This window comes from Paraniabella hibiscisoli (genome assembly GCF_022512515.1).
GTDB lineage: Bacteria > Bacteroidota > Bacteroidia > Chitinophagales > Chitinophagaceae > Niabella > Niabella hibiscisoli.
Window position 1 is genome coordinate 113,633 of record NZ_JAKWBK010000001.1, and the last position, 56,274, is coordinate 169,906.

At 42.7% G+C, this 56,274-nt stretch carries 70 protein-coding genes, 1 tRNA gene, 3 pseudogenes and 1 riboswitch (2 of these 75 only partly in view); of the genes and pseudogenes, 29 read left to right on the plus strand and 45 right to left on the minus strand.

Annotated elements, in window-relative coordinates; all coding sequences use genetic code 11:
- The 8 genes from MKP07_RS00735 to MKP07_RS00770 all read left to right on the plus strand — a co-directional run.
- Positions 1-53, plus strand: the final stretch of a protein-coding gene (locus MKP07_RS00735) for a hypothetical protein (RefSeq protein ID WP_240844549.1). The gene continues 121 nt to the left of window position 1, outside the view; only the last 53 of its 174 coding nucleotides appear in the window; the start codon falls outside the window, past its left edge; the stop codon is at positions 51-53.
- 120 nt (positions 54-173) lie between these two features.
- Entirely contained in the window at positions 174-893 is a 720-nt protein-coding gene (locus MKP07_RS00740; protein ID WP_240844550.1) for a sulfatase-like hydrolase/transferase, read from the plus strand.
- Complete coding sequence (locus MKP07_RS00745) at positions 821-1,426, plus strand: sulfatase-like hydrolase/transferase (protein WP_240844551.1); 606 nt, start codon at positions 821-823, stop codon at positions 1,424-1,426. The genes MKP07_RS00740 and MKP07_RS00745 overlap by 73 nt, the downstream gene beginning before the upstream one ends.
- Positions 1,427-1,476: 50 nt before the next feature.
- Complete coding sequence (locus MKP07_RS00750; RefSeq protein ID WP_240844552.1) at positions 1,477-1,632, plus strand: hypothetical protein; 156 nt, start codon at positions 1,477-1,479, stop codon at positions 1,630-1,632.
- Complete coding sequence (locus tag MKP07_RS00755) at positions 1,605-2,144, plus strand: hypothetical protein (protein ID WP_240844553.1); 540 nt, start codon at positions 1,605-1,607, stop codon at positions 2,142-2,144. Before MKP07_RS00750 ends, MKP07_RS00755 begins: the two co-directional genes overlap by 28 nt.
- Before the next feature lie 76 nt (positions 2,145-2,220).
- Positions 2,221-3,240 carry a glycoside hydrolase family 43 protein gene (locus tag MKP07_RS00760; protein WP_240844554.1) on the plus strand — a complete coding sequence of 340 codons (1,020 nt, stop codon included), beginning with the start codon at positions 2,221-2,223 and terminating at the stop codon, positions 3,238-3,240.
- 222 nt (positions 3,241-3,462) lie between these two features.
- On the plus strand, positions 3,463-3,804 hold the full coding sequence (locus MKP07_RS00765; RefSeq protein WP_240844555.1) for an RrF2 family transcriptional regulator: 342 nt from the start codon (positions 3,463-3,465) through the stop codon (positions 3,802-3,804).
- Positions 3,805-3,944: 140 nt separating this feature from the next.
- Entirely contained in the window at positions 3,945-4,340 is a 396-nt protein-coding gene (locus MKP07_RS00770; protein ID WP_240844556.1) for a group III truncated hemoglobin, read from the plus strand.
- A gap of 20 nt (positions 4,341-4,360) precedes the next feature.
- On the opposite strand, the gene MKP07_RS00775 is transcribed toward MKP07_RS00770, so the two are convergent.
- From MKP07_RS00775 to MKP07_RS00790, 6 genes are all read right to left on the minus strand, one after another.
- Positions 4,361-4,432 (minus strand) — tRNA-Cys (locus MKP07_RS00775).
- A gap of 15 nt (positions 4,433-4,447) precedes the next feature.
- Positions 4,448-4,828, minus strand: coding sequence for an SDR family NAD(P)-dependent oxidoreductase (locus tag MKP07_RS37395; protein WP_262919093.1), 381 nt, complete (start codon positions 4,826-4,828; stop codon positions 4,448-4,450).
- 38 nt (positions 4,829-4,866) lie between these two features.
- Positions 4,867-5,268 carry an SDR family NAD(P)-dependent oxidoreductase gene (locus MKP07_RS37400; RefSeq protein ID WP_262919094.1) on the minus strand — a complete coding sequence of 134 codons (402 nt, stop codon included), beginning with the start codon at positions 5,266-5,268 and terminating at the stop codon, positions 4,867-4,869.
- A gap of 60 nt (positions 5,269-5,328) precedes the next feature.
- On the minus strand, positions 5,329-5,682 hold the full coding sequence (locus MKP07_RS00785; protein ID WP_240844557.1) for a phytanoyl-CoA dioxygenase family protein: 354 nt from the start codon (positions 5,680-5,682) through the stop codon (positions 5,329-5,331).
- The gene (locus MKP07_RS41895; RefSeq protein WP_394803519.1) at positions 5,606-5,824 is read right to left on the minus strand and encodes a phytanoyl-CoA dioxygenase family protein; all 219 of its coding nucleotides are present in this window, start codon (positions 5,822-5,824) and stop codon (positions 5,606-5,608) included. Before MKP07_RS41895 ends, MKP07_RS00785 begins: the two co-directional genes overlap by 77 nt.
- On the minus strand, positions 5,824-6,192 hold the full coding sequence (locus MKP07_RS00790) for a hypothetical protein (protein ID WP_240844558.1): 369 nt from the start codon (positions 6,190-6,192) through the stop codon (positions 5,824-5,826). The genes MKP07_RS41895 and MKP07_RS00790 overlap by 1 nt, the downstream gene beginning before the upstream one ends.
- A gap of 18 nt (positions 6,193-6,210) precedes the next feature.
- On the opposite strand from MKP07_RS00790, the gene MKP07_RS00795 reads away from it, so the two are divergent.
- A complete protein-coding gene (locus MKP07_RS00795; RefSeq protein WP_240844559.1) occupies positions 6,211-6,351 on the plus strand; it encodes a hypothetical protein in 141 nt (46 codons plus the stop codon).
- A gap of 97 nt (positions 6,352-6,448) precedes the next feature.
- On the opposite strand, the gene MKP07_RS00800 is transcribed toward MKP07_RS00795, so the two are convergent.
- The 3 genes from MKP07_RS00800 to MKP07_RS00810 form a co-directional block, all read right to left on the minus strand.
- Complete coding sequence (locus tag MKP07_RS00800) at positions 6,449-7,645, minus strand: trans-sulfuration enzyme family protein (protein ID WP_240844560.1); 1,197 nt, start codon at positions 7,643-7,645, stop codon at positions 6,449-6,451.
- A 153-nt stretch (positions 7,646-7,798) separates the two neighbouring features.
- A riboswitch (SAM riboswitch) is annotated at positions 7,799-7,913 on the minus strand.
- A 232-nt stretch (positions 7,914-8,145) separates the two neighbouring features.
- A complete protein-coding gene (locus MKP07_RS00805; protein WP_240844561.1) occupies positions 8,146-8,706 on the minus strand; it encodes a sulfite exporter TauE/SafE family protein in 561 nt (186 codons plus the stop codon).
- A 151-nt stretch (positions 8,707-8,857) separates the two neighbouring features.
- Positions 8,858-9,127: a hypothetical protein gene (locus MKP07_RS00810; protein ID WP_240844562.1), complete on the minus strand. Its 270-nt coding sequence runs from the start codon at positions 9,125-9,127 to the stop codon at positions 8,858-8,860.
- Positions 9,128-9,511: 384 nt separating this feature from the next.
- Between MKP07_RS00810 and MKP07_RS00815 the strand changes: the two genes are divergently transcribed.
- Entirely contained in the window at positions 9,512-10,738 is a 1,227-nt protein-coding gene (locus MKP07_RS00815; protein WP_240844563.1) for a sterol desaturase family protein, read from the plus strand.
- Positions 10,739-10,780: 42 nt separating this feature from the next.
- Here the strand turns inward: MKP07_RS00815 and MKP07_RS00820 are convergent, their stop codons facing one another.
- Positions 10,781-11,020: a hypothetical protein gene (locus MKP07_RS00820; protein WP_240844564.1), complete on the minus strand. Its 240-nt coding sequence runs from the start codon at positions 11,018-11,020 to the stop codon at positions 10,781-10,783.
- 256 nt (positions 11,021-11,276) lie between these two features.
- Here MKP07_RS00820 and MKP07_RS00825 point away from each other — a divergent pair, with 256 nt between their 5' ends.
- The 5 genes and pseudogenes from MKP07_RS00825 (at position 11,277) to MKP07_RS00840 (ending at position 15,813) form a co-directional block, all read left to right on the plus strand.
- The gene (locus MKP07_RS00825; protein WP_240844565.1) at positions 11,277-11,558 is read left to right on the plus strand and encodes a hypothetical protein; all 282 of its coding nucleotides are present in this window, start codon (positions 11,277-11,279) and stop codon (positions 11,556-11,558) included.
- Between the two features lie 328 nt (positions 11,559-11,886).
- Positions 11,887-12,051, plus strand: a pseudogene (locus tag MKP07_RS41900) (carboxypeptidase-like regulatory domain-containing protein); the annotation flags it as partial.
- 46 nt (positions 12,052-12,097) lie between these two features.
- On the plus strand, positions 12,098-14,149 hold the full coding sequence (locus tag MKP07_RS00830; protein WP_262919096.1) for a TonB-dependent receptor: 2,052 nt from the start codon (positions 12,098-12,100) through the stop codon (positions 14,147-14,149).
- A gap of 85 nt (positions 14,150-14,234) precedes the next feature.
- Positions 14,235-14,711: a DUF4625 domain-containing protein gene (locus tag MKP07_RS00835; protein ID WP_240844567.1), complete on the plus strand. Its 477-nt coding sequence runs from the start codon at positions 14,235-14,237 to the stop codon at positions 14,709-14,711.
- A 97-nt stretch (positions 14,712-14,808) separates the two neighbouring features.
- Entirely contained in the window at positions 14,809-15,813 is a 1,005-nt protein-coding gene (locus MKP07_RS00840; protein WP_240844568.1) for a DUF4625 domain-containing protein, read from the plus strand.
- 154 nt (positions 15,814-15,967) lie between these two features.
- Here the strand turns inward: MKP07_RS00840 and MKP07_RS00845 are convergent, their stop codons facing one another.
- The 3 genes and pseudogenes from MKP07_RS00845 to MKP07_RS43480 all read right to left on the minus strand — a co-directional run bounded on the left by MKP07_RS00845 (position 15,968) and on the right by MKP07_RS43480 (position 18,390).
- Positions 15,968-16,675 (minus strand): DUF421 domain-containing protein, encoded by a 708-nt coding sequence (locus tag MKP07_RS00845; protein WP_240844569.1) that lies wholly within the window; start codon positions 16,673-16,675, stop codon positions 15,968-15,970.
- A 43-nt stretch (positions 16,676-16,718) separates the two neighbouring features.
- A pseudogene (locus tag MKP07_RS00850) lies at positions 16,719-18,256 on the minus strand (glutamine--tRNA ligase/YqeY domain fusion protein).
- Positions 18,229-18,390, minus strand: a complete 162-nt coding sequence (locus MKP07_RS43480) for a hypothetical protein (protein WP_240844570.1) — start codon at positions 18,388-18,390, stop codon at positions 18,229-18,231. Before MKP07_RS43480 ends, MKP07_RS00850 begins: the two are co-directional and overlap by 28 nt.
- Positions 18,391-18,593: 203 nt before the next feature.
- Between MKP07_RS43480 and MKP07_RS00865 the strand changes: the two genes are divergently transcribed.
- Entirely contained in the window at positions 18,594-19,283 is a 690-nt protein-coding gene (locus tag MKP07_RS00865; protein WP_240844571.1) for a hypothetical protein, read from the plus strand.
- Between the two features lie 175 nt (positions 19,284-19,458).
- Here the strand turns inward: MKP07_RS00865 and MKP07_RS00870 are convergent, their stop codons facing one another.
- Positions 19,459-19,899 carry a hypothetical protein gene (locus MKP07_RS00870; RefSeq protein WP_240844572.1) on the minus strand — a complete coding sequence of 147 codons (441 nt, stop codon included), beginning with the start codon at positions 19,897-19,899 and terminating at the stop codon, positions 19,459-19,461.
- 317 nt (positions 19,900-20,216) lie between these two features.
- The gene (locus MKP07_RS00875; RefSeq protein ID WP_240844573.1) at positions 20,217-20,657 is read right to left on the minus strand and encodes a hypothetical protein; all 441 of its coding nucleotides are present in this window, start codon (positions 20,655-20,657) and stop codon (positions 20,217-20,219) included.
- A gap of 886 nt (positions 20,658-21,543) precedes the next feature.
- On the opposite strand from MKP07_RS00875, the gene MKP07_RS00880 reads away from it, so the two are divergent.
- The gene (locus MKP07_RS00880) at positions 21,544-21,696 is read left to right on the plus strand and encodes a hypothetical protein (protein WP_240844574.1); all 153 of its coding nucleotides are present in this window, start codon (positions 21,544-21,546) and stop codon (positions 21,694-21,696) included.
- An 83-nt stretch (positions 21,697-21,779) separates the two neighbouring features.
- On the opposite strand, the gene MKP07_RS00885 is transcribed toward MKP07_RS00880, so the two are convergent.
- Positions 21,780-22,322, minus strand: coding sequence for a hypothetical protein (locus MKP07_RS00885; protein ID WP_240844575.1), 543 nt, complete (start codon positions 22,320-22,322; stop codon positions 21,780-21,782).
- Positions 22,323-22,393: 71 nt separating this feature from the next.
- Positions 22,394-22,636, minus strand: a complete 243-nt coding sequence (locus MKP07_RS00890) for a hypothetical protein (protein ID WP_240844576.1) — start codon at positions 22,634-22,636, stop codon at positions 22,394-22,396.
- Positions 22,637-22,922: 286 nt separating this feature from the next.
- On the opposite strand from MKP07_RS00890, the gene MKP07_RS00895 reads away from it, so the two are divergent.
- The 3 genes from MKP07_RS00895 to MKP07_RS00905 all read left to right on the plus strand — a co-directional run bounded on the left by MKP07_RS00895 (position 22,923) and on the right by MKP07_RS00905 (position 24,353).
- Positions 22,923-23,198 carry a heterodisulfide reductase-related iron-sulfur binding cluster gene (locus MKP07_RS00895; RefSeq protein WP_240844577.1) on the plus strand — a complete coding sequence of 92 codons (276 nt, stop codon included), beginning with the start codon at positions 22,923-22,925 and terminating at the stop codon, positions 23,196-23,198.
- 172 nt (positions 23,199-23,370) lie between these two features.
- Positions 23,371-23,712 carry a (Fe-S)-binding protein gene (locus MKP07_RS00900; RefSeq protein WP_240844578.1) on the plus strand — a complete coding sequence of 114 codons (342 nt, stop codon included), beginning with the start codon at positions 23,371-23,373 and terminating at the stop codon, positions 23,710-23,712.
- Positions 23,713-23,819: 107 nt separating this feature from the next.
- Entirely contained in the window at positions 23,820-24,353 is a 534-nt protein-coding gene (locus MKP07_RS00905) for a hypothetical protein (protein WP_240844579.1), read from the plus strand.
- A gap of 10 nt (positions 24,354-24,363) precedes the next feature.
- Here the strand turns inward: MKP07_RS00905 and MKP07_RS41905 are convergent, their stop codons facing one another.
- Positions 24,364-24,456: a glutaminyl-peptide cyclotransferase gene (locus MKP07_RS41905; RefSeq protein WP_394803520.1), complete on the minus strand. Its 93-nt coding sequence runs from the start codon at positions 24,454-24,456 to the stop codon at positions 24,364-24,366.
- The gene (locus MKP07_RS00910; protein WP_240844580.1) at positions 24,453-25,211 is read right to left on the minus strand and encodes a glutaminyl-peptide cyclotransferase; all 759 of its coding nucleotides are present in this window, start codon (positions 25,209-25,211) and stop codon (positions 24,453-24,455) included. Before MKP07_RS00910 ends, MKP07_RS41905 begins: the two co-directional genes overlap by 4 nt.
- Positions 25,212-25,372: 161 nt before the next feature.
- Between MKP07_RS00910 and MKP07_RS43485 the strand changes: the two genes are divergently transcribed.
- The 3 genes from MKP07_RS43485 to MKP07_RS41910 all read left to right on the plus strand — a co-directional run bounded on the left by MKP07_RS43485 (position 25,373) and on the right by MKP07_RS41910 (position 27,246).
- Complete coding sequence (locus MKP07_RS43485; RefSeq protein ID WP_317235740.1) at positions 25,373-25,771, plus strand: 3,4-dihydroxy-2-butanone-4-phosphate synthase; 399 nt, start codon at positions 25,373-25,375, stop codon at positions 25,769-25,771.
- Positions 25,749-26,573 (plus strand): GTP cyclohydrolase II, encoded by an 825-nt coding sequence (gene ribA / locus MKP07_RS00915; RefSeq protein ID WP_317235741.1) that lies wholly within the window; start codon positions 25,749-25,751, stop codon positions 26,571-26,573. The genes MKP07_RS43485 and ribA overlap by 23 nt, the downstream gene beginning before the upstream one ends.
- Before the next feature lie 265 nt (positions 26,574-26,838).
- Positions 26,839-27,246 (plus strand): iron chaperone, encoded by a 408-nt coding sequence (locus MKP07_RS41910; protein WP_394803609.1) that lies wholly within the window; start codon positions 26,839-26,841, stop codon positions 27,244-27,246.
- A 15-nt stretch (positions 27,247-27,261) separates the two neighbouring features.
- Here MKP07_RS41910 and MKP07_RS41915 read toward each other — a convergent pair.
- A pseudogene (locus MKP07_RS41915) lies at positions 27,262-27,579 on the minus strand (winged helix-turn-helix transcriptional regulator); the annotation flags it as partial.
- Positions 27,580-27,787: 208 nt separating this feature from the next.
- Between MKP07_RS41915 and MKP07_RS00925 the strand changes: the two are divergent.
- Positions 27,788-28,315, plus strand: coding sequence for a nitroreductase family protein (locus MKP07_RS00925; protein WP_240850604.1), 528 nt, complete (start codon positions 27,788-27,790; stop codon positions 28,313-28,315).
- A gap of 184 nt (positions 28,316-28,499) precedes the next feature.
- Entirely contained in the window at positions 28,500-29,318 is an 819-nt protein-coding gene (locus MKP07_RS00930; RefSeq protein WP_240844582.1) for an endonuclease/exonuclease/phosphatase family protein, read from the plus strand.
- Positions 29,319-29,326: 8 nt separating this feature from the next.
- Here the strand turns inward: MKP07_RS00930 and MKP07_RS00935 are convergent, their stop codons facing one another.
- Genes MKP07_RS00935 through MKP07_RS00945 form a run of 3 tightly spaced genes read right to left on the minus strand, consistent with a single transcriptional unit; the run spans position 29,327 to position 34,195 of the window.
- A complete protein-coding gene (locus tag MKP07_RS00935; RefSeq protein WP_240844583.1) occupies positions 29,327-30,865 on the minus strand; it encodes a translocation/assembly module TamB domain-containing protein in 1,539 nt (512 codons plus the stop codon).
- A 13-nt stretch (positions 30,866-30,878) separates the two neighbouring features.
- Positions 30,879-31,298 carry a hypothetical protein gene (locus tag MKP07_RS00940; RefSeq protein WP_240844584.1) on the minus strand — a complete coding sequence of 140 codons (420 nt, stop codon included), beginning with the start codon at positions 31,296-31,298 and terminating at the stop codon, positions 30,879-30,881.
- A gap of 8 nt (positions 31,299-31,306) precedes the next feature.
- Positions 31,307-34,195: a hypothetical protein gene (locus tag MKP07_RS00945; protein WP_240844585.1), complete on the minus strand. Its 2,889-nt coding sequence runs from the start codon at positions 34,193-34,195 to the stop codon at positions 31,307-31,309.
- A 198-nt stretch (positions 34,196-34,393) separates the two neighbouring features.
- Here MKP07_RS00945 and MKP07_RS00950 point away from each other — a divergent pair, with 198 nt between their 5' ends.
- On the plus strand, positions 34,394-35,926 hold the full coding sequence (locus MKP07_RS00950) for a TolB family protein (RefSeq protein WP_240844586.1): 1,533 nt from the start codon (positions 34,394-34,396) through the stop codon (positions 35,924-35,926).
- Between the two features lie 23 nt (positions 35,927-35,949).
- On the plus strand, positions 35,950-37,206 hold the full coding sequence (locus tag MKP07_RS00955) for a BamA/TamA family outer membrane protein (protein ID WP_240844587.1): 1,257 nt from the start codon (positions 35,950-35,952) through the stop codon (positions 37,204-37,206).
- 628 nt (positions 37,207-37,834) lie between these two features.
- Here MKP07_RS00955 and MKP07_RS00960 read toward each other — a convergent pair.
- From MKP07_RS00960 to MKP07_RS37420, 6 genes are all read right to left on the minus strand, one after another.
- The gene (locus tag MKP07_RS00960) at positions 37,835-38,305 is read right to left on the minus strand and encodes a peptide-N-glycosidase F-related protein (RefSeq protein ID WP_240844588.1); all 471 of its coding nucleotides are present in this window, start codon (positions 38,303-38,305) and stop codon (positions 37,835-37,837) included.
- A 5-nt stretch (positions 38,306-38,310) separates the two neighbouring features.
- A complete protein-coding gene (locus MKP07_RS00965) occupies positions 38,311-39,522 on the minus strand; it encodes a PNGase F N-terminal domain-containing protein (protein ID WP_240844589.1) in 1,212 nt (403 codons plus the stop codon).
- 199 nt (positions 39,523-39,721) lie between these two features.
- Positions 39,722-40,300, minus strand: coding sequence for a transposase (locus tag MKP07_RS00970; RefSeq protein WP_240844590.1), 579 nt, complete (start codon positions 40,298-40,300; stop codon positions 39,722-39,724).
- A 287-nt stretch (positions 40,301-40,587) separates the two neighbouring features.
- Positions 40,588-40,659 carry a hypothetical protein gene (locus MKP07_RS40855; RefSeq protein ID WP_240850605.1) on the minus strand — a complete coding sequence of 24 codons (72 nt, stop codon included), beginning with the start codon at positions 40,657-40,659 and terminating at the stop codon, positions 40,588-40,590.
- Between the two features lie 5 nt (positions 40,660-40,664).
- Positions 40,665-42,029 (minus strand): class I tRNA ligase family protein, encoded by a 1,365-nt coding sequence (locus MKP07_RS37410; RefSeq protein WP_262919545.1) that lies wholly within the window; start codon positions 42,027-42,029, stop codon positions 40,665-40,667.
- Positions 42,030-42,302: 273 nt separating this feature from the next.
- Positions 42,303-43,205 carry a class I tRNA ligase family protein gene (locus MKP07_RS37420; protein ID WP_262919098.1) on the minus strand — a complete coding sequence of 301 codons (903 nt, stop codon included), beginning with the start codon at positions 43,203-43,205 and terminating at the stop codon, positions 42,303-42,305.
- A gap of 217 nt (positions 43,206-43,422) precedes the next feature.
- On the opposite strand from MKP07_RS37420, the gene MKP07_RS37425 reads away from it, so the two are divergent.
- Positions 43,423-43,638, plus strand: a complete 216-nt coding sequence (locus tag MKP07_RS37425; protein WP_262919099.1) for an N-acetylmuramidase family protein — start codon at positions 43,423-43,425, stop codon at positions 43,636-43,638.
- Positions 43,623-44,081 (plus strand): N-acetylmuramidase family protein, encoded by a 459-nt coding sequence (locus tag MKP07_RS37430; RefSeq protein WP_317235920.1) that lies wholly within the window; start codon positions 43,623-43,625, stop codon positions 44,079-44,081. The genes MKP07_RS37425 and MKP07_RS37430 overlap by 16 nt, the downstream gene beginning before the upstream one ends.
- Before the next feature lie 170 nt (positions 44,082-44,251).
- Here the strand turns inward: MKP07_RS37430 and MKP07_RS00995 are convergent, their stop codons facing one another.
- The 16 genes from MKP07_RS00995 to thrC all read right to left on the minus strand — a co-directional run.
- Positions 44,252-44,389 (minus strand): hypothetical protein, encoded by a 138-nt coding sequence (locus tag MKP07_RS00995; RefSeq protein WP_240844591.1) that lies wholly within the window; start codon positions 44,387-44,389, stop codon positions 44,252-44,254.
- Positions 44,390-44,623: 234 nt separating this feature from the next.
- Positions 44,624-45,394: a succinate dehydrogenase/fumarate reductase iron-sulfur subunit gene (locus MKP07_RS01000; RefSeq protein ID WP_240844592.1), complete on the minus strand. Its 771-nt coding sequence runs from the start codon at positions 45,392-45,394 to the stop codon at positions 44,624-44,626.
- A gap of 33 nt (positions 45,395-45,427) precedes the next feature.
- Complete coding sequence (locus tag MKP07_RS01005) at positions 45,428-45,880, minus strand: glycosyltransferase family 90 protein (RefSeq protein WP_240844593.1); 453 nt, start codon at positions 45,878-45,880, stop codon at positions 45,428-45,430.
- A 29-nt stretch (positions 45,881-45,909) separates the two neighbouring features.
- Positions 45,910-46,296: a hypothetical protein gene (locus tag MKP07_RS01010; protein WP_240844594.1), complete on the minus strand. Its 387-nt coding sequence runs from the start codon at positions 46,294-46,296 to the stop codon at positions 45,910-45,912.
- Positions 46,297-46,404: 108 nt separating this feature from the next.
- Complete coding sequence (locus MKP07_RS01015) at positions 46,405-48,381, minus strand: fumarate reductase/succinate dehydrogenase flavoprotein subunit (protein WP_240844595.1); 1,977 nt, start codon at positions 48,379-48,381, stop codon at positions 46,405-46,407.
- A gap of 95 nt (positions 48,382-48,476) precedes the next feature.
- Positions 48,477-49,202: a succinate dehydrogenase cytochrome b subunit gene (locus tag MKP07_RS01020; RefSeq protein ID WP_240844596.1), complete on the minus strand. Its 726-nt coding sequence runs from the start codon at positions 49,200-49,202 to the stop codon at positions 48,477-48,479.
- Between the two features lie 173 nt (positions 49,203-49,375).
- The gene (locus MKP07_RS01025; protein ID WP_240844597.1) at positions 49,376-49,759 is read right to left on the minus strand and encodes a hypothetical protein; all 384 of its coding nucleotides are present in this window, start codon (positions 49,757-49,759) and stop codon (positions 49,376-49,378) included.
- A 330-nt stretch (positions 49,760-50,089) separates the two neighbouring features.
- Positions 50,090-50,386: a GntR family transcriptional regulator gene (locus MKP07_RS01030; RefSeq protein ID WP_240844598.1), complete on the minus strand. Its 297-nt coding sequence runs from the start codon at positions 50,384-50,386 to the stop codon at positions 50,090-50,092.
- Between the two features lie 32 nt (positions 50,387-50,418).
- Complete coding sequence (locus tag MKP07_RS01035) at positions 50,419-50,772, minus strand: SGNH/GDSL hydrolase family protein (protein WP_240844599.1); 354 nt, start codon at positions 50,770-50,772, stop codon at positions 50,419-50,421.
- A 106-nt stretch (positions 50,773-50,878) separates the two neighbouring features.
- Complete coding sequence (locus MKP07_RS01040; RefSeq protein ID WP_240844600.1) at positions 50,879-51,073, minus strand: SGNH/GDSL hydrolase family protein; 195 nt, start codon at positions 51,071-51,073, stop codon at positions 50,879-50,881.
- Complete coding sequence (locus MKP07_RS01045) at positions 51,061-51,771, minus strand: hypothetical protein (RefSeq protein WP_240844601.1); 711 nt, start codon at positions 51,769-51,771, stop codon at positions 51,061-51,063. Before MKP07_RS01045 ends, MKP07_RS01040 begins: the two co-directional genes overlap by 13 nt.
- Positions 51,772-51,989: 218 nt before the next feature.
- Complete coding sequence (locus MKP07_RS41920) at positions 51,990-52,154, minus strand: helix-turn-helix domain-containing protein (RefSeq protein WP_394803521.1); 165 nt, start codon at positions 52,152-52,154, stop codon at positions 51,990-51,992.
- Positions 52,155-52,168: 14 nt separating this feature from the next.
- Complete coding sequence (locus MKP07_RS01050) at positions 52,169-52,330, minus strand: hypothetical protein (RefSeq protein WP_240844602.1); 162 nt, start codon at positions 52,328-52,330, stop codon at positions 52,169-52,171.
- A 26-nt stretch (positions 52,331-52,356) separates the two neighbouring features.
- A complete protein-coding gene (locus MKP07_RS01055; RefSeq protein WP_240844603.1) occupies positions 52,357-55,056 on the minus strand; it encodes a hybrid sensor histidine kinase/response regulator in 2,700 nt (899 codons plus the stop codon).
- A gap of 71 nt (positions 55,057-55,127) precedes the next feature.
- The gene (locus MKP07_RS01060; RefSeq protein ID WP_240844604.1) at positions 55,128-55,655 is read right to left on the minus strand and encodes a ligand-binding sensor domain-containing protein; all 528 of its coding nucleotides are present in this window, start codon (positions 55,653-55,655) and stop codon (positions 55,128-55,130) included.
- 200 nt (positions 55,656-55,855) lie between these two features.
- A protein-coding gene (thrC, locus tag MKP07_RS01065) for a threonine synthase (RefSeq protein ID WP_240844605.1) crosses the window boundary here: on the minus strand, positions 55,856-56,274 show its end. 736 nt of this gene lie beyond the right edge of the window; the window shows 419 of its 1,155 coding nt (coding positions 737-1,155); its start codon lies beyond the right edge, outside the window — the gene reads right to left on this strand; the stop codon is at positions 55,856-55,858.

Sequence of the window (56,274 nt, forward strand, 5' to 3'; positions counted from 1 at the left end):
CCCGCGTGATTAATAAAAGCTGTGTAGAAGCAATAGGTGAAACACAATCTTAAGATCAACATAATACTATCATACAAGCTCCACATCGATGTGGAGCTTTTTTATTGCTGGCCATGAAACGAAAACGTAAAAGATTGACCAAAAAATCCAGCGCTTATTGACTTCTTTTGAAATTGCCGGATTTTTTTATTATCCCTTACCAGCATGTGTGGATATGTCCTGGCATTAAAATAGCAATTGCCATATTAACAGTGTTATGGCTTTTCATATTATTTTTAACGAGCATGACGAAAGCCAACCATACCATCCGATTAGTTACTACGGGGATAACCCTATTAATCTTCAGCGCTTTTTTATATCCACTGCACGCACAACGAAAGCCTAATATGATCATTTTCCTGGCTGATGATCTCAACCAGCAGGATATAGGAGCTTATGGCAACCGGGAAGTTAAGACACCCAACATGGATCAATTGGCCAAAGAGGGTATGCGATTCAATAACGCTTATGCGGCATCATCCATGTGCACACCCTCGCGCAGCGCTATGTTTACCGGCCTCTACCCTTTCCGAAACGGCGCCCAAATGAACCACTTTACCGTTCATGCAGGTATCAAAAGTTTACCCCATTACCTGCAGCAACAAGGATACAGGGTAGTGATATCGGGCAAGATACATATGGCGCCACTGGAGAACTTTCCTTTTGAACATATAGGTAAGGAGTTTGGACAATATAGCCCGGTAGAAAATCGCCTGGATAGAAAAAAGGAAACAGTGAGGGCCATAGAGACACATTTTAATCAACATCCGGAACAGCCCATTTGCCTGGTTGTTGCTCCTGGGTACCCCATGTACCCTGGTTTCCTAACCGAGACTTTGATCCCTCCCAACTAAACTTACCGGAATACCTGGCAGACACCAAAGAAACGCGTCAGGCCCTGGCAGCATATTACCAGAGTATTGGAGAAGCAGATAGAATGCTGGGAGAAGTAATGCAGGCATTAGACCGGTCTGGTCAGGCTGGCAATACAATGTTGATGTTTCTTGCCGACCAGGGCGCCCAGTTTCCAGGGGCTAAATGGACGGTTTATGACCAAGGCTTAAGAGTTCCGCTATTAGTACGCTGGCCCGGCCAAACGCCCAAAGGCTCCCGTTCTGATGCATTGATCTCCCTGGTAGACCTTACACCCACATTGATCGACATTGCAGGTGGACAGGCGATCAGCAAACTGGATGGGCGTTCTTTTAAGAATGTACTAACCGGTAAAACAACCACGCATAGCCCTTATATTTTTGCGGAAACCTCCATGGAGCCGCATTACTGGTATAACTACACTCCATCAAGATCTGTTATTACCGCCGATGGCTACCATTATATCCGCAACTACCCCCAGGCCTGCGTTTTATTACGCATATTGACCAGGTAGAAAGGAATGAGTTTTACTTCGATTCCTGGGTAGAGAAAGCAACCACAGATGTGCACGCCAAGTTTTTGCTGGACCGCTATAGTTATCGTCCGCCAGAGGAGTTATTCAATTTAAACAATGACAGGGTATCGTTTAAAAACCTGGCAGCCAATACTGCATCTTACAAAAACTCAAAGAAATGTCTGCCTTACTGGATAAAGAACTGAAACGGCAAGGCGAAACAGAAGCCATGATAATAAAAGGCACTTTGCCCCGGTTATTTGACAAGAGCTATAATGTTGTGCAAAAAGCCAGCGCGATGGACCTATCCTTTAACCGCAAGCGCTGGAACCCTGACCTGTTACATATTACAGGCTACCTGGAAGACATTGATAAAGGAGGTATAGTTTGCAGCTATTTTAACCAGTTCAGGCTATTTGCTTACCGGGGAAAAATAGGCATTGAGCTTGCCGACGGCAGTGTTAAAGAAAGCAATTTGCTCGATGAAACAAAAGGACAGTTATGGCTACAATTATCAGCTGGCGGGAAGCTATTCATAAAGTTCAACAATCGTGTGGTGGTTGAAGCATCACTTAATAAAGATCTTACTAAAATAGGAAGCGGCTTCGTAACCTGCGGTATTTTGCAGGGCCAGGAATTAAGCGGCCGGTTGCAAACCTACCAGGGGCGCATCAGCGATCTCCTGTTCAGCATGAATGAATTGACATCGGCACCCTAATTATATTACCATAACTACTTATTTTTAAAAAATTCTTAAACCCTCTGGTAAAGGAACAATCAATAATAAAAAAGATATGATCATTAAACGATTTTCGCTGCTTGCATTAGCATTTTTTCTATTGTCGGTATTATATGCCCAAGATAGCAAAACCTTTAGCAATCCATTAGACGTACAATTTGGAGATCCTTATATACTACGCGCGGCAAGTGGAAAGTACTTTATGTATGGCACCGGGGCCGGGGCTAAAAATGGTTTTGCAGCTTATTCATCTGACGACCTGGTAGACTGGAAGCGCGAGGGCCAGGTTTATTTCGGAGATAATAAAAACGGCTGGGGCGAGCATTCCTATTGGGCGCCCGAAGTATACGAGCGAAACGGAAAATACTATATGTTTTACAGCGCCCACTGGAAGGTAAATCCGACCAAGGAAGAAGAGAATTTTAAAATTGGCGTTGCCGTAGCTGATCAGCCCACAGGCCCTTTTATTGACATGCAGGACAAACCTATTTTTGACCCGGGATACCCTATTATAGATGCCAATGTATTCTTTGCGGCAAATGGCAAAACTTACCTGTACTATTCGAGATGCTGCTATAAGCATCCGGTTGAAAGCGATGTAGCTAAATGGGCACGTAAAAAAGGCTGGTATCAGGAAATTGAAGAGAGCTGGGTATACGGGATAGAAATGAGAAGTGATTTCAGTGGTGTGATTGGCGAACCGGTTTTATTATTACGCCCTCCTGTTAAAATGAATGATCCGCAGGCCGGATGGGAAAGTCTTTCTGTTACCTCAAAAGAAGTTAACCGCCGCTGGACAGAGGGTTCTTTTATTTTTAAAGAAGGGGACACTTATTACATGATGTACTCTGCCAACTATTTTGGAGGTAAAAATTATGCTGTAGGATATGCCACTTCAAAGAGTCCGCTGGGGCCTTTTAAAAAGCCGCCAACAACCCTGTACTACAAAAGAACACAGCCAAGGGAGGCATTGTCACCGGCACAGGGCACAATAGTATCACCTGGTCGCCCGATGGGAAAACCATGTTATGCGTATACCATGGCCGCACCAGCAAAACAGGTGATGAGCGGGTAGTATTTATCGACCGTATGAAAGTTACTAAAGGAATACTGACCGTAGACGGACCAACCACGCAAAAGCAGCCACGGTTTTAGTGCAATTCATTATAAAAACTGGTAGAAGCCCGCAATTTAAAACTGCGGGCTTTTTCATACGCACATTTAGCACTCTACAATAAAAGAGTTTTTTATCTTTTATTATTTTTTATCTTAACTTTGCAGTACAAATTCACTTCAGATGTTTTCCAAGACCTGCGAACATGCCATACGTGCTATGATCTTTATCGCTCAAAAATCGAGAGAGGGAGAGCGGGTAGGCATTAAGGATATTGCAAAGAGTATAGAGGCTCCCGAGCATTTTATTGCCAAGATACTGCAGGATCTCAGCCGAAAAAACCTGGTATTATCGGCAAAAGGCCCCAATGGCGGCTTTTATCACGATCAGCAATCGGCTCAATGCACCCTGGCAGATATTGTGAAAACGATAGACGGAGATAAAATATTCAGCGGATGTGGCCTGGGGTTGAAGCAGTGCTCTGAATCGCACCCCTGCCCTATTCACCATGAGTTTAAAAAGTAAGAGGCAGCATACAACGCATGCTGGATAAAGCCCGCATAGGCACTTTATCCAAGGAGCTGGAGCATCAACTTACGTTTCTGAAACGCTAGTTTTTTTGAACAAATAAAAGACAAAAAAGTATTTTATTAAACAAGCGCATTATGAATGCAACAAAAGACATACAAAGCATCGGCGACATACAACTGCTGGTCGATAATTTTTATACAGCGGTAAGAGGCAATGAACTACTGGGCCCCATCTTCAATCAGCGCATTGGAGATCGATGGCCGGAGCACCTGGAAAAAATGTATCGCTTTTGGCAAACGGTACTGCTGGAAGAACATACCTATTTGGGCAGCCCTTTTCCTCCACATGCACAGCTCCCCGTAGAACAGCTACATTTTGATACCTGGCTACAATTATGGTATGGCACAATTGACTTGCATTTTAAAGGCAAAAAGGCTGATGAGGCCAAATGGCGCGGCGATAAAATGGCGGCAATGTTCCTGCACAAAATATCTTATTACCGCGACACCAATGCCCGGCCACTTATATAGCATTTCAATATTTTTTAATGACGCCGCGGAAGGATTCGAACCTCCGTAACAGGTTTTGCAGACCTTTGCCTACACCACTCGGCCACGCGGCTTTATAAAAGAAAGGATTAGTATTGCGTAGCTACCTCTTGTTGGAGCGCAGGCTTTGTCTCCCTTGGCTTATAGATATTGGCCGCCACTTTCTCTACCCATATCTTGGGCACAAACCTGGTTATATAAGCATTTACCTTATTGGAAAATCCTGGTATGATCTCCGCCTTGCGCTTAAATAATCCTTTTACTGCAATAGCAGCTACAGCCTGTGGTGTCATATTAAACCTGTCTGCTGTTTTTAATGTATGAGCCGCCATGCCCGCCCTTGTTACAAATGCAGTGTCAGTAGCACCAGGGATAAGACAGCTGATTGAAACAGGTGTATCTCTTAACTCAAACCTGAGGCTACGGGTAAAAGAAACTACAAAAGCCTTTGATGCCGCGTATACTGACAAATAGGGTACAGACTGATAACAGGTAGTACTTCCTACATTCAGCAGGTAAGACTGGGAAAACTCTTCAACACCGGAACAAACGCATGCGCGATCCGAAGCTGCGCCTTTATATTAACATCCACAATGTTTAACTGGTCGTCTATATTCAGCTCTGTAAACGGGGCATTCAAACCATAACCTGCATTATTTACAATAACGTTCAGATAGTTATGATACCAGCGTGTTCGCTCAAATATGGTTGCGGCAGCGCCCGGATGGCTCAGGTCCTGTACAATCGTCACTACGTCTACATGATGGTTATCCCTGATATACTGCGCGGACTCCAATAGTTGGCGCTCATCAATATCTATTAATATTAATCCTCTTTTCTGTTTCGCCAGTTCAACTGCAATAGCATTACCAATACCCTTTGCAGCACCGGTTATTAGTGCGTACGACATATTAATTCCAATTTTTTCGCTTGATATATTTTTTTATTAAAGTAAAAAGTAAAATGGGTATCATATAGAGGGGGTTAACTCTGGTGTAAACTGAGGCTCCGCCTGCTTTTTGGGTTTCGACAATGCCAGCTTTGCCAGTTTATGATAAAAAGGTGTTCCGCTGGCTTCGCTTTTAGGTTGATACGCACCCGTTACTACCGGTATATACATTACGCGCCGGCGACTCTGCTCACCTATATGGGGCGACTGTTGTACCCGGTGCCATAAACGCCCGTCGTGTACGGTCAGGTCTCCCGCTTCAATATCAAGTCCTACCTCATTATCATCAGGCTTGTGATCAATAAAGTTTTTTCTTAAAGAACAGCGTAAACAGTCCCTTATTATGCGTTCCTGCCAATACCCGCAAGCCTCCATTCGTTTGAGGGCAATCATCTAAATGCAAACCCACATTCAACATAGGCTTGATACGGGAGCCAAGAAACAGATCCCTGGGACTATCTGTATGCCATCCAAGGCGGGTAAAACCACTGTGCTCGGTATTCAGATAATGGTTCACTACCAGGCCATCTTTTTCAGTCTCCCTATACGGCCATTGAAGGGGCCCAGCAGGTTGACCAGTTGCTGCACTTTATCGCTTTTTAAAAACTCCTTAAGCACCTGGCTATACTGGGATGCAAAAGCGATACGCTGTATCAGTGGTGCTCCGTTTACATCCGATCCAAATTTTAAAGGAATGCCATTCACTACAGTAGCCCCTTTATCCAGTAAAAAAGTTTCTACCGATTTTACCTCGTATAATAATTGTTTCACTGTGTGTGCAGAAACAAATTGCTTGAAATGCAAAACGCCATGTGTATTTAAATGTTGTGTGTGTAATGATGTTATCCCATCATAATAATGAAACTGCTGTGTAGCGTTACTCATAATAATAAGCTTTAAAAGATGAAAGAAAAAGAAGGAGAATTAGTAATTGTAGGTGATCCAGTAAAAGGAAATGCATTAGCAACAACAACAACATATACAGGTTGGCAAGGCAAGCATTCGATTGCTGCGGTTGTAAAAACTATATGTTGTAAACTGTAACAATTATTATAGATTGATAAAGCAAATATAGAAAGAAAATATTAGTCCACCAAATAAGTAGACTAATATTTTATAATTATTTTTTTACCCTTCACTTTTATGCTGCCTCCACTTTACTTGTAGTGTTTACGTCATTGGCTTGCTCAGATATTGATTGACCAAAGGCTTGCTCAAGATCGCTGATCAGATCTGCGGCTTCCTCTAAACCCACTGACAGCCTGATCAGGCTATCGCTCACTCCGGCAGCTTTACGCTTTTCAGCAGGAATGCTCTTATGCGTCATTGCAGCCGGATGGCATAAAAGACTTTTTACGCCACCCAGGCTTTCGGCGAGCCTGAAGTATCGGGTAGCAGTTACAAACCGGGTAGCCGCATCTTCTGTATCTTCTTTTAACGTAAACGACACAACCCCGCCAAAACCACTAGCCTGTTGCTTCGCAATTTCATGATTGTGATGCTGCTCCAGCCCTGGATAAAAAACTTTTTCAACAGCAGGATGCTGCTGCAGGTACCTGGCTACTTCCAAAGCATTAATACAATGCTGCTTCACCCTGAGCTGTAATGTTTCGATCCCTCTTATGATCAGCCAACAATCGAATGGCCCCAAAACAGCACCACTGGCGTTTTGTATAAACTTTATTTTAGCGCCCAACTCTTCCGTCTTTGTAACCACCACACCGGCTATCAGGTCGCAATGCCCTCCCAGGTACTTGGTTGCAGAATGTACTACAATATCGGCGCCCAGCAATAGCGGCTGTTGCAATGCCGGAGATGCAAACGTATTGTCTACACAGAGCAAACAGTTATTGGCCCTGGCAATCTTAGCGATGGTAGCAATATCTGATATTTTCAATGTGGGATTAGTTGGTGTTTCGATCCATACCAATTTGGTTTGCGGGGTGATAGCTTCAAATACATTGTTAGCGTTGGTACTATCTACGTATTTTACGCTAATCCCAAATTTCTCATACACATGAGTAAATAGTCTGAATGCCCCTCCATAAATATCGTCTACTGCCACGATCTCGTCGCCGCTCTGCAGCAGCTTTACTACAGCATCAATAGCTGCCAACCCGCTGGAAAATGCAGCGCCTGTACTCCCGCCTTCTAAACCTGCAATGATCTTTTCTAACGTGGCCCTTGTGGGGTTATTCGTTCTTGAATAGTCGTAACCGAGATTAACGCCGGGCGCTTCCTGCACAAATGTGGATGTTTGATAAATAGGAACTGCGATTGAACCTGTAAGAGGATCTACCGGGATGCTGTGAATGGTTTGTGTTGCATTGTTGCTCATAACTGATTTGTTTTTAAAGATGAAAAATGTATGATCATCAAACCTTATCAGGAAAAACATCGGGTATGAGCTTAGTATAAACAAAAAAGCTCATCCGACGAATCAGGATGAGCTTTTACTATTTTACTAAATAATACTTGTAAGCTGAACGCTGACTTATCTGCCTCCGCTATTACGGAGATGGATTTGGCACCTTTTTCACAGCTTTGCTGCGAACAGGTTGTCAAGGCTTCATCGGGCCATTACCCTCTGCCTTTCTTGATAAGAGATTGAAAAGAACTACTGCAAAAGTAAAGCGTATAGATTTTAAATTCCAAAACTTTACTGTACTATTTTTTATAACAACTTTATTAAGATCCTGGCACTCCATATAATCACGAGTACACCCAAGAGAATAAACGCGGTACGGCGAGGTAATCTACCCGCAAGTCTGGCCGCCAGCGGAGCCGCAATCAGCCCGCCGATAATGAGGCCTAAGATCGTTTGCCAGTGGCTCACTCCTAGTAAAATAAAAAAGTAAAGGCGCTGGACAAAGTAACAAAAAATTCAGTCAGGCTTACAGAACCTATAACGAACCTTGGTGTACGCCCTTTGGTTATAAGCGTAGTTGTCACTAACGGGCCCCATCCGCCGCCGCCAAATGAATCAAGGAAACCACCTGCACCGGCCAATGCTCCGTATCGTTTAAATTTCTTTTTCTGCACCTTTTTCTTGAATGCATTGGATAGTATTTTAACCCCCAGGAACAAGGTATAGCATGCCAGTAATGGCTTTATCCAATCTGCATATTTCTCTCCCAGGTATACCAACAAAACAGCACCGGCTATTGCACCTATCACCCCAGGCAATAAGAGTGTTTTAAATAGCTTTTTATTCACGTTGCCAAATTTGTAATGACTATAGCCCGAAGCGCCGCTGGCGAACATTTCCGCCGTATGTATACTACCACTTATAGCAGCCGGACTTACTCCTGCAGAAAGAAGTATGGTAGTACTGGCAACTCCATATCCCATGCCCAGTGCTCCATCTACCAACTGTGCCACAAAGCCTGCTGCCAGCATGATCAAAAACGCCTGATCTAAGGAACTATATAAATTAATGGCATGAACCCTGATTTCCTGGAAAGGCCAGTAAGAAAAATCATGTGCCCAATTAACATAAAGGCAAATGCAGCGAGTGCATAAGTTGCAATTCTTTTGTTGGATAATCCCTTTAATCCTGATGGTTTTTTTCCGCCGCAGTGCCGTTCACAGGTGCTCCTTCGTACCGGCTTACATGGCCGATTCGTACATTGGCTAACCCATATTCGGTTGCATCATTATTGATCTGCTCAACAAGAACCGGATCGCTAGTTGCAACAACCAATGCATCTGCGTGCTGAATATCAAACGGATCATATAACCGCTCTTCAATTACCACTTTCGCATGGGTAGAGGCCCATTCTTTCAGGTCATCGCTTAATTGTTCTGCAATAATGCGCACCTCGGCTCGGGCGCGCTGTGGTCAATTTCTTTAAGATGTTGAATAGCAACACTGTCTCCCCTATAACCAGCACGCGCAGCCCTTCCATCCGCAAAAGAAACGGGAAAGAGGACTCCGTTGCTTTCGTTTGATTATTAACAGCTATTCCATCATTCATAATCCGATATTCAATTTTCCCGACTATGCTTTTCACTGAAACGAGTAAAAAACATATTAGTCTATAATTTTAGTGGACAAATATATTATAATATTTTCATTTTCTTATATAAATTTTTTATTACCAAAATTCCGTTCCGGATTTTAGTTTTCTATAACATCTCCTATTTAACAAAACAATACCTTTGATTAGTCTATTTAAAAAGTAGACTAAAAAAATCTATTATCATGCATTTAAATTTTTTAGCGTTTGCTATTCCGCTGTTTCTTTTCTTTATCGCCTGGGAATATTTATACTCTAAAAGAAGCGGGAAGAATTTCTTTCAGTATGCAGAGTCTGTGGCGAATATAAATGTTGGTATAGCAGAACGCCTGCTGGACCTTTTTACGACAGGTTTGTTTTTTTATTTCTTCAATTATGTTTATGAAAATTTCGCCCTCTTTGATATTAAGGCAAGCTTGCTGGTATGGGTGCTTTTATTCCTGGTTACAGATCTCATATGGTACTGGTACCACCGGTTTGCTCATGAGATCAATGCTTTCTGGGCAGCGCATGTAGTGCACCATCAAAGTGAAGATTTTAATTATACGGTTTCTGCGAGGATCACCGTATTCCAGGCAGTAATAAGAAGTTTATTTTGGGCCATACTACCCTTATTAGGATTTCCTCCGTTGATGATATCTATTTTACTACTGGTACATGGTATTTACCCTTTCTTTATTCATACGCAGGCATTGGGAAAATGGGGTTGGTTTGAAAAGATACTGGTAACACCCACCCATCATGGCATTCATCACGCATCTAATCCTGAGTACCTCGATAAGAATTACGGAGATGTATTGATCATCTGGGACAAGCTTTTTGGCACTTTCGTTGAAGAAGATAAAAACATCAAAATAACCTATGGCTTAACTAAACCGCTGGAGAGTCATAGTTTTCTATGGCAGCATTTTCATTTTATGCTGGAAATAATGCTCAACTTTTATTATGCCAAAGGCTTTAAACAGAAATGGCGTACACTGTTTGGAAAACCCGATGACCTGGATCCGCGTTACAGGGCCATCCTGGAAAGAAAATTTTTACGTTACAGGAGAACAAAAGAAACTCCAACAAAAGCGATGAGGTATTATGTAAGTATACAAACAGGAATATCACTACTGGTGCTTTTTATTGTACTGCTATTTGTAGACTACTTTTCGGCTACATCACTTGCCTTGTTCTCTATGTTCATTCTCGTTAGTCTTATTAACTGCGGCGCAATATTAGATCAGCGGCGATGGATATCTTACCTCGAAATAGCCCGGATCTGCCTCTTGCTGTTTATATGTTACTACTATTATCCCTCCAATTATACAGCTACCATTTTCGTATCGGCTATTATGATTGCGATTGTTTACTTCAGCGACATTCAACGTTTTTACACAAGGGTTTTATACAGCAGGTCGAAAACTTAGCCATGCAAATTTATCACCAGGTATAAATTAGTGAGGCATCACCTAGCGGTTAGACTTAAATAACACAATAGCCGTAACAAAGTCAGTTTCTCCGGAGTCACTGCCCCGTTGAATCTTAATGTCTTCAATAATCAGATCAGGGTAATCGCTGATGCGTTGTTCTACCTGAATTTTTAAGGATTGAAAGATTGGAAGATCAATCATTTTCTGATCCTTCTCCATGGTACTTAATTCTTTTTTTAGATCGGCTTTATTTAAGTCGATAGAAATAGGCTCGAGCATAGCTTTACAGTTGAGGGCTTCAAAATGGTTTGGGCAATTTATAGTTGCCGGGCTTTACCAAAAATAAACATTCCTGCCAGTATCGCTGCCAGAAGTTTTTAATCACATTAACTAATCTTATGATTTTTTTAGATTTCTCTTGGTAGTTTAAATACGAATATGCAACTTTGTTGCAGTTTTGCAACAGTCGTATCAACATACAAGGCATAGATTCAAACAAGCCGGAGCTATAGGATGCTTTCTCCTGCTTTCGTTTGTGCTCTATATCCAAGCGTTTCATCACCACCACGACTCTTCTGAAACGGCAACTACCACCCAGGTAAAAAAGTTAACTACAGGCAGCGAACATTGTTCTATCTGCGATCATATTAATACGCGTAACATCAGCGGAGCTCCCGAACAACTTAGCTATTCTTTAGCAGCACCAATACTACAGGTTTATAATCCATATAGTTACTATATCAATATAGACAGGAAGCTTTTCCTACAGGCTTATACAAACAAGGGCCCACCTTCTTCCAACCTGTTTACCATCTAACCAGCCTTTAAGGCTTTTTTATCATTTTTGCTATTTACAATAGCGATCATTTTACTGTCCAGGTTATAGTCCGGTAGCAATCACCATCATTGTTATGTTGGCTATCGTGTCTTTCCAGGGTTCCTGCCATTGTTTTATGAGTAGGCACCCTATAGCACGCGCACCTGCTACAGCAGTTTTTTACTATGAAGTTTTTACTGATGCTGTGTTGCATAACCTTATGCAATACTGCCCGCACGCAATCTCATCAAATCATTGTAACCGTTTCTGACGATGAGCATCTGCCCGTAACCGCGCTTCGATTGAGCTTAAACCCTATACCGCAGGCATCAGCGACTCAACGGGTCGCTATATTTTTCGCGAAGTAAAGACAGGTCCTTACGAAGTTAAGGTCTCCTTGCAGGGGTACAAAACCGTTGTAAAAACAGGCGTTCTGAATCAAAACGATGTATCACTGATCATAAGGTTACACCCGGAAAGTCACACATTAAAGGAGGTAATAGTTCAAAATAATTCTACTGCTCAAAGAAAAAGAAACCATGCTCAACATGGATATTGTAAAAGCAGGTTTTATTCAACAGCACCTGGGTGGCAGCCTGATGCAGAGCCTGCAACGATTGCCCGGTGTAAAAACCATCGGGATTGGTTCGGGGCAATCCAAACCTCTTATCAGGGGACTGGGTTTTAATCGCGTGGTGGTACTGGACAGGGGAATTAAGCATGAAGGCCAGCAATGGGGAGCGGACCACGGTTTGGAAATAGATCAGTTTACTGTACAGGAAGTGGAAATACTTAAAGGCCCTGCATCTTTTACTTACGGGTCCGATGCTATCGGCGGCGCCGTAAACATTAAGCGCCCTCCCTTACCCGCCCCGCAAACATTTGGAGGTGATATAAACCTGATAGGCAAGACTAATAATAACCTGTTAGGCACTTCCATTAATGTATATGCCAGAACACAACGCTGGATGACAACAGCACGCTTTACCCTTCAGGACTATGGGGACTACCGGGTACCTGCAGACAGGTTGTATATTTATGACTTTGCAGTAGACCTTTACAACCACTACCTCCGTAATACGGCAGGGCGGGAAACCGGTTTACATCTAAATACCGGCTATATTGGCGACCGGGTAAAATCGATCTTTTATTTAAGCCATACTTACTCGAAAACAGGCTTCTTCGCCAATGCACATGGGCTGGAACCCCGACAGGTAGATGTGGCTATGCATGATGCCAGCAGCAGGGATATATTAAGTCCTTATCAAAGAGTTAACCATTTCAAGGCACTCAACCATACGAGCTTTCAAATCAACCAACATCAACTGGAGCTGGAGAGCGGTTTTCAAAATAATGTAAGGCAGGAATATAATCACTATGTAAACCATGGTTACATGCCCGCAATATATCCGGACTCCCTGGGTATTCCGCGCAACCTGGAACGGGCTTTCGACAAACAGGTTTACTCGCTTCATCTCCGGGATCATCTCCAACTCAATGAACATAAAGTGGAGTTCGGCCTGAATGGTGAACTGCAGCACAATACCATTAACGGCTGGAGCTTCCTGGTTCCTGCCTTCAACCAACAGAGTTGGGGAACATATATATACGATAAATGGAACCTGACTCAAAAACTACTGTTGCATGGGGCACTGAGGTACGACCATGTGCATCTCGCGATGAAGAAATATACAGATTGGTTTCCATCTGCTACCACCATCAATGGACAAACACAGCAGGAATACCTGGTAAGAGCTGACAATATAAACCGCAGCTTCAACAGCGTTACGGGCTCCTTAGGCTTTAACTACAATACGAATCGCTGGGAGCTGAAAGGCAATATAGGCAAGAGTTTCAGAGTACCCATCGCCAAAGAGCTGGGAGCCAACGGCGTAAATTATCATTACTTCAGTTACGAAAAAGGGAATACTTACTTAAAGCCGGAAGAGTCTTACCAGCTGGACCTGGGCGCCGCTTATGACAACGCTGTCGTACGCATTCAGTTGAATCCCTTCTTTAACTATTTCTCCAACTATATCTACTTAAACCCTACAGCCAACCACGATTACTTCTATGGCGCAGGCAACCAGGTATTTGAATATGCCCAGGCCAGGGTTATGCGATACGGAGGAGAATTACAGGTTAAATACCAGCCCTGGGAGAACCTTAGTACAGAGGTATTGGGTGAATATATCTATGCCAAACAATTATCAGGAGATAAAAAAGGTTACACGCTACCCTTCTCCCCGCCGGCATCGGTACTATTCAATATTACTTATAGGCCGGCACATACAGGCATTTTCACCAATACCTATTTATCGGTTGATTACCGGGTAACTGCAGCGCAAAACAATATTGTGCCACCCGAGAAGAAAACCGATGGATACACGCTATTGAATCTTCAGGCCGGCACCCGCTTTCTCATACAGGAGCAGCAGGCAGAGTTAAGTCTTCAATTGCAAAATGCTTTAAACACCCGTTACCTGAGCCATACAAGCTTTTACCGGCTGATTGGTTTGCCTGAACAGGGCCGAAACCTGGTGCTGTCATTAAAAATACCCTTCAGCTTTAAACAGGCTACACAACCGTAATTTATAAGTCTCCATAGTTATGAAATGACCATAAAAATTTTTATGCAAAATTCCATGTAGCTAAAATCAAATAAAAAATATACACATGAAACAAAAGCAATTATTAACCAGCCTACTGGGTCTCTTATTATTGATCGCGGCCTGTTCTAAAAAAGACCAGGATGCCATTGACACTACTTACCCCGAAATTGATGTGCTCACGGCCGGAGCTTTTCCGAAGCAATGCAGCGAGGTGCAGCGGGGGCAGTCCTTCACCGCTAGGATCCACGCAAGCGACAATAAGGAACTGGGATCGGTAAGTATTGACATCCATCACAATTTCGATCACCATTCGCATAGCACAGAAGTAGCAGGCTGCAATATGGATGCGGTAAAGACGCCGGTAAAGCCCATGGTGCTGATACAAACCATTAATGTACCCGGCGGCCAAACCAGCTATGTAGCTGAGCAGACCATTCATATACCGGCAGATGTAGATGCGGGTGACTATCATTTTTTGATACGTGTTACAGATAAGGAAGGCTGGCAAACTATAAAAGGCCTCAGTATAAAAATTAAATAAGCAGCCCTTAACCCCGCGGCAAAATGGCACCCACTAAAAGTGCACTATAATTTCTAAAAATCAATCATAATTATCATTCTTAAAAACTAAAAACAGTATGAAAAAATTTCTCAGTAGCTTCAGTATCTTTTTGTTGCTTGTTGCAGCAGTAACCAGTTGTAACAAGAACGAAGACATAGTAGCCAAGCCAATAGTAACCGGCCTTGAGGTAGGTACAGGCAATAACAAGACCGCTTATGCGGGGTCGGACCTGCACATTGAAGGAGACATAGTGGCAACAGGAACGATCGAAAACGTCGTAGTAGAAATCCATCCTAAAGCTGGCTCAGGATGGCTATTCAACCAGGCATTCACCGATGGATATACAGGCAATAAAAACGCAAATTTTCATGAACATATTGAAATTCCAGCCAACGCTGCTGCGGGCGACTACAACCTGCAAGTTAAAGTTGCAGATAAATCGGGCAATGTTACCGTAGTAGAATCAGCCTTAAAAATAGAGCGTAAAAACCCAAGCGCTGCCCTTATTTTCACTAAGATCACCGGAACCGGAGTAGAAGGGCATGGAGATCATTTTCACGGTTTGGCCGCTGCAATAGAAGGTGCATCTGATACGATCCTGTTTGATGAAAAAGGTACAGCTATATCTAACGCGCATCTGCACCTGGAACCGGAAAGTATTTATAAAATAGGATTAAAAACCTATAATGCAAGCGGTGCTGAGACACAAAATCAATACATAGCCAACGCTGCCGCTGCAGCTAACTATAAAGCTTTCTTAACCGGAGGCAGCTTTATTCTCAACCCCAATTCCCCGGCAGGTGAGGGCGCTATTTTTCAGACACGCGAAACTCAATATGCAGACGGCACAACCGTATCGGGAGCAACCAGTACCACAGGAGTCATTTCTTATTTTATAGTTGGACATGCTAACCAGGGGGAAAAAGACGTTGCGTTTGTGATGCGTAAATTAAACGCTAATGTGAAACCAACTATTACGCGCGTAGATTGGAACCGCACAGACTACGCAACCGCTTTTGCAGGTACTAATGAGCTGGAATTAAAGTTCGAAATTCATGCAGAAGACGGGCACGATCATTAATTACCGGGCGCAATTGAAACCCGGTTTCAAAGCAGCGTTCAGCCTTTTGATCCAACAAATGACTCAGGCGTTTAACACTCATTCAATCTGGCTTTTTTAATCGGAGGTTTAAATGGAGAATCCGCGAAAGTAATTTCGTGGATTTCTCTTTATACTAATACCATTTTGATGCACATCCTTCAGACCATTTGGCTCCATCGCAATCTTTACAGGGAGTTATAGGTCCCTGTATTTTATCTTCGGTATACCCGCAGCATACACAGGAGTACAATCCATCTGCGGGATAATAATCTGTATAGAACTTTTTAATCTTATCGGGTAGAATATGCAGACCTGGTTTAATTTCATCCGGAGGCTTTTTAAAAACACTTACATCGCCGTTTACTTCGAGTATGGCATATTTTACCTGGCCCAGGTGCTCTATTCCCGCCAGCCGCAGCTCCATAAAGAATTCGTCAAATGAAATATTTTCATTTTTTACAACCTCTTCGGTGTAACGTCCATCTTTAATGATGGTGACAGGCTTACCCTCTATCATCCTTTCAAACTTATCAGATTTGATCAGAAGCCAGGTAACCAGTTTATAGAATAGAATAATGCTAACAATGGTTAGAACAGCGGGGAGCACGCCTACATCCTTATAAAAGCCCATATCTCCTGCAGCGGATCCCAGGGTAAGAATAATTACCAGCTCAAAAACGGTCAACTGCCTCACGCCCTTCTTGCCAGTCAGCCTGAGAGCTAGTAAAACGATTATGAAGGATATGAAACACCGTACAACTACTTCAAATAAAAATACCCACTCATCCTGCCCAAGAAAAAATTCTCTGGCATTAAATATACTCAGGCTGCGTGCATTCATAACTATCTATTAATTATGAACCCATGCAAAAACAATGCTAATACTACTTGCCTGCTTTAGCCCAGCTATCTTTCAACGTAACGGTACGGTTAAACACCAAAAGATCTTTAGGACTTTCCTTATCCAGCACAAAGTACCCCTTGCGCAGAAACTGGAAACGGTCTGCTATGACGGCTTCTTTCAATGCAGGCTCAGCCAGCGCTCCGTTCAATACCGTTAAAGAGTTCGTATTAATATAAGATTGAAATTCGCCTTCTTCGTTTGCAGGATTCTCCACAGTAAATAAGCGGTCATATTCATTGATCTGTATCGCAATATGATCTTTAGCATTTACCCAATGCAGGGTTCCTTTCACATTGATGCCCGAAGTATCGGCGCCACTCTTACTTTCCGGTATATAACTGCAATTCAGCTGTGTTACATTACCCGCTTCGTCCTTTACCACTTCATCGCATTGAATAATATAGGCATGCTTTAACCGAACTTTCTGACCGGGCGCTAAACGGAAATATTTTTTAGGCGGATTCTCCATAAAGTCTTCCCGTTCTATATACAGCTCATTGCTGAAAGATATTTCGCGGGTACCCGTATTAGAATCCTCGGGATTGTTTTCAGCTATCAGCAACTCACTTTCCTTTTCATAATTGGTGATCACCACTTTCACAGGATCGAACACCACCATTCTTCTTAAAGCGATCTTATTCAAATGTTCGCGGGCACAAAACTCCAGCAAACCAAGGTCTACCATATTATCACGTTTGCCCACCCCGATCCGGTCGCAAAAATCACGAATGCTTTCCGGCGTATAACCCCGGCGGCGATAACCAGCAATGGTAGGCATGCGGGGGTCATCCCAACCCGATACATACTTTTCATTTACCAGCTGCAGCAGCTTTCTTTTACTGGTTACTGTATGACTAAGGTTTCTTCTCGCAAACTCATATTGTTTAGACGGGAATATGCCCAGCTTCTCAATTAACCAGTCGTACACTTCGCGATGAGGCACAAATTCCATCGTACAGATGGAGTGCGTAATATTTTCTATAGAATCGCTTTGACCATGTGCAAAATCGTACATGGGGTAAATACACCAGGCATCACCGGTACGATGGTGGTGCGCGTGTTTAATACGGTACAGAATAGGATCGCGCATCAACATATTCGACGATTCCATATCTATTTTGGCCCTCAGTACTTTCTCGCCATCTTTATATTTACCGGCACGCATGTCAGCAAACAGCTGCAGGTTTTCTGCTACCGATCTTTCAGCATATTGGTTACGATGTCCTGGCTGTGTAGGCGTTCCTTTTTGTTGCGCAATTTCTTCGCTGGAACTGTCATCCACATAGGCCAGTTTATTATTGATCAGCTTTACTGCATATGCATACAGGGTTTCAAAATAGTCGGAAGCGTACAGTTCATGCTTCCATTCAAAACCCAGCCATTTAATATCTTCCTTAATACTCTCTACATATTCAGTGTCTTCAGTAACCGGATTGGTATCGTCAAAACGCAGGTTGGTGCCTCCACCGAATTTTTTGTCAGTCCAAAATTCAGGCAAATGCTACTGGCATGGCCAATATGTAAATATCCATTAGGCTCTGGGGAAAACGGGTCATTATAGACTCATATTTCCCTTCCGACAGATCATTCTCTACGATTTCTTCTAAAAAATTGAGGCTTTTTTCCTCTTCTACATGCTTATCTACGCTCATACTTGTTTTACTGGTGTGACGGCAAATTTAACTTTTTAAGCGGATTTTACAGTCATTCTTTATTTTGATTTTTTTAATACGAGCTGTTGCGACTCCGGCTGCTTAGCCGTTATACAGGTCATGAAACGATTATACTCATTGGTCTTGTTCGCCGCTAACCTGCTTTTATTCTCCTGTAAAAAAATAAGATCGAAAATCCTGTTGTGGAAATCCCTGTTAAAACAGTGGCTTTTGCGATAAAAGATATTGATCTGAAAGAAAGGACCAACTGGATATTGACAGGAGGCAGTCAACAATATTCTTTCAATATTATAGCAGACACATTGCACGCTGTTCCCGTAGGTGATCCCTATTCGCTCCGGTACGAACCAGTCCCCTACACTTTTAACTATATAGGATTCGGGATGGTTTCTCCATCTTATTACCAAACGCCTGATGCATCTCTTAAAAGAGAGGTTTATGCCACTTCTCCTACAATCATATTCCCCAATATTGCCGACCAGAGTGATGAAGCCAAACTTAAAAATGCCGATGCACTGATCGCTATAAATTATGAAACACCATCAGCCAATATCAAAGATGGCCAGTTCATTCACCGTAATACATTGATAGATTTTGAAACCGTTAATATTTCTGATGATGCGATCGTTACGGTGCTTCAAAGCGAAGAGACGAAACCATGGCATTATAAAACCGGCTTCTATAAAGCAATTGTTGTAGCGGTTCCGGCAATATCTGTAAAAATCGGCACCGAAGTGTTTAAGGCACAGGTAATCGACCCCAAGGGCATGTCTGGCAATGCCCACTATACTTTTAAAGTGGTATATGATGCGGGTAAGAAGGCAATATCCATCACAGATCTTGCGTCGAAAAAATGGTCAACCATCAACTAATCTTTTCAAGTAACATTACATATTTCCGAGGGATAACGCCCCCACCTATTACAGCAAGGGCGTTATCCTTCCCATATTATTTACCTGCCTATATACTCATAAGTGGTAGTAGATACTGTTGCACTGTTAGAGGAGCTATTCTCTATAGATGCCGGGTAGCCATCTGAATTGACCATTATTTTTCTGGAAAATGTAACCGGCGCACCTGCAACACCGCGGTGTAAGTAATGCGCGTGGTCTTTTCAACCGCATTTTCGCCGGTTTGAGGTCTTATTTCTTCATAGCCATACCTTGATGCTTTAATATTAGTATGCGTGTAGCTTTCTTCCTCGGCGAGGTTGCCCGAAGTGCCAATCCACTTAAAGTTGGCAATATTCTTTTTATCGGCTGTATAGGTATATATTTTCTTGTTAAGGAGGTTACCCGGATAAAGAAGCATTTCTTCAACCCGGTCATCAAAATAAGTAAACGTAGACAACACCCCTTTGGTTCCATCATTATTATAGCCTTGCGAAAGCGCTATTCTTCCCTTATCATCATAACTATAGTCGTACCCATTTTGGCCATATCTTGTAAAGCGCAAGGTTGCAATATGCCCGCGCGCGTCATACGTCAATGCAACAGAGTCGGCTTCTGCGGGTCCTATATAACTTAATAGCCGCCATCACCGCTACGGTTATAGCGCATTACGGTGGTATTACTGCCACTAACGGTTGTTGCGCGAGACACTAAAAATGTTTTAGGCAGGGGTGTAACGTCTTTATCTTTTTGCAGGAGCTAATAGATGCGGCAATGATTAGTAAGCATATCAGGCTTCTCATTAGAATTGGATTTATTTTTTTGTATCGTGTTATCATAAGGATACTGCTACATTGTAACAGTACCAGTCAGGACTGAATTAAGCCGGGGAAAATACCAGGACGTATATCCTCTTTAAAAAGGAAGCGTGGCGTTGATTACTTTTTTAGCACCCTCCCTGGTAAACAGGCTCAGATCTTTAATTTCAACCGTTCTGTCTTTAACCGTAATACTGCCGGTAGATTTTTCGCTTCCGGTAAATTGTTGATCATCCAATCCATTTCCCACCCCCGATAAGCTAACCGCAACAATACCTGGCTCGGGTTCGGTCATAGGTAAAATGGATCCGCCATCATATATTTTCAAGGCAGGGTTGGTAGTAGCATCTTTCTCGTTTATAAACGTAATTTGTAACAACTCAAAATTGCTATTAGAGGGATCGTTGCTTTCGTTGTGCTGGCATAGTACAGAGAAATTTGCTTTTTCTTTATCACCAAAATACTGCGTTTCTATTTTACCTGAAACGGATTTACCGTCAAAGCTAAAATTGCCGGTTTTATCTTCGTCGCTATTCACTGTAAGTCCCGCGTCGCCGGCTGTTTCGGCTACCGTGTCGGCTGCTTTTTTCCATCACTGCCGCCGCAGGAATTAAGGGTTACTGAAAAAACAATTGCAGCAAGAATGGTTATGTAGTTCATTGTGTAGTTTTTAAATTTCACATCATTTGAGTGTATCCCCGTTACCAGGATTTGAAGCAGCTAAAATAATCACGAAATTTCATGATACAGAATTTGTGCAATCCCCAATTTAAGGTATGCGGGGTAATTTACAGGTGGCTCACCGTTTCGCAGCAACGGCCCTTGTCGTGTTTTTGGGGACTAGACCCAACAAGGGCAAGCATTTTATAGATACCTGTTTAACACATCTACATCAATTTCTTTGTTGCAGCTGGTATTGTAGAGAATATAAGTTTTTCAGAAAAGATTTACCCGCTTAATTAGTTTTGCAGGTATGAAAATTTTGCGTCCCTTACATAATATATTGCTTATAGTATCTGCTTTGTTTTTCCTGGCAGCTTTTCTCTCTCTAAAACAGACATTGGACATACATTTGCATGATACGACGATCGTGGTTTCATTTGCGCACATTTTTATGGTTTGCGCTGTTTTTCTTTCCTGCTCTGGCTTTTGTACACCTTTACTTACAGGTTTCTTTTTCACCGAAACTTTATAAAGTGCACGTACTTGGCTCTACGATATTATTTATCATTATTATTCTGGGAAGTCTATGGAACAATCATTTTATAGAGCGCCTTACCAGCTATAGCCCTCAGCAAAAAATGCAATTAGCAACAGAAATAGGTAATAGTATTGCCATAGCTTCTGTATTATTAACATCTATCCAATTACTTTATCCATTAAATTTGATAATCGGATTATTAAAAACTAAAAAATCTTAGGCGATGTCACTACTTAATCAGAATAATAAGAAAGGAAAAAAAGACAACAAAAGCAAGGATAATAATAAGCAGGGTAGTAACTCTAAGTTTATCCAAAAACCACAGGGTGCATTTGTAAGTAAACAACAAAACACCGGTTCCCAGAGAGGAAGCTAAAAGATGTATGACAAATGACAGTAATTAGTTGACAGTTGCAGCAAATGCACTGTCAATTGTCATTTCATATCAGTTATCTGATGTTAATCGAATTTCTCTAATATTCTGAAATGATGCTTGGCCGCACGCAGGTATTTTTTACCCCGCCTGTAAGACCAGTAAGCATGCCCATGTTTAGCATTGTAGCGGCTTATTTCATACAGGGCTTTCCAATGTTGAAGGATGGTTTTGTAAGCTTTTCCTAAGCTCATGCCACAATCATATATATGATTGGGTTCTGCCCCGGCGCCGTTATACTCCAGCACTATAAAATTCTTTCCGTTTTTCAGATCTTCGATGGAGTTAGTTTTGATATCATAGCGACCATAATAAAACTGGGTATCCTGGCTTAATTGATCAAAGACCGACACCAACGCCGGGTTGATTTCGTGGTGCAGGTTGGTAAACCTTGCCCCACGGTTATGATTGCCGGCAAAGGAAAGATAAAAGACTTCTCCTTTTTCGAGAATCCTTGCAAAATCATGTCCATGCCTCAATTCCATTTCTTCTACCCGGTGTTTTGCCCTTTCGTGCTGATTGATGAGTTGTTTGAGCGTACTTAGCCCATCGCCAGTTACCTGTAACAATTCTTTGTAAATAAACCCCGAGACAACACCGGTTGATTGCCAGGGATAGCGATAATAGAATACACTTACCTCTACCGGGAAATCGATTTTTTCCTGAACAATATACTTAAATGGTATGTGGGCGTGGTATTTTTTAACTGTGCATCATCTTCAATTACCCTGAAAAGAATACCTTTCATGCCCACATCAGGCTTCACTACAAAAGGATACCGGATACCGGCAACATCTATCCTGCTCCTTAAATCGCTAAAAGGGATACCTGGTTTTATATAGATCGTTGGAGGAGTAATTGCTGCGGGTAGTAAGCGGTACATTTCTTTTTGCCCTCGCCCTCGAATCCTCCAAAAGTGATATGCGGATTAGAGGGAGTAAAAAACCAAAGCGAACGGCTTTTGATACAGTACCATAACCAAACCGGTGCAATTGGCGCATATAAAATGTGAAAATTCCACAGTTCCCAGTTAAAAAGCCTCTCAAAAAATTTTCTTACGCGCATGAATTATCAGCAAATATACCAGCCGGTGAACTAAAATGAACTAATTTTATGAAGTATAACAGGCATGCTTCATTACCATTTGTATGCCAAAAAATGAAACGATTATGCAGGTACCTACAGCAGCAGAGATATTTGCCAAAGGGGAAACTCCCGAAATCTTATTTTGGGTAGGCTGCGCGGGCAGTTTTGACCAGCGTGCTCAAAAAATAACGCGGGCTTTTACTCAAATACTGGATGTAACTCAAATAAAGTATGCCATATTAGGTAAGGAAGAAATGTGCACCGGTGATCCGGCCAGGCGTGCCGGTAACGAATTCATGTTCCAGATGATGGCTTACCAGAACATACAGGTACTGAATAACTATGGTATTAAAAAATAGTAACCGCTTGTCCGCATTGTTTCAACACCATTAAAAATGAATATCCTGAGCTCGGGGGCAATTACGAAGTGATACACCATACCACCTTTTTGCAGCAATTGATCAACGAAGGCAAAATAAAAATAAAAGAAGGAGGTGATTTTAAGGGCAAAAAGATCACATACCACGATAGTTGCTACCTGGGCAGGCCAATGATATTTACGAGGCTCCCAGGCAGGTATTAGAAATGCTGGACGCAGAACTGGTTGAAATGAAACGCTGCCGCAGCAAAGGACTTTGTTGCGGGGCCGGTGGTGCTCAAATGTTTAAAGAGGAAGAGCAGGGTGAAAAGCGTATCAATATTGAACGGACCCAGGAAGCCCTGGAAACCCATTCTTCCTATATTGCAGCAGCTTGTCCTTTTTGCAATACTATGATCACCGATGGCGTAAAGAACGCTGAAAAGGAGGGGGATGTAAAGGTGCTGGATATTGCTGAAATGGTAGCAGCGAGTATGGAGGTTAAGGTTAGTTAACTGGTTGATTAGTTAACTAGTTGACTGGTTTATTTGTTGACAAGCTGAAAAGTTGATTGATTGACAGGGAATATCGAACCATTAGGCTTAAAACTTGTTATTGGTTTTTGAAATTTGTATTTTATAAAATGAATTTACAGTATAAAGAATTATTACCGGCCCATTTTAGCCCCTCATCGCGCGTTTGGGTTTACCAGGCCAGTCGCTTATTAACCATGTCTGAAGCACTGGATGCAGAAGAGCGATTGAACAGTTTTGCCGAACAGTGGCAAAGTCACGGTGCGGATGTTAAAGCTGCGGGCTTCCTGTTTTTCGGGCAATTTGTTATACTAATGGCCGATGAAACACAGGCTGGCGTAAGTGGATGCAGTACGGATAGTTCGGTTCGTTTTATCAAGTCGCTGGAAGCAGCCTACGGTATCAACCTTTTTGATCGCACTTCCCTTGCATTTGTCATTAAAGATAAGGTACAGCTACTCCCCTATGCACAACTGCAATACGCATTGGATAATGGATTTATTACACCCGACACTTTGTATTTCAACAACCTTGTAGCTAATAAAGAAGAGCTGGAAAACAAATGGATCGTTCCTTTGAAGGAAAGCTGGTTGAAAGACCGGGTAAAGCTGCTCCAGGCTTAAAAGCTCCTTTTTACTTCTGAAAATCTATCTCGTAAACATCCGGCCAAAGCTTACCGGTGATCAAAACCTTCCCGGTAGCCGAATCATAGGCAATGCCGTTCATTTCAGGGAACCTGGTTTGCGGGCGGCAACAGCATTAACTATAGAAGTTAAATTAAGTTTACCCACTACCTCCCCGCTGTTCATATCAATTTTTACTATTTCGGGATGCTGCCAAACATTGGCGTAAACAAATCCATTAATATATTCCAATTCGTTTAAACTATCCCTTACCATTCCGTTTTCAGTTATTTTCAGTGTTCTAACCGGTTTATAATTGTTGGGATCAAGAAATGTGAGGTGCTCAGTTCCGTCGCTCATGATGATACTATTCCCATCCGTTGTCATCCCCCAACCTTCAGTATTGGTGTAAGTAAATTCGTCTATCTTTTTAAATGTTTTAGCATCATACACAAACCCCTTTTGATTTTTGTAGGTAAGTTGATACAATTTATTGTTTAGGAAAACGATCCCCTCTCCAAAATACCTGGACCGGTCTATCTCTATTTTCGGAGTAAAACTACCATCTACCAAACTACTTATTCCAATTACCGATCTTGTAAATGGCAGTTCAGCTGGAGCGCCCCCGCTCTCATAAAGCAAGCCTTTATTAAAAACCAGCCCTTCAGTGAAAAGAGTAGTATCATGCGGATAGATAGCCTTGGTGACATAAGGAATGACTGGCGTAGCAGTCGGACGCTCAACCGTTTGTGTATCATTCGCTGTGTCACTATTACAACCAGTAATCGCCGTCCAAAAGATTGTAATCCAACAAATACGAATCCAATCGGGCAGTATGTTATAATAGGTATACTTCATCAATTAAAACAATTTAAGACGGTGCGATGTTATAATTAGCACAATTTGGCGGCCGGTTAAAAGTAATAAAGTATGCTAAAGCGAACAAACCAAATGATAACCAGTCAGCTGACTTGCAGGGAAGAGATTCAAATTATTTAACTTTGCGAAAATTTTTATAGATGCTCGATTCAATTGAAAGTGCGATTGAAGCTATTAAACAGGGAAAACTGATCATAGCTGTGGATGATGAAGACCGTGAGAATGAAGGTGATTTTATAGCAGCCGCCGGCGCTATCACCCCTGAAATGGTGAACTTTATGGCGACCCACGGACGAGGCTTGATCTGTACCCCGCTGCCTGAAGAACGTTGTGACGAACTGGGACTGGAGTTGATGGTAACCAATAACACGGCGCTGCACGAAACCGCTTTTACGGTATCAGTAGACCTTTTAGGACATGGCTGTACCACGGGTATTTCGGCACACGACCGGTCTAAAACAATTGAAGCATTAAACAATCCGTTTACCAACCCGGCAGATCTCGGTCGCCCGGGACATGTTTTTTCCGCTTCGCTCTAAAAAAGGAGGTGTTTTACGTCGAGTAGGACATACCGAAGCGGCTACTGACCTGGCACGGCTGGCTGGATTTCCTTATCCTTATGGCAGTGTGCTGGTAGAGGTAATGAATGAGGATGGCAGCATGGCCCGACTTCCCGACCTTTTGAAAGTAGCTGAGAAATTTGATCTTAAGATCATCTCTATAAAAGACTTAATCGAATACCGCTTAAAAAGCGATTCGCTTATCGAAGAAATTGTGCGTGTCAACATGCCTACGCAGTATGGAGATTTTAAGCTGGTTGCTTTTAAAGATAAAAACAGCAACAGCGAACACCTCGCGCTGATCAAAGGAGAATGGGAAAAAGATGAGCCGGTACTGACCCGTGTGCACTCCTCCTGTTTCACCGGCGATATTTTAGGCAGCCTGCGTTGTGACTGTGGCGATCAGCTGCATACTGCCATGCAAATGGTACAACAGGAAGGCAAGGGGATCATTTTATACATGAACCAGGAAGGACGGGGCATTGGCCTGATGAATAAGCTGAAGGCGTATAAACTTCAGGAAGAAGGAATGGATACGGTAGAAGCCAACCTGCACCTGGGCTTTCAAATGGACGAGCGCGATTACGGCGTAGGCGCCCAGATATTGCGCCACCTGAACGCTACCAAGCTACGCCTGATGAGCAATAATCCGCGTAAGCGTATAGGATTAGTGGGTTATGGCCTGGAAATAGTAGACAATGTGCCTATTATCATTTCCCCCAACGAGCATAATGAAAAGTATTTAAGCACCAAACGCGAAAAACTGGGTCACGATTTTTAAACTGACCGATTTTATATTTTGGGAAACTCCCGGTTAAATATACCCGGAGTTTTTCTTTTTCACCGTAGAGAAAATAGGACGCAAAGCCTACGCAGAAAGATCATCCAACGACTCAGTCTTATCTCCGCTTTTCCGCATTCTCTGCGGTTAAGCCAGGGCATAATAAAGACCATTAACCCTTTACTATAAAACTTGTCATAGGACAGGAACCGATTCGGGCAATCTTTGTAAATTCGGAAGACCAATCATTCCATAAACGACAACTATGAGCAAGCCTGTAACAATCGAAGAATATTTAGCAACCATTCCTGTTGAAGCGCTTGAAACTGTCAATAAAATCAGGCAGGTTATAAGCAAGGCAGCACCTAAAGCCGAAGAGGGATTAAGCTATGGCATTGGCGGATTTAAGCAAAACGGTAAGTACTTTATTTACTATTCGGGATATAAAAAGCACACCAGCATCTACCCGGCGCCTCGCGGCCATGAAGATTTTGAAGAAGAGTTGAGCAATTATAAGGGCGGCAAAGGTACCGTTCAGCTCCCCCTCGACAAGCCCTTGCCCACTGCGCTGATCAAGCGTATTGTACTGTTTCGCCTCAGGGAAAACGAAGAAAGGACCGGCATAATCAAAAGAAATAATCCCGTTATTCCGCTGCGACCTGCTTGCCCATAATTTTTTGCGATGTGTATTCCCCCAGTCTGCCAGGTTGGAGATCACTGACTTTAGCTTGTGGCCGTATTCCGTCAGTTCATACTCCACTGTAATGGGCTTGGTGTCTACCACCTCGCGCTTTACCAGCTGATTGGTCTCCATATCTTTTAATTCCCGGCTCAGCATTTTACCTGAGATGCCGGTTACATCCTTTAATATCTCTGAATAGCGTTTCTTCCCAAACCCCAGGGATGCTACAATTGATATTTTCCATTTCCCACCCAATACGTCCATAGCGTCATGTACCGCCAGGATCGTTTTCTTACAGGCTTCTGGATCGTGTTTTATTTCCATCGTAAGTTACTTAGTTACCTCTTTGTTACCATTACTTTTTGTCACCTGGTGACAAAAGTAAACCAAATAACCAGAACTTTGCTCCTTCAAACAAGAAATCAATTTATATGGAGCTCATAAAACATTTAAACTGGCGATATGCCACTAAAAAGTACAGCAACAAAAAGTTCCTGCAGAGCAGGTACACCAGATCATAGAAGCTATCAGCCTGTCAGCATCTTCTGCTGGCTTACAACCTTACCGGATCTTCTCCGTTTCTAACGAAGAACTCAAAAAACAATTAGGTGAAGGGTCTTTTAACGGCCAGATAGCAGAATCGTCGCATTTGCTGGTATTTGCTGCGTACACATCTATTACACAAGAACAGATAGCGGCTTACATCAGCTATATGTCCAGGGAAAGAGGCATTACGGAAGGCGGCATGGCTGACTTTCAAAAATCCCTGGAAGGCTTCTTATTGAACCGTCCTGACGGAGAAAATTTTGCATGGGCCGCCAGGCAGGCGTACATTGCCCTGGGCACCGGTATCATTGCCGCAGCTGAATTAAAGATAGACGCCACTCCTATGGAAGGATTTGACGCTGCCCGGGTAGACGAACTATTAGGTCTTAAAGAGAAAGGATTAACAAGCGTGGTGTTACTGTCGCTGGGCTACCGCGATGAAGAGAAAGACTTCCTGGTAAATCTTAAAAAGATAAGGATTCCCAAAGAAGAGTTCGCATCAATCATTGATTAATTTATCAGCCTCCATTACGGAGGTTTTTTTATGCCCTCTGTTAACTATAAGATTACACCCAACAGGAGCTTTATTGCTTATTTGTTTATTATCTTCGGCGTTTATACATTCTAAATATTAACAGCCCCATACCGGGTAAACGCTTTGTTATGTTGATTAAAAAAATAAAATCCGGCTGGCGCTGGTGTCGTCGGCGTTACTGCTTTGCTTTATTGCCAACGCCCAAACTTATACCGTAGCTTCCTACAATCTACGTTTCGACAATAAAAATGATATGGGCAATCTGTGGAAAGACCGGTTGCCTTTTGTAGCCAGCCTGATCCGCTATCACGACTTTGATGTATTTGGTACCCAGGAAGCTTTGCCTCATCAATTGGAGGATGTGGTAAAGGCGCTTCCACAATACACGCGATATGGCAAAGGCAGGGATGACGGAAGCGATAAAGGTGAGCACTCTGCTGTTTTTTATAAAAAGGATAAATTTCAACTCTTACAGTCGGGAGACTTTTGGCTGTCTGAAACACCGGATAAGCCAGGATTAGGCTGGGATGCCACTTGCTGTAATCGTATTTGTTCATGGGTATACCTACAGGATAAAAAATCAAAAAAGAAATTTTACTTCTTTAATGTTCACTTTGATCACGAAGGAAAAGTAGCACGCCTGGAAAGCAGCAAGCTTATTCTGCAAAAAATAGAAACAATTGCAAAAGGGGCACCGGTAATATTAACGGGCGATTTTAACGCAAGTAGAAAAACGGATCCTTACCAGATCATTGCGAGCTCAACTACTGTAAGAGATGCTTACAAAGATGTACAATACCCCTATGAAAACAATAGCTCATTCAACGGGTTTAACAGAGATTTTAAAAGCACGGATATTATCGACCATGTGTTTATCAGCAAACAATGGCAGGCCAATAAATGGGGCGTTCTTACGGACAGCTATTTTGGAAAATTCCCTTCCGATCACTTCCCTGTAGAAGTAGTACTTACCTTAAAATAACATAATAGTTACTCCTTTTTGTCGGGAACTGTTTTGGGCACTAAAGAATCTTCTTTCCTTTCTACCGTAACTGGCTGCACTGATTTACTGGAATCAACCGGCGGTGGCACCCGGTTGGCTTCTCTTTCTGACCGTTTTCTTACATTAATGAATAGTTCCGGCAGTGTATTAAATTCTTTCTTGAAGGAGATACCTCCGCCGGTTCTTTTCAATTTTGCTGCACCGGTACTCGATGTTGTCAGGTAATCCAGGTTTTCACGATAGAACAGATTCAACCTCAGGCTACCACTGGCATTCAGCAACCATTCGGCTGTAACATCCGGTAAAAACTGCACAGTTTGTTGTAAAGTGCTTGATTGCAATGGCACTTCGAGCGAACTACCCAATGATATTACAAAGCGATCTTTAAATAAAGGAACTAACAGGGCTCCGCTTACATTGGCCTGATTGATATTAAAATTGGCATTACTCGCGCCCAGCACATTCCGGTTATAAACCGAACCACTGAAATTGAAGCTCACATTTTGTCCTAATAATGAAGATAGTGCGCTATTGAGTTTTTTGTTGATCTCATTAAAGAACAGTCCCGACAAACTTGATATAGTATTATACGTAAACTCCATAGCTGCGCCTCCTATCCCGATATTGGATACCCCGGTTTGTGGCGGTGCGAAGCTGTTAAAAACAATCAGGTAGGTAACCTGCCTTGTTACTTCGGTCTGGCTTCTTTCTATTTGCTGCAGCGCATTGGTTACGTTAAAGTCGTTGTTAAAACGGCTGTTGGGATCCAGTTCCAGCTCAAACTTAAATTCCGGCTGAAATAACTGCCCGGTTAACACCGCATAGATATATACATTTTCACGGGTATTGGAGTAACTCTGCCCCGGGTCGATCATGCTGGCTAAAGGCGCAAAACTCACCCTTTCTGCCTTGTATCTTGCCTGTATATTAATATTCGCTTTTAGCGGGTCTCCTGTCCATGAGATATAGTTCTCCGTTCCTTTAATGATCTCGAAAGGTTTGGGGAAGAAGGATTTAAATGTATAGTTGTAAGTACCTTCCTGTATATCAAAACGTCCATTAATTTTTAGCTCCTCGTTTGTTCCCGATTGTATATTTAAACTACCCGCCCCTCTTCCAAAGATCTGGTCGCCGGTCAGATCATCCATTACGAACTTCATCAGTACTTTCGGGTTGGCAGTTACATCTAATTCATACTTCATGTTGGACTCGGTACCGGCGCTTGCCAGGCTATCCGACACTTCTACCCCGTATTTGCGTTCTACCAGCCAATCGGGCATTTTCCCCGCCTGGCTGTTGGCTGAAGCGATCGTAAAATTACTTTCCTCCCTGTCTGAAGCAATCGCATCAATTTTCATAAAACTGTTATCTTCAGAACCCACTAATACAAAAGAACCCGTACCTTTTACATTGCCGTAAAATAATTTATTGTCTGCATAGCTGGTATTTAGCACCTGTACCGGACGGTTATTACGGGCATCGCGGGTGCCTGGTTTACGGGTAGATACTGTGATATCATAAAACATATCATCAAATGCATTATATCGTAATACCGCCTCTTAAATAAACCGGGTTGCCGGTAACAGTATCTTCCAATACAATACCATTCAGGTTGATTTCATTTTCGCTGAGTTCAATATCCCGGTCTTCAATTTTATAATAACATTGTGTAAATATTACTTTCAGGCCCGCATTTCGCAATCGCCCCTTTCCTACCACAGCCAGCGAATTCAACGGACCTTTGATTTCGAATTTACCAGTTACATCACCTGTTATATCTGTAAATAATGAGTTCAGGAACCGGTCAATATATTTAAGATCGAAATGAGTAGGTGTTAAAGAGATCAGGTTTTTCTCCTGCGACTCCTGGTCTTTCAGGTAAAGATGTACATTATAAGCCAGGCTTTTATCATCCGACCCTGATGTCTTCCCGTCCACCAGTAACTCCTGGGTGGCCATATCAAAAATTACATTCGCCGCCAGGTTGCCGATAGAATCATTATCCAGCCCGATCCCCGGCCAACAAAATCCCTGGAGCTGATCTTCATATTTTTACCGGGGTTTTCTATCAGCACATGCGCATCTATCAAGCCCTCCAGGCGGTTACGTGGTAACAGGTAAGGACCTATATCGCCGAGGTTGATCCCTTTTAAAGTAATAGCCGCATCGTTCCAGCTGCCCACGTCAGATGGCATAGTTTCAATCCTTATTTCCTGGGTACTTTCTTTAAGCACCAGCAAACCGTGAGCAGGCGCATTCTTCCTGAACTCCAATTCGCCCTTATCTTCAATGGTCCATGTTTTCCCATTCAATATAAACGAAGAAGGATTGAACCGGATACCGACGCCGTTGCTATACGTATTTACTACAGCGTTGAGGCGGGCCTGGTCCAGAGCTTTGCTATTACCGGTGCCGGTAAATACGCGCACTTCTGAAACATCATTATGCGCTTTAATATTGAAGGTTGCCAGCTGAATCTTTAAGCTGTCGGTAACGCTAATATTAGATGCGCTGCCATATAAAGTAAGACTATCATAAGTGCCCGCGGCATCAATATCAATATTAGAAAAATCGAACTGCCGGAATTTGAAATACGGCACATTTACGTCCAGGAACAGTTGATTGGCAGCTGTATTAATACCACCAGTGATACGACTATTGCTAAATCCTTTCAGGCTGCTGTCAATGATGATAGCAAACTCATCAAAATTCCCGGTTTTAATATCAAAGTTGAAAGATTGTTGCGGTACCGCTACGCCTGGCGGCTTTATGTATGCGGGATAGTACCGGCTTAAAAACGTAGTAACTGAATTAGGCAGGTCCCGAATCTTAAAAACGCCGTCCACGTCCACACTAAACTCATTAGACGCAACACGCAGATGCTTGGTACTGTCAGTTGTAGTAGAGTTGATAGAAAGGGAATCGAAAGACAGGGGAAAGCCATTACGGCTTAAAGAAGCATTGGAGATGTTGGCATCGCCCAGGAAATCATCGATAGTATTGCCCGAAAATTCAGCATTTACCCGGCCTGAAAAAGCGAGATTTTCCTTCAGCAGCTGTGTGTTATACAGATTCAAGGTATCAATATTCGCTATAAAGTTGAACGCCGGTACTTTCTCACTAAAATCTACTAACCCATTAAGACTGAGTATAGCATTGGGATCATTAATGATCACAGATCCATCAAAAATCCTTTTATTCAGCTCGCCATCTAATGTAATATTCTGATATCGGTACTTATTGTAATCTATATACTTAATCCGGGCATCCAGCGCAATATTGCCACTATTGGGTTTAAAACCCGCACCTTTTAAGGTAGCATTGAGGCTGATATAACCCAGGTCTTCGGTTTTTAAAAGAGGTCCCAGGTTTAAACTCTCGGTAGATACGGTACCCGAATAAACGGGGTATGCCGGGTTCTGTAATTTTAAATTAAGATCCGCCTTTACAGTGCCTAAGCCTGTTTGTATAGTGCCATAGGTAACAAAGTCGTTGATAAACCCAGCAAAGTTGCCGGTAAACATTACAAAACCCAACTTGCTTAAATCCGGATTGGTAATTCTTTTGAGCGGTGGTATAAAAGCAGTAGCATCGGTGTAGATCGTTCTAAACTCATTGGCCTTTATATCGAGGTAAGTGCTATTTATTTCAGGCAATCCGGTAATAGAAGCATCGCCCAGGAAATAGGTGTTGGCACCCGCTCTTATGTCCAGGTTTTTGCCTATCAGAGATGATACTGGTCCTTTTACATTTCCGCTTAGCTTAATGCGTTTCTTCCAGGTTTTCAGATCGGGAGCGAAATAGGCGATATCATCACTGTTGATTTCTGTATTGTCGAAACGACCTTCCATTCTTACCTTTTCTTCAAAATCGCTCATATCACTGAAGCGATCGAAACGCATGCTGAAATAGTTGCTTAAATGGCTGTCATTGGTCCTGATATCCAGGTTCTCAAAAGTCATTTCATGCGGGGTAAATTTAGCATCGGCAATCAGGTGTTTCACTTCAAAGCCACTTCTTTCCTTTGTCTGCAATTTAATAGAAGCCGTTATCGTATCCATTTCCCATTTCACATTACGGAAATCGCCATAGATTTTGGAGAACTCTATATGTTTTCCATCGAATGCAATGGGATCCAGGGGTCTTGATTCGTTATCGTTTTTAAATGTACCATTCCGCAGGCTTAACTCACTTACCAGTATTTTCCATTTGTTATCATTCACATCTATTTTGCTGGTATCTGTAACGATGGGTTTAGGAACCGTTTCCAATTTTCTCGGGGGCCTTTTACCGTCATAATCTCTCAGCGCAAAATAGGGCTGGTTAATGTTCAGAGAGTTGATCTCTATGATCTTCTTTTTAAAATCCACATTACGGGACACCGTATTCAGCGAGGCCAGCGACAGGGTCATATCCTGCCCAATCCAGCCATCCTGCTGTTTTACCCTTATGTTTTTCAGGTCAACTTCCCTGAGCGCCAGGTTGATCCCATCTTTCTTCTTTTTAGGCGAAGCCGGGGTAGAAAAATAATCCAGCAAAAACTGGTGGTGCCATACAGAATCCTGCCGCTGCAGGTGAATATAGGCATCCCGAAGGCCAATATACTGCAACTCTACATCCTTCTTGAAGAAAAACCAGTCGGTGATGTTTACGGTAATTTCACCAGCGCTTAAAATGGTATCTTTTTGCCGGTCCTGTATTAATACCTGCTGCAGGTTCAGCTTATTAAATAAAGAAAGGTCGATACGGCCAATCTCTATTTTTGTTCGCAGATCTTTGGACAAACGGGAGGTAACTTTATCTATCAGCCAGTTTTGCACCGGTGGCATTTGTATCAATACCCATACGGTCGTCAACAGCAAAATAATTGACGCCAGAACAATCAGTAATATTTTTCGAAATTTCTTCAGGAAAGGCTATTCTAAAAATTATTTGTAAAAGTAATTTATTAGGGGCTACCTGCAAATTTCATGCGTATCTAACTGTTAATTTTATATTTTTAGATAATTCGTTTCAGGTATTAACTTCGATCAACTTAATTGCAGCAACAACATATGGGCAGATTGGTTATTTTAGTTCTGGCAGTTTTCTTCTGCCTGTTATGTAGTAACCGGGTTATTGCCCAACAATTTGGAGGTAACCCTACCCGTACACGGTGGAGTCAGGTCAATACGGATACAGCCAGGATTATATTTCCGGAAGGCATGGATTCAGCCGCTCAAAGAGTGGCTTCTTTTATCAGGCAGGTGTCCTTAAAAGACCGGTTAAGCCTGGGCCAAAAACTCAACAAGATAGATATTGTATTACAAAATCAGCCTGTAATTACCAATGGATACGTATCGATGGGACCTTTTCGCAGTGAATTTTATACCACACCTTCACCAGACAATTATGATCCAAGCAGCCTCTCCTGGCTCACTCAACTTACGGTACACGAATACCGCCATGTGCAGCAGTACAACAATTTCAACAATGGGCTGAGCGCTGTTATGAAGCGGTTATTCGGACAGGAGGGCTATGCATTAGCTGTAAATGCTGCAGTACCTAACTGGTTTTTTGAAGGCGATGCCGTGTACAGCGAAAGCCTGCTGGCACCCCATGGCCGGGGAACCCTGCCTTTTTTCCTGAAAGCCTTTCCTTCTCTATGGCAATCGGGCAAAGGCTATAGCTGGATGAAGCTCAGGAATGGATCCTTAAAAGACTATGTTCCTAATCATTATGACCTGGGATACCTCCTGGTAAATTATGGGTCTCAACAATACGGTTACGATTTCTGGCGGAAGGTAACCCGCGATGCCAGTGCTTACAAGGGACTCTTTTACCCTTTGCAAAAAGCTGTGCAACGGCATGCAGGCATTTCTTATAAAGACTTCAAACAAAATGCCTTTACTTACTATAAGACGCAATACCAATTAGACATTCCTACCAGGATGACAGATAGCTTTAATGTCTTTGCCACCAATACAAAAACACTTACCCAATATTCTTTTCCTTTCCAGTTGTCGGAAACTGATCTGTTATACCAAAAATCATCTAATAGTCGCCGAACAGGTTTTTACATAAAAACTCCTGAAGGTGAGCGCTTGATCCGTTTACGCGATATTAGTATTGAAGACCAGTATAGTTATCGTAATGGCAAAATTGTTTATGCCGCCTATGAATCGCATCCACGCTGGCGCTGGGTGAGCTATAATGTTATTAAAATACTCGATATTGCAAGCGGGCAGCAGCAAAAAATCACTCATCGATCAAGGTATTTTTCGCCCGATATTTCTGCAGATGGAAAAACCATAGTAGCCAATAATGTGTTGCTCGATGGACGATCTGCGCTGACCTTATTGGCGGCTGATGGCGGTATCCCTTTCAGATCCATTGTTCATGACAGCATTGCCTATTTTTCTAATCCGAAGTTCCTGAATGACAGCACCGTGATTACTGTTGTACGCAACAAAAATGCCACAACGGCCATAGCTACTGTAGATGTTCTTAGCGGCAGCATTCAAAATATTACGCCACCGTCATCTACGGTAATTGGCAATATTGTATCAATGCAGATAAAATATTCTTTACCGCTTCGCAGCGCCTAAAGGATGAATTATTTTATTATGACATGGAGCACAAACAACTCTTTAAATACCCTACTCCCGGCGTTGGCAGCTACTTTGCGAGCAGCGATTTTAATAAGCTGAACTGGAGTGTATTTACTGCAGATGGCTATCAGCTTCAGCAAGCTCAGGAAAACCAGCTTCAGTGGCAGCCGGTGGCTATGGATGCTTTTACCAATAATAAAACAGGCATTGTAACTGACAGCCTTGATGCAACCCAACAATTAATGACAGCGTTGCCCAAAGGCTCCCCCATACGCCCTTACCGAAAGTTGACGCACCCTTTTAATTTTCATAGCTGGCGCCCTAATTATTCGGATCCTGAATTTAGTTTTACGATCTATGGAAACAATATTTTAAACACCACTGAAACACAGCTATACTACTCATATAACGAAAACGACAGAACCCATACCGCTGGCGGCTCAATTACTTATGGTGGTCTTTTCCCTTTCATTAGCCTGGGCTCCAATTACACTTTTGATCGTCGCGCTTTTGCCTCCAACAAGCTGAGGCAATGGAATGAATGGAATAATTATGTTGGGGTAAATGTTCCGCTCAGCTGGACCAGTAACCGGACTTATAAGGCCTTTAACATTGGAAGCAATTATTACTATCGAACCGATTTTAATAAAGGACCTACCAAAAACGATTTTAAAGAGCTGCAGTTCAGCTACCTCGCCCACGGTATTAGCTGGACACAGCAGGTACAAAGCACCGTACAGGATATTTACCCGAGGTGGGGATATAGTGTCAATACTCAGTTCAGGCATGCCCTAAACTTGTACGATAGCTGGCAGGGCTATGCAGGTGCTGCCTTGTATTTGCCCGGCATTGTACGCGCACATAGTTTGGTATTAAGTGGAGCTGCTCAATACTCGGGATCAGAACAAAGGGTATTTGGTAACCGTACTGCATTTGCAAGGGGATATGCAGGAAGAGATTCTGCAGGTATCTACACTGCCAGAGCGAACTACCATTTTCCCCTATTTTACCCGGACTGGGGATTCGCCAACATATTTTATTTGCAGCGCGTGAGAGTGAATGTGTTCTATGATTATACCCAGGCTTTCAATAAAAACAGTAGCCGCCAGGCAACGTTGCAAAGCACTGGCGCAGAAATTTACCTCGATACCAAATGGTGGAATCAGCACCCTTTAACCTTTGGGTTCAGAGCAGGTACTTTACTTACTACAATACCCGGACAGGATCGAAAAATGTTTTTTGAATTTATACTGCCTACAAGCTTAATACCGAGGTAGTTGAATTCGAGATAAATTTAACTATGAACACCTGTAAAGAACACCTGCTTCCGGGATGCTATTATCATATTTTTAACCGTGGAAACAATAAAGAACTAATTTTTAAAAGCCAGAGAACCATATTTATTTCCTACATCTTTGGAAAAAATATATAACTCCCATTGCTGATACGCTTTGCTATTGTCTGCTACCCAACCATTTTCATTTTTTTATACAGATAAAGGAAAATACTGCTATTAATATACCGCGTGCTATAAAAGAAAAACCACTTAGCAAATCTTTTCCCAACCTGTTCAACGCATACGCAAAAGCCATCAATAAAAAATATGATCGTACTGGAAGCCTGTTTCAGGAAAATTTTAAACGGAAAGAAATTATCGGCAATTCCTACTACATTCATTTAATCGCTTATATTATTAACAATCCGGTTAAACATAGAATATGTAATTCTTCGGAAAATTATCCTCATTCTGCTTACCAAAGCCTGCTTTCAGACAAACCAACACTTTTATTGCGAAACGAAGTAATAGGGTGGTTTGGGAGCAAAACTGCGTTTATTGAATACATTAGAATTTTGAAGCAGGGCTGTTGAATACCTGACAGGTATGAGGAAACCTGTCAGGACGCTCTAATCACCTACAATTACCCCACTCACATTCCACGCACTAAAGCTGCTACCTTCCCTTGCACCTTGCGGTATCTGCACCTGTATAGTATGCTTTCCGACTGATAAATTTCCTAACTGTATGACAAAGGGATTGGTAACAGTGCCCGGGCACCAGTTAGAGCGGCTTAAATCTGAAGAAGACAAACCCGTAGCAAAGTTTCCCGATGCGGGGTTAAACAAACGATAGGATCCGCAATCTTCTCTCCACGGTATCATTTTAAAAACAGGTTTCCCGTTGAGTGAAATGGTATTTTCTTTAGGCACAAACTCATCGCCATTACCCCAGCCGCCATGGCCTGTGGTGGTATACCGGAGTACCGCATTATTAACAGCTTCCTTTAATTCAAAATGAACGGTGAGGCCCTCTGGCTTATCAAACATTGTCGCATATTCCTGGCCGGCCATTTCCATGATATTAAGCGTATTAAACAAAGGCACTACTTTTTTGGGGCTTCATCTCCTCCCCTGTGTATGGTAACAGCGGCATTAACTTTATGCCCACCTTTATCGTAATTGCCAATAAATACACCGATATATACTTCCTGGCTATCGAGCAACGAAGCATAGGCGCTTATATCCTGCCTGTAAGGAACTGTCTGGTGCCAGTCCTTGCCTTTTAGCTGTATATGATTATATTGTTTGATACCAAAAGGTGTGAAGAAACGCATCAGCTCTATTGCAGGACTATAACCGGCAGTGGCAATAACTCCCTGATATTTTTTACCATTACCATTTTCAAAAACAGGCAAGGTTGATGCTCCATTTTTCAGACCATCTAAAAAAGATTGCTTTTTATCAACCGGGATTAAAAATACCGTTCCCGTACGATCATAAGCGTCGCCATTGGACTGTTCCTGCAGATCTAAGAAGACGGTTTTTGCATCGGCTAATGATGGGAACTTTACTTTCTTTACCACAATGGTACCATTTGCAAATCGCATCACATCAGGCTTTACAGTAGCCGTATCGGAGAAATTGATCACCTGATCCTTAAACAATTCTATGGTGGTAAACCGATTGCGCCAGATCTCATCGCGGTAGCTTAACAAATCGAGCGATCTAGGCTTTATAGTTGCAAATTGAGTTGGATTCGTGTAAGCAGTTTTTCTCACCTCATCAGCCGTGAGTACAAAGTTTCCATTGCGGATCATTTCCAATACCAGTCCCAGGTTTTGCCCTAACACTGTTGGCGCGCCTTTCACAGGCAAATCAGTTGTATACCAGAACTCGATCGTATTGGAGTTGACAACAGTTTTTGCCTTTTTACAGTTATAGCCCAATATTTTTTTGCTGCCCTCCTGTAACTCAAATTGCTGATTCTTTATAGCATTTGAATCAGTTGTAGTGATACAGTCAGATGCACTCAGTAGCGTATATAATTGTTGTTGCAGATTATTTCTATCGATTATTGAAACTTCTAACGGAAACTTTCCTTCGCCTTTATAGTCCTTTTCATTGGTAATAAGCGTTTGGCTGGCGTTTGTAAATATCAAGGTCCGGTTGGGGTTAGGCGAAGGTTTGCCATTGGAAGCCGAACTGTAGGTTATGCGGTAAGTAGCATTATCAGCATGAAAAGGTATCTGCGCTACAACAAATGATGCATGTAGGGTGATCAATAAAACAACAATCGTTAAACGAACCAGCTTCATAATTTTTTAGCCAAATGTAGCGCACTACGGGGATATTAAAGCTGGAGGACTTTTTAAAATAATGAGTAAAAGGGGAACCTTCATATCTGCCTGTTTGGACACACTCAATGGAGGTATCTTGTTAGTACAGCAATAATTTTTAACCAATAAAGCCAGGAAAGCCAGGACGCGTGTCCTCACGCGTTCGGAGACCATTACCTTAAAACTCATTACGTATGTCCCTCAAAAAGCTAAAATTGGTTACACCCTTTTCATAGAATGCCGCTGAGGAGAAATAATAATCATTTGGATCTTTCGCAAGTTTCCATTTGCCTGCACAGGGATTAAAATGTATATAATCCAGTTTTTGAAAAGCTACTTTACGGGTATATAAAATAATTGCCAATGGGTTTTTCTGCCAAAACTCATAGGCTTTATTATACACATTGACCCTAAAACAAGGCAACGGTATTAATGGGTCAAAAGACAGCAGTTTCTTAAACTCGTGTGCAGTATACTTTAAAAAAGAACCTTTAGGATGCTCTTTTCCGTTTAATGATCTTGCCCTCCAGATAAAATGGATATGACTGGGCATTATGACAAATGCGAAAACATCTATTTTATTTTGCTTGCTTAAGTAGTCAAGCGCGGATACTATAATCTGTTTGGGTCTATCAGGAGCTAGTAAATGCAGCCAATGATTAATACTTGCTGTGAAGAAATAAATCTCTCCAAGCTCCATATTACTTTTACTGTTATAACATAGGTTGGTGTGGCTCATCGTTATAGGTTTACCCATTAAAGCTACATCATTTTACATCATTTATTATAAATTTCCGGCACGTGAGGACACGTGCTACGGCCACCATTGCTATTTAAAGCCTATCCATTAAAATAAAAATCCAGGCTAGACTAATAACTCCCGATATACTAAAGCCGAGCTTTTTTAAAATAATGAAGAGATATTAGATCTTATTTATGCGCTTGAAGACACGCACCATAGCTGCTGCACTTAAAGAACTGCTAAAATAAAAAGTCCTGGCAGATATGAAACCTGCCAGGACCAATTACATACAACTATATCTATTACAAAGATGCCATCGCCTCTTTTAACGCCGCAATCTTCTCTTCTGCATCTGCCTTTTTCTTTCTTTCCACTTCTACTACTTCCGGCTTGGCGTTCTGTACAAAACGCTCGTTGCCCAGCTTTTTTCTACCGAAATCAGGAAACCTTCCAGGTATGCAATATCCTTTTCTAACTGTTCCTTTTGAGCAGTTGTATCTAATTCGGTTTGTGTTTCAATATACAGTTTATCCTTTTGTACCAAAACATTGATACATTTTTCAACCGTAGCATCTGTAAAAGCAATGCCTTCCGCATTTACCTGTCTTTCTAAAATGCTAAAGAGTGGCTCATAATCTGCCCGAACTTCAGCCTGTATATGTAACCTGATCGCTTCTTTATTTTTGACGTTGTTTTTAACTCTTGCATCCCTTACCGCACTGATCACGTTTTTGAGGATCTCGCCCTGTGCAATAATTTTCTCATCAACAGTACCAGCTTCTTCAAACTGTTTAACAGAGAGATCATCGTTTTGCTCTTTTAACTGATGATAAATCTCTTCTGTTATAAACGGCATATAAGGATGTAGCAATTGCAACAGTTCCTCAAAAAAGCCAATAGTAGCCTGTAACTTACTATTGATGGTAGCACCGCCAAATTCCGGTTTTTGCCACTCCAGGTACCAGCTGCAGAAATCATCCCATATTAGCGAATAGATCGTTTTAAGCGCTTCGCTCAGTTTAAACTCTTTTAGTAAACGCTCCACTTCAAGCCTGGCCTCATTAATACGGTTACGCATCCACAGACTTGCAAAATCATTAGGAACCGTTGCCTCATCGTTAACAATACCATTGGGGTTTTCCTCCCACATCTTCACCAGCTTCAATGCATTCCATATCTTGTTATTGAAGTTACGTCCCTGCTCCAGCGAAGCTTCGTCAAACAAGAGATCGTTGCCCGCAGGGGCGGCAATCATAATACCAAAACGTACGGCATCTGCACCATATTTGTCAATCAGCTCCAGCAAGTCGGGCGAATTGCCTAATGACTTAGACATTTTGCGCCCCAGCTTATCGCGCACCATACCGGTAAAATATACATCCTTAAACGGAATTTCTTTTTCATATTCCAGGCCGGCCATTACCATCCTGGCTACCCAGAAGAAGATGATATCCTGGCCGGTTACCAGCACAGAAGTAGGATAATAATATTTCAGTTCTTCATTTCCAGGTTCGGTAATTCCTTTAAACACCTGTGATGGCCACAACCAGGAAGAGAACCATGTATCTAACACATCATTATCCTGGCGCAGATCATTAATGGTCCATTGATTTCCAGATAAATTGCTAAACGCCTCTTCTTTTGTCCGGCCCACAATACAGGTTCCATCCGGTGTATACCAGGCTGGTATCTGCTGGCCCCACCAAAGCTGACGGCTGATACACCAGTCTTTTACATTCTCCAGCCAATGCTTATAAGTGGCTAAAAACGGTCTCCCGGGTGTATTTTAATATCCCCCTCTACCACTGCTTTGAGTGCAGGTTCAGCCATATCCTGCATTTTCAAAAACCACTGAGTAGATATTTTCGGCTCCACCACAGCATTGCTCCTTTGTGAGAAACCATTTTTGTTATTAATGTCCTCGGTTTTTACGAGGTTCCCGAAGCTTCCAGGTCAACTGCGATCTTTTTACGAACATCAAAACGGTCTTCTCCAATGTAAAGCTGCGCAGCTTCACTTAGGTACCGTCATCATTTAAAGTATCCACTACTTCGAGATGATGCTTCAACCCGAGGTTGTAGTCGTTAATATCGTGTGCCGGCGTAATTTTCAAAGCACCTGTGCCAAACTCCCTATCTACGTACTCGTCAAAAATAACTGGAATGCGCCTGTTGATCAGCGGTACGAAAACATAAGCACCTTTCAGATGCTGATACCGTTCATCATCAGGATGTACGCAAATAGCGGTATCGCCCAGGATAGTTTCGGGGCGTGTAGTGGCAATAGTGATATAGCCCTCTTGTCCATCGAGCTTATATTGTACATAGTATAGTTTGCTCTGCACTTCGCGATACTCAACCTCTTCATCACTTAAAGCTGTTTTTGCAACGGGATCCCAGTTAATCATGCGGGCGCCGCGGTAAATCAAGCCCTTTTTATAGAGGTCTACAAATACTTTTATTACGGCGTCATAATAATGGTCATCCATTGTAAAGGTTACGCGGCTCCAATCTACGCTACAACCCAGGCGCTCTATCTGGTTATAGATAATGCCGCCATATTTGTTTTTCCATTCAAAAGCGTATTTAAGAAATTCTTCCCTGGTTAATGTGTTTTTATCGATGCCTTTTTCACGCAACATCTGCACCACTTTGGCTTCGGTAGCAATAGAAGCATGATCACTACCCGGAACCCAGCAGGCATTAAAACCAGTCATTCTTGCCCTGCGCACCAAAATGTCCTGAACGGTTTCATTTAATGTATGCCCCATGTGTAGCACACCGGTGACATTCGGAGGAGGGATCACCACGGTAAAAGCAGGTCTGCCATCTGGCTTGCTTTCAAAATATTTTTGCTCTTTCCAGCGATTGGTCCAAAACTGTTCAACCTGCGCTGGTTCAAAATTCTTCGATAATTGCATAAGGGTGCAAATTTACTGCTTTTATGTTTGCGGCAAAAGCAGAAAAACAGGGTTTATCGGGCATTTCGAAACGCCAAAAAATCAACTCATTACCGGCAAACTTCTTTGATCCGACTACTCCTGTTGGCATCGCCTGATTAAGCGGTTATTCAAGCCCGAAAAATCAGTAATTTCATAATGTAGATGGTTCTCATATATTGCGTCTAAAACATCCTATATGCCTAAACCCATATTAACCGAAAAAGATTTCCAGGACGCGGCACGCCAATTAAATTGCGAAGTAGCCGCTATTAAAGCAGTAGCCGAAGTGGAGAGTAAAGGTGATGGTTTTTTGCCTACCGGCGAACCCAAAATTCTTTTTGAACGCCATATTTTTCTAAACGCACCAATGGTCTTTTTGACAAGACTAACCCGGGCATTTCTAACCCGGTAGCAGGAGGTTACGGCGCCTATGCATCACAGCACAAAAGGCTGCAGGAGGCCGTTCTATTAAACCGCAATGCCGCTTTGATGTCTGCCTCCTGGGGACGTTTCCAGGTAATGGGATTCAACTATGCATTGGCTGGCTTCAATTCTTTGCAGGAGTTTGTAACCGCCATGTATAAGGGAGAACGGGAGCATTTATTCGCATTCGTCAATTATATTATTAGTACGGCGCTTGATGATGAGCTGCGTGAGAAACGCTGGGCAGACTTTGCCCGCAAATACAACGGACCAGACTACAGGAAAAATAATTACGATATAAAAATGGCAGAGGCTTACAAAAAATTTGCCGGTACCAGCCGAAGCGTCAAAGCAACCAAAGCATTAAATACTGAAAAAGTTATTAAAGCAGCGAAGGTAAAACCCAAAAACATGCCCAACATTTTCCAATAAAAGCTGATCAGATAACCCGTAAATCTATATTATGTTTTTTAGCATAAGGCATGGCCAGATCATCTAGTGCCTTTACTTTTTCGTTAATTCAGCATCGTTGGTTTCAAATATTTTGCTGATAGCAGCGTCTATTTCCGGCTGAGGTTTTCCCTCATCGATTTTGGCAACAGTCACATAGTCATTTTCAAAATTTTTTTCCCCAATTCCAACAGGTCTTTGGAGGCTCCGATAAGAGGCTTGGTTTCTTCTGTTTCTTTTATTTCCTCAAGGCTGATCAGAGCGCCATTAACTCTGTCAACGGCCGTCATTTTCACATAATCTATAACTCAGAAAAAAACGGGGGCGAAAAAAGCGGCAACCTGGTTCGTGTTCAGTACTGTAACTCCAATTACTTTTTTCGGGAGACGCCTGCTGGCAGGAAGTGATCATTAAAATCAACAACAGCAAAAATGCATAAAACCGTTATTCTTCATGGTTGTGCAGTTTTATAAAAGGCCACCGGAATCCGATGGCCTTACTTTAATGATCTATGTTTAATAAACCTAGCCTTTCACGTCCGCCGCTAATCCCGCTGCAGTGAAATCCCTGTTTAAACGTGCAATATTGGTGATCTCGATCTCTTTAGGACAAACGGCTTCGCAGGCACCCGTATTGGTACAGCTACCGAAACCTTCTTTATCCATTTGAGCTACCATTGCCAATGAGCGTTTATTTCTCTCTGTTTGTCCTTGCGGTAATAATGCAAGGTGAGAGGTTTTTGCAGAAAGGAACAACAATGCCGAAGAGTTTTTACATGCTGCGACACAGGCGCCGCATCCAATACAGGCAGCTGCTGCAAATGCTTTATCCGCATTGTCCTTATTAATGGGAATAGCGTTACCATCAACAGTTACACCGGTATTTACGGAAACGTAGCCACCTGCTTGTATGATCCGGTCAAACGCAGTACGATCCACCACCAGGTCTTTTAAAACCGGGAATGCATTGGCGCGCCAGGGTTCTACCACAATGGTATCTCCGTCTTTAAAGGCACGCATGTGCAGCTGGCAGGTAGTGGTACCTTGCCATGGACCGTGCGGACGCCCGTTAATATACATGGAACACATTCCACAAATACCTTCACGACAATCGTGGTCAAAAGCGATGGGTTCTTTTCCTTCGTGTATCAATTGCTCGTTCAACACGTCAAACATTTCCAAAAAAGACATTTCGGAAGAAATATTCTTTACCTGGTAAGTTTCAAAACCACCTTTACTTTTCCCGTCTTTTTGTTTCCACACTTTTAAAGTGAGATTCATATTGTAATGTTCCATATATGTAACTATCTTAACGTTGTTCAAAAAATTCTATCCCAATATCCAGCCCGAGGTTTGCCCTGTGTAATAAAAATACTTATCCAGAATCAGCAGGTTCAATAAGCGTTCTTGCTTCTTGTTTCGAAATTGACGTACATACTCATTGGCATTTTTAACTATTTCCATTGCCTGTTGAGGATGATTAATGTAGTAGTTCAATTTCTCTTCCAGATCAGAATAATCATCTTTTATACAAATATAGTGCTGATCGGGAATTAGCCTGCCCTCCATAAACCATGTCTCATATTTAGCTCTGGGCATTACCGCAATACTTGACGATGACATAATCCATTTCAAGTTAGTTGCTACATCAAATCCTTCCAGACTAAGCACAAATTTATACTTAAGCTGATCTGCTATACGCATATGTGGTTTTGCCCAGGCATCATGGCCTCCTTTGCTACACACATGTCCCAGATCGCACAACGGGTGATCAAAATACATTTCGTAAAAGGCTGCCCGATGAGGCTGTTCTACTGCCCCCTGCCTATTAGTATATTTTTCTTATCCACGAAAGGAATGTCATCCTTTACAAACCTGTAATGCCGGGTTCTGTCCAGTTTCATTACTACAGCGTTCTCATTCGGCGCCTTAACCGGCCTGCTTTTGATGATCGAAGGTGAACCCGGTACATACGTTATATCTCCGAACACATAATTCAGTTTCAATTCCGGCTTGTAATAAATCAGGTACTCTAAACTATCATGATGATAAGTCGAAAATCTATCGGGCTTCTCCAGCCTTTTAAATGTTTCTATAGTAGGAGCATCCTTATTTATTGACATTATCGTTTCTAACTTGTTGTAATAATTCACACGATCTTTCAGATAGTCAATATCAAATTGCGACATATCTTTCAATACCTCATTAATATTTTTTTGCCTCCCAATAACAACCTGGTGTAATTGGAATACGCATTAAAATAATAAACCGGCTTAAAAGTTTTCTTTATTCGCATGAATAAACATCTACTTATAGTTTCTTTGGGATGGCTTGATCACCTCGTAATTGAGGGTTTCTTTCACCAGTTCCCAATCACTTTCCCCTTTATACAGCCAGGCAGCCACATGCATGAACGCTTCATCATTCCTCATTGCTTCTCCATCTTCTGTCTGACTCTCTTCTCGGAAGTGACCTCCGCAGCTTTCTTTACGCTCTAAGGCATCTATACACATCAACTCACCCAGCTCAATAAAGTCAGCCACACGATTGGCTTTGTCCAGCTCCGGGTTCATTTCGTGTATGCCTCCGGGTATGCGTACGTTGCTCCAGAATTCTTTTTTAAGCTGCTGTATCTCTGTTATGGCTTCTTTCAATCCCTGCTCATTACGCGCCATGCCACATTTCTCCCACATGATCTTTCCTAAACGCTTATGAAAACTTTCAACGGACTGAGTTCCTTTGATATTCATTAATTGAGTGATGCGTGCGTTTACCGCGGCTTCTGCCTCAACAAAAGCTTTATCCGTTGTAGGTATAGGTTTTACAGCGATTTCATCTGCCAGGTAGTTGCCAATAGTGTAGGGAAGAACGAAATAACCATCCGCGAGGCCCTGCATCAGTGCAGAAGCTCCTAAACGGTTAGCTCCGTGATCGCTAAAGTTAGCCTCACCCAGGCAATACAATCCTTTTACAGAAGTCATCAGTTCATAATCTACCCAGATTCCACCCATCGTATAGTGTACTGCAGGGTAAATACGCATGGGCACTTCGTAGGGGTTTTCACCGGTAATTTTTTCGTACATGTCGAAAAGGTTACCGTATTCTTCCTTAACCACTTCTTTACCCAAACGCACCAGGGTTTCCTGGTCAGGATTTTGAATACCCTGTTTGTTGGCTTCGGTTCTTCCGTATTTATTGATCAGGTTGTATTTGAAATCGAGGTAAACTGCCTGTTTGGTTGTTCCTACGCCGAAGCCGGCATCACATCTTTCTTTAGCTGCACGAGAAGCCACGTCACGAGGGACCAGGTTACCAAAAGCCGGATATCTTCTTTCCAGGAAATAATCTCTTTCTTCTTCCGGTATATCGTTGGCCTTGCGATTGTCATTTTCCTTTTTAGGCACCCAGATACGACCATCATTTCGCAGCGACTCTGACATCAGCGTTAGCTTACTTTGGTGATCGCCCGAAACAGGAATACAGGTTGGGTGAATTTGTGTAAAGCAAGGGTTGGCAAAATGCGCGCCCTTTTTATGAGCTTTCCAGGCAGCCGTAACATTGCTACCCATTGCGTTGGTAGATAAATAGAATACGTTTCCGTATCCGCCCGATGCCAATATTACCGCATGTCCGAAATATCTTTCTAACTGACCGGTAATAAGGTTACGTACAATTATACCACGCGCTTTGCCATCAACCATCACAATATCGAGCATCTCATGACGGGTATATTGCTGTACATTACCTAAAGCTACCTGTCTTTCCAAAGCCTGGTAGGCGCCTATTAATAACTGCTGACCGGTTTGACCTGCAGCATAAAAAGTTCTTTTTACCTGTGTACCACCAAAAGAACGGTTGTTTAATAAACCGCCGTACTCACGGGCAAAGGGAACTCCCTGCGCTACGCACTGATCGATGATATTTACACTTACTTCGGCCAGGCGATGGACATTGGCCTCGCGTGCACGATAGTCGCCACCCTTTATAGTATCGTAAAACAAACGGTAAACAGAGTCCCCGTCATTCTGATAATTTTTTGCTGCATTGATACCACCCTGCGCAGCAATGGAGTGCGCCCTTCGTGGAGAGTCCTGAAAACAGAATGCCTTAACCCTGTAGCCTAACTCACCTAAAGAAGCAGCTGCCGATGCGCCAGCTAAGCCGGTTCCTACCACAATAATCTCTAACTTTCTTTTGTTAGCAGGGTTAACCAGTTTGCAATGGCCTTTATAATCGTTCCATTTGTCTTCCAACTTACCCGCAGGTATTCTTGAATCAACCATATTATAAAACGTTTCTCGTTTAACTTTTTTATTGTTCCTATACAGTGTTCCTGATCGTAAACCCCAGCTGATTATCAGCCAGGAGCATCTCACTACTAACTAATCCAACCAGCCAGGAAGCTGATAGGCATCATAATAAATGCGCCACAAACTATGATAGCAAAGCTCCAGCCCACAACGGTTAGTATGCTTATGTATTTATGATTGGTTACCCCAAATGTGCGAAACGCACTTTGAATACCGTGCACCAGATGCCAGAATAATGCGATCACCCCAAGGATATATACCACTGAAATCCATGGATAGTTTGTAAACTTATATACCATTTCACCGTACAGATCGTGATATTCTTTCGCCCCTGGAGTACCCGCCGATACGATCTGGTGGGTGGACATGTCGATATACATCTGTCCTAAACCACCAAAGCGGGAAGGAATCCAGAAATCGATTAAATGTATTACCAGGAAAATAAGAATGATCGAGCCTAAGATGCCCATAGCACGGCTATACCATTTACTGCCTTTGTTACCCATTGGAATGGCATAACCCACTTTACGTTTGCTGCGATTTTGTATTTCCAACACCAGGCCCTGGATGATATGTAAAAGGAAAAACACAAATAAACCGATCTCCAGCACTCTGGGTACCACATTCGCGCCCATAAAATGCGCTGCAACGTTAAACATTACGCCTCCATCGTTAGCCCATATACAAGCATTTAGACCGGCGTGCACCAGCAAAAAAGCTACCAGGAAAAGACCTGACAGCGCCATCGTTACTTTCTTTCCTACACTCGACGTAAATAGTTGAGACCAGTTCATATAAGCTAAATCTAATTAGTGAATGGCGCAAAAGTAACATAGAATTACCAATTTGATGACAAAAAAATGACGGAAACGATTGCGCTGGAGTATTTTGATGATAATCGGCATTGCTCCCGATCAGGATCAAATGAAAGCTGTATTACGGGCGCTCTCAATGTTAAAGCCACATACTATAATAATCTTTTAGTGATCTGCTCATCTATTTTTTTAAACAGATGATAAGGTTTATAGGTTCGCCAGTTGTCAAGCTCCATTAGTTCTATAAACTGGTTAAGCTTGGCAAGTTTAAAATCATACTGGGTTTGCTGTGGCATATTTAAACACACAATCCAGCCATCCTCGTCAGAAAGCTCCTCGTGTAGTTCTTCGTAATATTCTTTGTCGCTGCTGTGAAAATTGAGCACGTTTTCTGCAATCAATATCAGTTTATGTATCCCCTCGTGCATAAAAACCTCTAATACATCACGTTTCAGGGTCATAATATCATTTTCTACCGCGTCGTTCCACTCTCCTATCAGTTCAATAATAACATAGCCTTCATCGTAGTCAGCCATTAATACTTTTAAATAAAGCGTGCGGCTGCCAAAAAACTCCCATTGGGGATGGATATAGTAATTGTAGATCGTGTCCGTGTACTCAAACTGGGAGTGCTCTGTACCGAAAAAAGGAGAACGTTCATCCTCCCCACTTACGTAAATATGTTGCCAGTTGTAAAAGGTTCCAGCTCATGCATGATTTGCGATTTTTTTCTGCTGATACAAATTATATACAAAGGGTTTGTATAGTTTGTTTAAATCAGTTGCCCGAAAGGTAAAATGATTTACCTAAATCGCAAAGCTCCGCTTATGATCTGTATGTTTTTAGCCAGCTATTAACAATAACTGTTAATTGAGGCCGATTCTTTCGGATACGAAATAGCCATCGCCCTTTCTCTTTTCAACAATACCTTCACGTCTCAGGTCTCGGTAAGCCCGCTCTACTGTAGCGAGAGAAACAATATTAGATTTACCGATTTCACGGGCTGATGGAAGGCGTATACCTTTTTCGATCTGCCCGCTGACAATGGCTTGTTTAATTACCTGCTTTACCTGCAGGTATAAAAATAGTTTAGATGAGGTGTCGACGTCAATGTCTAATTGAACATCAAAGGTCATTCTTCCGTTTTTAAAAATTGTATTCATATGCATCGCTTTAATTAAATACTGATTTTAATTTAGTTTCCATCGGGTTTGGTAGCATCCCGACCGGGGCTTTCGGGCCAGTAGAAGCTCGTGTAGGCATCTGGTTTGGAAGGATCAAATACCGGCTCAGCAGGTTTAATTTCCTTGGCCAGGTCTAGTTTTGCGTCCCTGACACCTTTCAGGATCAATTTAGCAACCTCGTAAGCGCCAAATGGCCTGAAATGGGTGTTATCCGCTATTGCTTCGGCCCTGCCGGGAAAGGTTCCCGCCGGAAAATGGGCAAAAGCCAATAAAGAAGGCTGTTCGCCCATCGACTCAAACAGTGTTTTACTCATTGCGTTCAGATCAATCAAGGGCACATTTTGCTCCTGCGCCGTTTGTCTCACCGCAGCGGGATAATCACCCAGGGTTTCAACAATCTTACCCTGTTCAAAGCGCGGCGCTGTACAGAAGTTACCAAAACCGGGTGGCCGCCTTTCTTTTTAACCTCATTTATAAAGTGTTCAAGGTCTTTTTATAAGTGGTAAAAGCCCCTACTCCTGCTCCTTTCTGCTTCTGGTCGTTATGGCCAAACTCCACCAGCGCATAATCGCCTGGCTTCATCAGGCTCAGCATTTTGGCGAACCGGCGTGCAGCAATAAAACCGCTCAGGGTTTCTCCCGACTCTGCCAGGTTCACAATAGCCACTTTACCGGGTTTAAAAAATAAGGGAACATTTGCCCCCAGGCAGAAAACGGCTCGCTGCCGCCATCCACTACTGTAGAATTACCTGCGAGGAAAACAGATACAGCTTCTTTGTTGGGTGTAATCTCAATAGCATTGATCTTGGGTTGAGTGCTGTTAAATTCCAGCGTGAGCTTATTATCCCAATGCAAATAGCCATATTCGCGGGATTTAAGCCGCACTTTGCTCTTGCTTCCGGCAATCAGGCTGTCGCGGATATTTACAGTGAATTCCACCAGCTGGTGCTTTCCTTTTTCAGTTTGCAGGCGGTTCACAAACATGCGCCTGTTTTCTGCGCGTAGTGCCAGGTCGGAAGCGCCCTGGTCATCACCTACCCATACTTTTACGTTGTAATTCCCCTCGGGCAGTTTTACAGAAAAATAGAAAGGGTGATCACTGGTCAGAAATCCGTCTGTAAGCGCTGTTTTACCAACCGAACTGTTGGTTACTACTTTTGTTCCCAGGTCGATCCCATATCCCAGCTCCTGGCTGAATATAGTTTCGGGTAATACTTTTAAATAACCCTTTTCAGCTTTGCCCTTTCCAAAATCAAATTTTAAGGTTTGAGCCTCGGCAGTAAGCAGGCGGGCACATACTAACACTAATATTACAATCGTCCGTTTCATATTCTCTGGCTTCCGGCCAACCATCTGTCTAAGCATTTGCAGTTTTGATGGATTGAACCGTTGGATTTACAAGCAATTTTTATTTCTTATTTCCAAACCGAAACTACCCAATGAAAGAGTTTGGGGGTATTTATATCGTACCAAAAAACCGGCATTTTGATGCAATATCAAAGTGAAAACAATTGATAATCAATATAAATAGAAAAATACTCTCAAGCACGAGAACATGCCGGAAGATAAAAAGATGGGAAAAGCTAATTAGGACCAGCAGGTATAATCCTAGTCTGCTTTAGGATTTTGGCTATACTTTTTGGGGTTGTGCCATACTGTTTCTGAAACATACGGGTAAAGCTGGTGGCATCAGCATACCCTACCATGTAGGCTATTTCGGTCACAGAATGCTGGCCCTGCAACAGCATTTCTGCGGCTTTACTTAGCCGGATGCGGTTACGAATTCATGCACTGACTGGTTTGTAACAGCCTTGATTTTACGGTAAAGTTGGGTACGGCTCATATACAGCTGGCCTGCCAACCATTCTACATTCACTTCGGCATCAGACATGTGCTCTTCCACCAAACGGGTAGCCTTCGCCAAAAATGACTTATCAGCCGCGCTTAATCCTACCGGGTTAGCATAAGATTCGGGGATTGGGCAAATAGCTGTCTTAGTTGGGCACGGCTGGCTATCAGATTGCGTACCCGTACCTGTAGCAACGGCATGCTAAATGGCTTCACGATATAAGCGTCTGCCCCTGTTTCGTAACCTTCTGCCTCATACTGGTCAGACTGCCGGGCTGTTAGCAATACAACGGGAATATGGCTGGTTTTTTCGTCGGCTTTCAATTGTTGGCACATTTCTAAACCATTCATGCCGGGCATCATAATATCGCTGATTACCAGGTCAGGAATGTTGGTAATGGCTTTTTCTACCCCTTCAAGGCCATTGGAAGCCTCAAGAACCGTGTACTCATCTGCCAGGTTTTGACGAATATAGCCGCGGATATCGTCATTATCTTCAACTACTAATATAATTGAACGTTCCGTTGGTGAAACCGTTTCCACAACTGCAGCCTCGCTCACGGCGCTCCATTCGCCAGGAACCGAAGGCATCGTAACAACCGGTGTATTTTCGTTTGTTTCGAGGTTGGTTAATTGTACTTTGAATAGCGTTCCGGCTCCGGCGGTACTACTTACACGGATGGTTCCTTTATGTAAAGCCACCAATTCCCTGGTAAGGGATAATCCAACACCTGTGCCGGCATGCTGCTGTGCGCTTTCCACCTGGAAAAAAGGATCGAATATTTTATCCAGCTTATCTGCCGGTATACCTAACCCCGTGTCAGCCACAATGATCTCCACGAATTCAGGGTCAAGACTATCTGCCATTACTTTTACAGAGATACTTCCACCTGCCGGAGTGAATTTAAAGGCATTGGATACCAGGTTGTACAAGATCTTGCCGGTTACATCCGAATCAAACCCAAATTGAATGACTGCAGGCTCTGCCTTTACATCAAACTGTATCTGCTGCTCCTGGGCTTTAAAGCTAAAAGCCGCTGCAGTATTTCTAACAAAAGCTACCAGGTCTTGCCGTTGGGGTTGAAGCTGCATTTTTCCCGATTCTATTTTACGAAAATCGAGGAACTGATTGATCAGCGCCAGTAAACGCTGTGCATTACGATACATTACGTTGTAATGTGCCATTTCCTTCTCTGATGCATCCTGCCGGGTTAGCAAAGACCTGAGCGGATCGACGATTAACGTAAGCGGTGTACGAAACTCATGTGATACATTGGTGAAAAAGCTGGACTTGAGCTGATCCAACTCCTGTGCTTTCTCTGCTTTTAAGCGTTCGGTTAAGATCTGGCGGTGATACTGCTGCCGCACCTGTACAATCCTTAAAATAATATAGATACCAGACAGGCATAGCAAGCTGTAAATACTATAAGCCCACCAGGTTTTCCACCAGGGTGGCAATACGATAATCTCCAGCGTAGCAGGCACCCTATTCCAAACACCATCGCTGTTGGATGCCATTACTTTGAGCAGGTAGGTACCTGCAGGTAGATTAGAATAACCTGCCACCCGGCGGGAAGCATCTACATATACCCAGTCCTTATCCTGCCCTTCCAGCATGTAAGCATACTGGTTCCTCGCAGGGTTGGAAAAGTGCAGGGCCGAAAACTCCACGGAAAAACTCTTGTCTTCGTGGGTAAGGGTGATCGTTTTAGCCAGGTGTAAAGGTGTGGAAAGAATCACACGACCATTTACGGTATCGCCCACCTGGATGGTTTTATTGAGCACCTGTAAATTGGTAAAAGTGGTAACCGGTAAAAAAGGGTTGTCTATAATTTCATCCGGATCGAAATGCACAAAACCCTGCGTAGTGCCATAATACATCTGCCCTGAAGCATTATCGAAAAAACCGGAACCATCCATAAACTCATATTCCTGTCCAGGTTTCTTAACGGCATAATTCTGTATATGGCCGGTTTTGATATTAAACTTGGATAACCCGTTCTTATGGGCAAACCACACAAACCCCGGGTCCTGTGCCATTACCTGGGTAATATAATGGTCTACCAAGCCATCTTTTATGGTGTAGGTTCTCGATGCCCGTGTTTTGGGGTTGATTCGTGTTAACCCGTTTGCGGCGCCTACCCAAATCGCACCTTCAGAGTCTTCCGTTACTGCATAAACCCTTTCGTCAGGCGAACGGGAATCCGATGCCATGGTAGTGTACAGAACCGTATCCACCCAGGCGTGAGTAGCAGGATCTCTTTTTACCTGGATGACACCGGAGTATTCGGTACCAATCCAGAGATTATTTTTTGAGTCGAAAAACAGGCACCCAGCCCCCGAACGTCCATACGAAGCAAGTGGTTGCTCCTTCATCGACTGTGCCTGGTAATTGTATTTAATAATCCCATGATAATAGGAGAACCACAGATCGTGCGTCAAAGGGTCTTCAGCAATGGCGTAGAAACGACTTTTGTTTTGGTCTACCGATGACTTAAAATACGGAGTTATTTTTTTAGTTCGGGGATCATATTTGTCTAATCCGCTCCTTTTGCCAATCCATATAAACCCGTTATAATCTTTAAGCAGGGCCTTGATGTTTTCGTTAACCAGCTGTGGAGACACATAATGATAGGTTGCAGTCAGCTTATTCATGTAAATCAGTCCATTGTAATCAGACCCCAGCCAAACACCCTCTTTATCCACCCACATAGAGCGAATAGCCGTACCTATATTGGGCCGGCCAGGTTCATAGATAACTTCACTTTGGAACTTATTAGCGTTCAGGTCGGCTTTATTCACACCACCCGAACGTGTTCCAACCCAAAGTATCCCTTCATTGTCGCGGTATACAGAGTTTACGTTATTATCGTTCAGGTTACCGTGACCATCAACAGGTGTTTCGAAAAAATGCTTTCCTTGCTCTCCGATAGATGAAAGGGGCCGATGACGTTCTGTATAAAGTCTTTCGAATGAGTAAATATATCCAGGCTTCGAAGCCGGTTCACCGAGTCTCTGAAAGATAACGGCAGTGACGAAAGTTTGAAGCGGGTAAAATCATCGGTAGCATAATTATACCGGCACAATACCTGGTTAAAAACAGATACCCACAAAGTGCCTTCTTTATCTTTATATAAATAATGGATGCGACTGCTGGAGAGAGACGTAGTGTCTCCTGGTATGGTACGGTAAATCTTTAGTGAGTAACCATCATAACGGCATAGCCCGTTCCAGGTACCAAACCACATAAAGCCATACTTATCTTTAACAATACCAAGAACGGTACTTTGAGGTAAGCCATTTTTTGCAGTTATATATTCAAAAGTTACAGGTTGACTTATTCCCGTGCTGATGCAAAACACCAGTAGCAGTCCTATTAATATACCCCTGTAAACAGCCATGAACGATGAATATACGAACATCCTATTATCGAACCAGCTTTAAAACATGCGTCAATGATTAATCTCCCAGCAAAAACGATTTTAACGCGTCAAAAGATGCATTAATTTCTTTTGATTCTTTTTTTGCGTCATCATTTCTTCTAATACTGCCGGTACTGCTACTTTTTCGCCGGTAGCGGATTCTACGGCATCGGGGAATTTTACGGGATGCGCTGTTTCCAGTATAAAGCCTTTTTCATGGGGTGCTGCTGCAGGTATTTATCCAAAGCCAGGTAGGCTACGGCTCCGTGCGGGTCTAAAGTATAACCCGATTCTTTATATACTTTGGTGATGGTTTCAACGGTATCCTCATCGCTAATGGTATCAGCAGATAAATTATTTTTCAGATCGGGGAATTGTTGATGAAACAGTTCGATGATCCTTACAAAATTGCTGGGATTACCCACATCCATTGCATTGGATAAAGTGGCAGTAGCTTCTTTAGGCTTCAGCTCCTGGGTTTGCAAATAATGCGATACAATATCGTTTACATTGCAGGCCGCTATAAAATGCCCGAGTGGCAGGCCGGTTACTTTCGCCAGCAGACCTGCGCAGATATTTCCAAAATTACCACTCGGTA

Excerpts from the sequence above, each read along its gene's own strand:
- MKP07_RS00755 (WP_240844553.1), top strand. The coding sequence starts at position 1,605 with ATGTCTGCCTTACTGGATAAAGAACTGAAACGGCAAGGCGAAACAGAA.
- MKP07_RS00760 (WP_240844554.1), top strand. The coding sequence starts at position 2,221 with ATGATCATTAAACGATTTTCGCTGCTTGCATTAGCATTTTTTCTATTG.
- MKP07_RS00765 (WP_240844555.1), top strand. The coding sequence starts at position 3,463 with ATGTTTTCCAAGACCTGCGAACATGCCATACGTGCTATGATCTTTATC.
- MKP07_RS00770 (WP_240844556.1), top strand. The coding sequence starts at position 3,945 with ATGAATGCAACAAAAGACATACAAAGCATCGGCGACATACAACTGCTG.
- MKP07_RS37400 (WP_262919094.1), bottom strand. The coding sequence starts at position 5,268 with ATGTCGTACGCACTAATAACCGGTGCTGCAAAGGGTATTGGTAATGCT.
- MKP07_RS00785 (WP_240844557.1), bottom strand. The coding sequence starts at position 5,682 with ATGGAGGCTTGCGGGTATTGGCAGGAACGCATAATAAGGGACTGTTTA.
- MKP07_RS00790 (WP_240844558.1), bottom strand. The coding sequence starts at position 6,192 with ATGAGTAACGCTACACAGCAGTTTCATTATTATGATGGGATAACATCA.
- MKP07_RS00795 (WP_240844559.1), top strand. The coding sequence starts at position 6,211 with ATGAAAGAAAAAGAAGGAGAATTAGTAATTGTAGGTGATCCAGTAAAA.
- MKP07_RS00800 (WP_240844560.1), bottom strand. The coding sequence starts at position 7,645 with ATGAGCAACAATGCAACACAAACCATTCACAGCATCCCGGTAGATCCT.
- MKP07_RS00805 (WP_240844561.1), bottom strand. The coding sequence starts at position 8,706 with ATGCTGGCAGCAGGCTTTGTGGCACAGTTGGTAGATGGAGCACTGGGC.
- MKP07_RS00815 (WP_240844563.1), top strand. The coding sequence starts at position 9,512 with ATGCATTTAAATTTTTTAGCGTTTGCTATTCCGCTGTTTCTTTTCTTT.
- MKP07_RS00820 (WP_240844564.1), bottom strand. The coding sequence starts at position 11,020 with ATGCTCGAGCCTATTTCTATCGACTTAAATAAAGCCGATCTAAAAAAA.
- MKP07_RS00830 (WP_262919096.1), top strand. The coding sequence starts at position 12,098 with ATGCTCAACATGGATATTGTAAAAGCAGGTTTTATTCAACAGCACCTG.
- MKP07_RS00835 (WP_240844567.1), top strand. The coding sequence starts at position 14,235 with ATGAAACAAAAGCAATTATTAACCAGCCTACTGGGTCTCTTATTATTG.
- MKP07_RS00840 (WP_240844568.1), top strand. The coding sequence starts at position 14,809 with ATGAAAAAATTTCTCAGTAGCTTCAGTATCTTTTTGTTGCTTGTTGCA.
- MKP07_RS00845 (WP_240844569.1), bottom strand. The coding sequence starts at position 16,675 with ATGAATGCACGCAGCCTGAGTATATTTAATGCCAGAGAATTTTTTCTT.
- MKP07_RS43480 (WP_240844570.1), bottom strand. The coding sequence starts at position 18,390 with ATGAGCGTAGATAAGCATGTAGAAGAGGAAAAAAGCCTCAATTTTTTA.
- MKP07_RS00880 (WP_240844574.1), top strand. The coding sequence starts at position 21,544 with ATGTCACTACTTAATCAGAATAATAAGAAAGGAAAAAAAGACAACAAA.
- MKP07_RS00890 (WP_240844576.1), bottom strand. The coding sequence starts at position 22,636 with ATGTACCGCTTACTACCCGCAGCAATTACTCCTCCAACGATCTATATA.
- MKP07_RS00895 (WP_240844577.1), top strand. The coding sequence starts at position 22,923 with ATGCAGGTACCTACAGCAGCAGAGATATTTGCCAAAGGGGAAACTCCC.
- MKP07_RS41905 (WP_394803520.1), bottom strand. The coding sequence starts at position 24,456 with ATGAACGGCATTGCCTATGATTCGGCTACCGGGAAGGTTTTGATCACC.
- MKP07_RS00910 (WP_240844580.1), bottom strand. The coding sequence starts at position 25,211 with ATGAAGTATACCTATTATAACATACTGCCCGATTGGATTCGTATTTGT.
- MKP07_RS43485 (WP_317235740.1), top strand. The coding sequence starts at position 25,373 with ATGCTCGATTCAATTGAAAGTGCGATTGAAGCTATTAAACAGGGAAAA.
- ribA (WP_317235741.1), top strand. The coding sequence starts at position 25,749 with ATGTTTTTTCCGCTTCGCTCTAAAAAAGGAGGTGTTTTACGTCGAGTA.
- MKP07_RS41910 (WP_394803609.1), top strand. The coding sequence starts at position 26,839 with ATGAGCAAGCCTGTAACAATCGAAGAATATTTAGCAACCATTCCTGTT.
- MKP07_RS00935 (WP_240844583.1), bottom strand. The coding sequence starts at position 30,865 with ATGTTTTATGATATCACAGTATCTACCCGTAAACCAGGCACCCGCGAT.
- MKP07_RS00940 (WP_240844584.1), bottom strand. The coding sequence starts at position 31,298 with ATGGCCACCCAGGAGTTACTGGTGGACGGGAAGACATCAGGGTCGGAT.
- MKP07_RS00950 (WP_240844586.1), top strand. The coding sequence starts at position 34,394 with ATGGGCAGATTGGTTATTTTAGTTCTGGCAGTTTTCTTCTGCCTGTTA.
- MKP07_RS00955 (WP_240844587.1), top strand. The coding sequence starts at position 35,950 with ATGGAGCACAAACAACTCTTTAAATACCCTACTCCCGGCGTTGGCAGC.
- MKP07_RS00965 (WP_240844589.1), bottom strand. The coding sequence starts at position 39,522 with ATGAAGCTGGTTCGTTTAACGATTGTTGTTTTATTGATCACCCTACAT.
- MKP07_RS00970 (WP_240844590.1), bottom strand. The coding sequence starts at position 40,300 with ATGGGTAAACCTATAACGATGAGCCACACCAACCTATGTTATAACAGT.
- MKP07_RS37420 (WP_262919098.1), bottom strand. The coding sequence starts at position 43,205 with ATGCAATTATCGAAGAATTTTGAACCAGCGCAGGTTGAACAGTTTTGG.
- MKP07_RS37425 (WP_262919099.1), top strand. The coding sequence starts at position 43,423 with ATGCCTAAACCCATATTAACCGAAAAAGATTTCCAGGACGCGGCACGC.
- MKP07_RS00995 (WP_240844591.1), bottom strand. The coding sequence starts at position 44,389 with ATGACGGCCGTTGACAGAGTTAATGGCGCTCTGATCAGCCTTGAGGAA.
- MKP07_RS01000 (WP_240844592.1), bottom strand. The coding sequence starts at position 45,394 with ATGGAACATTACAATATGAATCTCACTTTAAAAGTGTGGAAACAAAAA.
- MKP07_RS01005 (WP_240844593.1), bottom strand. The coding sequence starts at position 45,880 with ATGTATTTTGATCACCCGTTGTGCGATCTGGGACATGTGTGTAGCAAA.
- MKP07_RS01015 (WP_240844595.1), bottom strand. The coding sequence starts at position 48,381 with ATGGTTGATTCAAGAATACCTGCGGGTAAGTTGGAAGACAAATGGAAC.
- MKP07_RS01020 (WP_240844596.1), bottom strand. The coding sequence starts at position 49,202 with ATGAACTGGTCTCAACTATTTACGTCGAGTGTAGGAAAGAAAGTAACG.
- MKP07_RS01025 (WP_240844597.1), bottom strand. The coding sequence starts at position 49,759 with ATGGCTGACTACGATGAAGGCTATGTTATTATTGAACTGATAGGAGAG.
- MKP07_RS01030 (WP_240844598.1), bottom strand. The coding sequence starts at position 50,386 with ATGAATACAATTTTTAAAAACGGAAGAATGACCTTTGATGTTCAATTA.
- MKP07_RS01045 (WP_240844601.1), bottom strand. The coding sequence starts at position 51,771 with ATGCTTAGACAGATGGTTGGCCGGAAGCCAGAGAATATGAAACGGACG.
- MKP07_RS41920 (WP_394803521.1), bottom strand. The coding sequence starts at position 52,154 with ATGCTGTTGCAGGGCCAGCATTCTGTGACCGAAATAGCCTACATGGTA.
- MKP07_RS01060 (WP_240844604.1), bottom strand. The coding sequence starts at position 55,655 with ATGGCTGTTTACAGGGGTATATTAATAGGACTGCTACTGGTGTTTTGC.